Source organism: Achromobacter sp. NFACC18-2 (assembly GCF_900108985.1).
GTDB lineage: Bacteria > Pseudomonadota > Gammaproteobacteria > Burkholderiales > Burkholderiaceae_B > Achromobacter.
Window position 1 is genome coordinate 1 of the sequence record NZ_FNYM01000021.1, and the last position, 55998, is coordinate 55998.

54 protein-coding genes (1 of these 54 only partly in view) are annotated in these 55998 nt (G+C 67.0%); 22 read left to right on the forward strand and 32 right to left on the reverse strand.

Going from position 1 to position 55998, the window contains the following annotated elements:
- Positions 1-293, forward strand: a 293-nt coding sequence (locus BMW75_RS25410) for an integrase core domain-containing protein (protein WP_139208598.1), incomplete at its 5' end; no start/stop codon positions are given.
- 108 nt (positions 294-401) lie between these two features.
- Here BMW75_RS25410 and BMW75_RS25415 read toward each other — a convergent pair.
- Positions 402-683, reverse strand: a complete 282-nt coding sequence (locus BMW75_RS25415; RefSeq protein ID WP_076519086.1) for a DUF4148 domain-containing protein — start codon at positions 681-683, stop codon at positions 402-404.
- Positions 684-1258: 575 nt separating this feature from the next.
- Here BMW75_RS25415 and BMW75_RS29570 point away from each other — a divergent pair.
- Positions 1259-1555 (forward strand): hypothetical protein, encoded by a 297-nt coding sequence (locus tag BMW75_RS29570; protein WP_175493266.1) that lies wholly within the window; start codon positions 1259-1261, stop codon positions 1553-1555.
- A 35-nt stretch (positions 1556-1590) separates the two neighbouring features.
- On the opposite strand, the gene BMW75_RS25425 is transcribed toward BMW75_RS29570, so the two are convergent.
- Positions 1591-1980: a DUF4148 domain-containing protein gene (locus tag BMW75_RS25425; protein WP_092582365.1), complete on the reverse strand. Its 390-nt coding sequence runs from the start codon at positions 1978-1980 to the stop codon at positions 1591-1593.
- A gap of 292 nt (positions 1981-2272) precedes the next feature.
- Positions 2273-5029, reverse strand: coding sequence for a M16 family metallopeptidase (locus BMW75_RS25430; protein ID WP_092582366.1), 2757 nt, complete (start codon positions 5027-5029; stop codon positions 2273-2275).
- Between the two features lie 124 nt (positions 5030-5153).
- Between BMW75_RS25430 and BMW75_RS25435 the strand changes: the two genes are divergently transcribed.
- The 3 genes from BMW75_RS25435 to BMW75_RS25445 all read left to right on the forward strand — a co-directional run bounded on the left by BMW75_RS25435 (position 5154) and on the right by BMW75_RS25445 (position 7113).
- A complete protein-coding gene (locus BMW75_RS25435) occupies positions 5154-5753 on the forward strand; it encodes a GNAT family N-acetyltransferase (RefSeq protein WP_092582432.1) in 600 nt (199 codons plus the stop codon).
- A gap of 293 nt (positions 5754-6046) precedes the next feature.
- Positions 6047-6427, forward strand: a complete 381-nt coding sequence (locus tag BMW75_RS25440; protein ID WP_076519091.1) for a hypothetical protein — start codon at positions 6047-6049, stop codon at positions 6425-6427.
- Positions 6428-6555: 128 nt separating this feature from the next.
- Positions 6556-7113: a GNAT family N-acetyltransferase gene (locus BMW75_RS25445; RefSeq protein WP_092582367.1), complete on the forward strand. Its 558-nt coding sequence runs from the start codon at positions 6556-6558 to the stop codon at positions 7111-7113.
- Positions 7114-7141: 28 nt separating this feature from the next.
- On the opposite strand, the gene BMW75_RS25450 is transcribed toward BMW75_RS25445, so the two are convergent.
- Both BMW75_RS25450 and BMW75_RS25455 read right to left on the reverse strand, forming a co-directional pair.
- Complete coding sequence (locus tag BMW75_RS25450) at positions 7142-8314, reverse strand: vWA domain-containing protein (protein ID WP_092582368.1); 1173 nt, start codon at positions 8312-8314, stop codon at positions 7142-7144.
- 25 nt (positions 8315-8339) lie between these two features.
- Positions 8340-9221 carry an AAA family ATPase gene (locus BMW75_RS25455; protein ID WP_076519094.1) on the reverse strand — a complete coding sequence of 294 codons (882 nt, stop codon included), beginning with the start codon at positions 9219-9221 and terminating at the stop codon, positions 8340-8342.
- 175 nt (positions 9222-9396) lie between these two features.
- Here BMW75_RS25455 and BMW75_RS25460 point away from each other — a divergent pair, with 175 nt between their 5' ends.
- Both BMW75_RS25460 and BMW75_RS25465 read left to right on the forward strand, forming a co-directional pair.
- Positions 9397-9750 carry a c-type cytochrome gene (locus tag BMW75_RS25460; RefSeq protein WP_076519095.1) on the forward strand — a complete coding sequence of 118 codons (354 nt, stop codon included), beginning with the start codon at positions 9397-9399 and terminating at the stop codon, positions 9748-9750.
- A gap of 12 nt (positions 9751-9762) precedes the next feature.
- Positions 9763-10125 carry a c-type cytochrome gene (locus BMW75_RS25465; RefSeq protein WP_076519096.1) on the forward strand — a complete coding sequence of 121 codons (363 nt, stop codon included), beginning with the start codon at positions 9763-9765 and terminating at the stop codon, positions 10123-10125.
- Between the two features lie 90 nt (positions 10126-10215).
- Here BMW75_RS25465 and BMW75_RS25470 read toward each other — a convergent pair whose 3' ends face one another.
- A complete protein-coding gene (locus tag BMW75_RS25470; RefSeq protein WP_076519097.1) occupies positions 10216-10641 on the reverse strand; it encodes a DUF1841 family protein in 426 nt (141 codons plus the stop codon).
- 204 nt (positions 10642-10845) lie between these two features.
- On the opposite strand from BMW75_RS25470, the gene icd reads away from it, so the two are divergent.
- From icd to BMW75_RS25485, 3 genes are all read left to right on the forward strand, one after another.
- Positions 10846-12102, forward strand: coding sequence for an NADP-dependent isocitrate dehydrogenase (gene icd / locus BMW75_RS25475; protein ID WP_076519098.1), 1257 nt, complete (start codon positions 10846-10848; stop codon positions 12100-12102).
- 159 nt (positions 12103-12261) lie between these two features.
- A complete protein-coding gene (locus BMW75_RS25480; RefSeq protein WP_175493267.1) occupies positions 12262-13521 on the forward strand; it encodes an O-antigen ligase family protein in 1260 nt (419 codons plus the stop codon).
- 215 nt (positions 13522-13736) lie between these two features.
- The gene (locus BMW75_RS25485; protein WP_092582370.1) at positions 13737-15278 is read left to right on the forward strand and encodes a methyl-accepting chemotaxis protein; all 1542 of its coding nucleotides are present in this window, start codon (positions 13737-13739) and stop codon (positions 15276-15278) included.
- Here the strand turns inward: BMW75_RS25485 and BMW75_RS25490 are convergent.
- The 9 genes from BMW75_RS25490 to kdpF all read right to left on the reverse strand — a co-directional run bounded on the left by BMW75_RS25490 (position 15256) and on the right by kdpF (position 25800).
- A complete protein-coding gene (locus BMW75_RS25490; protein WP_092582371.1) occupies positions 15256-16155 on the reverse strand; it encodes a 4-hydroxy-tetrahydrodipicolinate synthase family protein in 900 nt (299 codons plus the stop codon). The two genes, BMW75_RS25485 and BMW75_RS25490, sit on opposite strands and share 23 nt — an antisense overlap.
- A gap of 3 nt (positions 16156-16158) precedes the next feature.
- Positions 16159-16482, reverse strand: coding sequence for a hypothetical protein (locus tag BMW75_RS25495; protein WP_254792128.1), 324 nt, complete (start codon positions 16480-16482; stop codon positions 16159-16161).
- Positions 16483-16621: 139 nt separating this feature from the next.
- On the reverse strand, positions 16622-17392 hold the full coding sequence (locus tag BMW75_RS25500) for a TorF family putative porin (RefSeq protein WP_092582372.1): 771 nt from the start codon (positions 17390-17392) through the stop codon (positions 16622-16624).
- A 127-nt stretch (positions 17393-17519) separates the two neighbouring features.
- Positions 17520-18212, reverse strand: a complete 693-nt coding sequence (gene kdpE / locus BMW75_RS25505) for a two-component system response regulator KdpE (RefSeq protein ID WP_092582373.1) — start codon at positions 18210-18212, stop codon at positions 17520-17522.
- A 22-nt stretch (positions 18213-18234) separates the two neighbouring features.
- The gene (locus BMW75_RS25510; protein WP_092582374.1) at positions 18235-21021 is read right to left on the reverse strand and encodes a sensor histidine kinase; all 2787 of its coding nucleotides are present in this window, start codon (positions 21019-21021) and stop codon (positions 18235-18237) included.
- A 48-nt stretch (positions 21022-21069) separates the two neighbouring features.
- Positions 21070-21681, reverse strand: coding sequence for a potassium-transporting ATPase subunit KdpC (kdpC, locus tag BMW75_RS25515; protein ID WP_092582375.1), 612 nt, complete (start codon positions 21679-21681; stop codon positions 21070-21072).
- A gap of 28 nt (positions 21682-21709) precedes the next feature.
- Entirely contained in the window at positions 21710-23911 is a 2202-nt protein-coding gene (kdpB, locus tag BMW75_RS25520; RefSeq protein WP_092582376.1) for a potassium-transporting ATPase subunit KdpB, read from the reverse strand.
- A 21-nt stretch (positions 23912-23932) separates the two neighbouring features.
- Positions 23933-25711, reverse strand: a complete 1779-nt coding sequence (kdpA, locus tag BMW75_RS25525; RefSeq protein ID WP_092582377.1) for a potassium-transporting ATPase subunit KdpA — start codon at positions 25709-25711, stop codon at positions 23933-23935.
- Entirely contained in the window at positions 25711-25800 is a 90-nt protein-coding gene (gene kdpF, locus BMW75_RS25530) for a K(+)-transporting ATPase subunit F (protein WP_076519108.1), read from the reverse strand. Before kdpF ends, kdpA begins: the two co-directional genes overlap by 1 nt.
- Before the next feature lie 775 nt (positions 25801-26575).
- On the opposite strand from kdpF, the gene BMW75_RS25535 reads away from it, so the two are divergent.
- Together BMW75_RS25535 and BMW75_RS25540 are read left to right on the forward strand one after the other, a co-directional pair.
- A complete protein-coding gene (locus BMW75_RS25535) occupies positions 26576-26854 on the forward strand; it encodes a DUF4212 domain-containing protein (protein WP_092582378.1) in 279 nt (92 codons plus the stop codon).
- Positions 26854-28944, forward strand: coding sequence for a sodium:solute symporter family protein (locus BMW75_RS25540; RefSeq protein ID WP_092582379.1), 2091 nt, complete (start codon positions 26854-26856; stop codon positions 28942-28944). Before BMW75_RS25535 ends, BMW75_RS25540 begins: the two co-directional genes overlap by 1 nt.
- Here BMW75_RS25540 and BMW75_RS25545 read toward each other — a convergent pair.
- From BMW75_RS25545 to trxB, 5 genes are read right to left on the reverse strand one after another with little or no spacing between them, the layout of a single operon-like run.
- Entirely contained in the window at positions 28941-30098 is a 1158-nt protein-coding gene (locus tag BMW75_RS25545) for a hypothetical protein (protein ID WP_092582380.1), read from the reverse strand. The genes BMW75_RS25540 and BMW75_RS25545 overlap by 4 nt on opposite strands.
- A complete protein-coding gene (locus BMW75_RS25550; RefSeq protein WP_254792129.1) occupies positions 30085-30765 on the reverse strand; it encodes a hypothetical protein in 681 nt (226 codons plus the stop codon). The genes BMW75_RS25545 and BMW75_RS25550 overlap by 14 nt, the downstream gene beginning before the upstream one ends.
- On the reverse strand, positions 30765-31094 hold the full coding sequence (locus tag BMW75_RS25555; protein ID WP_056321352.1) for a DMT family transporter: 330 nt from the start codon (positions 31092-31094) through the stop codon (positions 30765-30767). The genes BMW75_RS25550 and BMW75_RS25555 overlap by 1 nt, the downstream gene beginning before the upstream one ends.
- Complete coding sequence (locus BMW75_RS25560; protein WP_092582381.1) at positions 31091-31765, reverse strand: Smr/MutS family protein; 675 nt, start codon at positions 31763-31765, stop codon at positions 31091-31093. Before BMW75_RS25560 ends, BMW75_RS25555 begins: the two co-directional genes overlap by 4 nt.
- A complete protein-coding gene (gene trxB / locus BMW75_RS25565; protein WP_092582382.1) occupies positions 31752-32711 on the reverse strand; it encodes a thioredoxin-disulfide reductase in 960 nt (319 codons plus the stop codon). The genes BMW75_RS25560 and trxB overlap by 14 nt, the downstream gene beginning before the upstream one ends.
- Before the next feature lie 42 nt (positions 32712-32753).
- Between trxB and BMW75_RS25570 the strand changes: the two genes are divergently transcribed.
- Both BMW75_RS25570 and lolA read left to right on the forward strand, forming a co-directional pair.
- Positions 32754-35138 (forward strand): DNA translocase FtsK, encoded by a 2385-nt coding sequence (locus BMW75_RS25570; RefSeq protein WP_092582383.1) that lies wholly within the window; start codon positions 32754-32756, stop codon positions 35136-35138.
- Entirely contained in the window at positions 35138-35761 is a 624-nt protein-coding gene (gene lolA / locus BMW75_RS25575) for an outer membrane lipoprotein chaperone LolA (protein ID WP_371467667.1), read from the forward strand. The genes BMW75_RS25570 and lolA overlap by 1 nt, the downstream gene beginning before the upstream one ends.
- Before the next feature lie 179 nt (positions 35762-35940).
- Here the strand turns inward: lolA and BMW75_RS25580 are convergent, their stop codons facing one another.
- The 9 genes from BMW75_RS25580 to BMW75_RS25620 all read right to left on the reverse strand — a co-directional run bounded on the left by BMW75_RS25580 (position 35941) and on the right by BMW75_RS25620 (position 45658).
- Positions 35941-36378: a RidA family protein gene (locus BMW75_RS25580; protein ID WP_076519117.1), complete on the reverse strand. Its 438-nt coding sequence runs from the start codon at positions 36376-36378 to the stop codon at positions 35941-35943.
- A 39-nt stretch (positions 36379-36417) separates the two neighbouring features.
- A complete protein-coding gene (locus tag BMW75_RS25585; protein ID WP_092582385.1) occupies positions 36418-37887 on the reverse strand; it encodes an N-acyl-D-amino-acid deacylase family protein in 1470 nt (489 codons plus the stop codon).
- 13 nt (positions 37888-37900) lie between these two features.
- Positions 37901-38773: a MurR/RpiR family transcriptional regulator gene (locus tag BMW75_RS25590; protein ID WP_076519119.1), complete on the reverse strand. Its 873-nt coding sequence runs from the start codon at positions 38771-38773 to the stop codon at positions 37901-37903.
- Between the two features lie 29 nt (positions 38774-38802).
- A complete protein-coding gene (locus BMW75_RS25595; RefSeq protein ID WP_092582386.1) occupies positions 38803-39801 on the reverse strand; it encodes an ABC transporter ATP-binding protein in 999 nt (332 codons plus the stop codon).
- Positions 39798-40805 carry an ABC transporter ATP-binding protein gene (locus BMW75_RS25600; RefSeq protein WP_092582387.1) on the reverse strand — a complete coding sequence of 336 codons (1008 nt, stop codon included), beginning with the start codon at positions 40803-40805 and terminating at the stop codon, positions 39798-39800. Before BMW75_RS25600 ends, BMW75_RS25595 begins: the two co-directional genes overlap by 4 nt.
- A gap of 2 nt (positions 40806-40807) precedes the next feature.
- Positions 40808-41683 (reverse strand): ABC transporter permease, encoded by an 876-nt coding sequence (locus BMW75_RS25605; protein WP_092582388.1) that lies wholly within the window; start codon positions 41681-41683, stop codon positions 40808-40810.
- Position 41684: 1 nt separating this feature from the next.
- Entirely contained in the window at positions 41685-42626 is a 942-nt protein-coding gene (locus tag BMW75_RS25610; protein ID WP_092582389.1) for an ABC transporter permease, read from the reverse strand.
- Between the two features lie 90 nt (positions 42627-42716).
- Positions 42717-44276 (reverse strand): ABC transporter substrate-binding protein, encoded by a 1560-nt coding sequence (locus BMW75_RS25615; RefSeq protein WP_092582390.1) that lies wholly within the window; start codon positions 44274-44276, stop codon positions 42717-42719.
- A 113-nt stretch (positions 44277-44389) separates the two neighbouring features.
- Positions 44390-45658 carry an amino acid deaminase gene (locus BMW75_RS25620; RefSeq protein ID WP_092582391.1) on the reverse strand — a complete coding sequence of 423 codons (1269 nt, stop codon included), beginning with the start codon at positions 45656-45658 and terminating at the stop codon, positions 44390-44392.
- 176 nt (positions 45659-45834) lie between these two features.
- Here BMW75_RS25620 and BMW75_RS25625 point away from each other — a divergent pair, with 176 nt between their 5' ends.
- The 4 genes from BMW75_RS25625 (at position 45835) to BMW75_RS25640 (ending at position 49987) form a co-directional block, all read left to right on the forward strand.
- Positions 45835-46626 (forward strand): deaminated glutathione amidase, encoded by a 792-nt coding sequence (locus BMW75_RS25625; protein WP_092582392.1) that lies wholly within the window; start codon positions 45835-45837, stop codon positions 46624-46626.
- A gap of 149 nt (positions 46627-46775) precedes the next feature.
- Positions 46776-48116 (forward strand): replication-associated recombination protein A, encoded by a 1341-nt coding sequence (locus tag BMW75_RS25630; protein WP_076519126.1) that lies wholly within the window; start codon positions 46776-46778, stop codon positions 48114-48116.
- A gap of 42 nt (positions 48117-48158) precedes the next feature.
- Positions 48159-49505: a serine--tRNA ligase gene (serS, locus tag BMW75_RS25635; RefSeq protein WP_076519127.1), complete on the forward strand. Its 1347-nt coding sequence runs from the start codon at positions 48159-48161 to the stop codon at positions 49503-49505.
- A 233-nt stretch (positions 49506-49738) separates the two neighbouring features.
- Positions 49739-49987 carry a hypothetical protein gene (locus BMW75_RS25640; RefSeq protein WP_083714258.1) on the forward strand — a complete coding sequence of 83 codons (249 nt, stop codon included), beginning with the start codon at positions 49739-49741 and terminating at the stop codon, positions 49985-49987.
- Positions 49988-50224: 237 nt separating this feature from the next.
- Here the strand turns inward: BMW75_RS25640 and BMW75_RS25645 are convergent, their stop codons facing one another.
- Positions 50225-50551, reverse strand: a complete 327-nt coding sequence (locus BMW75_RS25645) for a virulence factor (protein WP_076519129.1) — start codon at positions 50549-50551, stop codon at positions 50225-50227.
- Between the two features lie 296 nt (positions 50552-50847).
- Positions 50848-51360 carry an ASCH domain-containing protein gene (locus BMW75_RS25650; RefSeq protein WP_092582393.1) on the reverse strand — a complete coding sequence of 171 codons (513 nt, stop codon included), beginning with the start codon at positions 51358-51360 and terminating at the stop codon, positions 50848-50850.
- Between the two features lie 195 nt (positions 51361-51555).
- Here BMW75_RS25650 and BMW75_RS25655 point away from each other — a divergent pair, with 195 nt between their 5' ends.
- Both BMW75_RS25655 and BMW75_RS25660 read left to right on the forward strand, forming a co-directional pair.
- Positions 51556-51753, forward strand: coding sequence for a hypothetical protein (locus BMW75_RS25655; protein WP_076519131.1), 198 nt, complete (start codon positions 51556-51558; stop codon positions 51751-51753).
- The gene (locus BMW75_RS25660; RefSeq protein ID WP_092582394.1) at positions 51753-52943 is read left to right on the forward strand and encodes an amidohydrolase family protein; all 1191 of its coding nucleotides are present in this window, start codon (positions 51753-51755) and stop codon (positions 52941-52943) included. The genes BMW75_RS25655 and BMW75_RS25660 overlap by 1 nt, the downstream gene beginning before the upstream one ends.
- A gap of 20 nt (positions 52944-52963) precedes the next feature.
- Here the strand turns inward: BMW75_RS25660 and BMW75_RS25665 are convergent, their stop codons facing one another.
- Positions 52964-53842, reverse strand: coding sequence for a LysR family transcriptional regulator (locus tag BMW75_RS25665; protein ID WP_092582395.1), 879 nt, complete (start codon positions 53840-53842; stop codon positions 52964-52966).
- Positions 53843-54001: 159 nt separating this feature from the next.
- Here BMW75_RS25665 and BMW75_RS25670 point away from each other — a divergent pair, with 159 nt between their 5' ends.
- Complete coding sequence (locus BMW75_RS25670) at positions 54002-55129, forward strand: mandelate racemase/muconate lactonizing enzyme family protein (RefSeq protein ID WP_092582396.1); 1128 nt, start codon at positions 54002-54004, stop codon at positions 55127-55129.
- A 151-nt stretch (positions 55130-55280) separates the two neighbouring features.
- Positions 55281-55998, forward strand: the 5' portion of a protein-coding gene (locus tag BMW75_RS25675; protein WP_092582397.1) for a Bug family tripartite tricarboxylate transporter substrate binding protein. It continues 263 nt past the right edge of the window; the window shows 718 of its 981 coding nt (coding positions 1-718); the start codon lies at positions 55281-55283; its stop codon lies off the right edge, out of view.

The following is a 55998-nucleotide window of genomic DNA, read 5'->3' on the forward strand; positions in this document are numbered from 1 at the left end:
TGGTGCACCACTCGGATCGAGGAATCCAGTATTGCTCAACGTACTACCAGCGCCTGCACGCGCGGCACGGCATCCGTTGCTCAATGACTGACGGCTACGACTGCTACCAGAATGCCTTGGCAGAACGGGTCAACGGCATCCTGAAGGGAGAGTTGTTGCTCCACAGGCCCGCTGATCTGGCCCAAGCCCGGCTCATGGTCAAGCAGTCCGTCGATATCTACAACACCGAGCGACCGCACCTGTCCCTACAATGCAAAACACCCGATGAAGTTCATCGGGTGTTCAGTCCGTAGCCTGCTACGGATACCGTGCCGTAGGTGTCAACCTATGGCAGGACGGGTCACAGGCGTGCCTGGCGCGCTACGGATGGGATTGCGGGATCCCGTAGAACGGCGAGCCGCTTAGCGGGTGGCGGGCGGGTAGTCGAGCTCGCCGAAGGTGTATTCGCCGTTGACTTTGGCTTGTTGAAGCTGGGCGCGCACGTCCTGTTCGGTCAGGCTGGAGGTGTGAGGCTGCGCCGCGGGATAATCCAGCTCGCCGAAAGCGTATTGGCCGCTGAGCTTGGCTTCTTGCAGTTCGGCTGCGACCTGGGCGCGGGATTTGGATTGTTCATCGCCAGCTGCGTGAGCGCCGGCACTTGCCAAGGCCAGGGAAAAAAACAGCGTCGTGGCCAGTATTTTCATAAGTGAGACCTCCAGATTGTTTTAAATGAGACCGAGCCCGGCGGCCTTCTGTCGTGGTCCATCTGTTGATTCCGATGGCCAGGCGCTGGACGCCAAAATCTCGGCAAAGACCCGCACGGGATGAAATCACCTCCCACGTTCGCGAAAAATCGAAGGGTTTCGAAAATTTGCAATGCAGAATTACGAAGCCAAGGCGCCCTCCACCAGCAAAGCGACGCTCAATCCTGAAGCGGGCGCTAAATCAGCACGCAGTGCCCCCCTTGACGCAGGCTCTCCATCAAGCGCGCAGCGGCCTCCCCCTGACGCGACTCATTGCGTAAGCGCTGCCAGGCCGCCCGCGCGGCCGACGCAGCGCGGGCCACGCAAGATCTTCCTGCCAGCTCAAAACGCCAAGAAGAACGCCAAGAAAACCACCCGTCCCAGCGCTCGAGGCCATTCAACAACGCAAGCCTGGTGTGGCCGTGCCCCCCAGCGCGCGGGGCGTCGATAAGCCCAACGGAATCCGAAGGAATCGCCGCAGGCGATGACGAGGATGAGGCAGGGGAAGTCCGGAGCGAAGGCTCCGGACCGCAATCGTGGCCCCGCGCGCTGGGGGGCGCGGCCGCGCCGGGCGGCTAAAGAACCCGCGCTCGCCCCAGCCACTCATGCACACAAAAAAGGGACCGCGGCTCGCGCCCCGGTCCCTCCGCTACTGCTACTGCTACTGCTACTGCTACTGCGCTACTGCACCTGCTGACTACAACTACCAACTGCATCACAGCAACTTCAACTTCAACTTCAACTTCAACTTCGACTTCAACTTCGACTTCAACTTCAACTACTACTACTTCAACCGCCGCTGTACCGCCGAAAATACCGGCCTCAGGCCATGATGCCACCCGAGGCCGGCCGGGCTACAGCAAGCAGCTCACCGGCTGATCGGCGGGTACTCGAGCTCGCCGAACGTGTATTGACCGCTGGCCTTCGCTTGCGCCAGTTCCGCCTGGACATCGGCGCGCGACTTGGCGCTGCCGGTCGCCGCGGCGACGGGGGGGTATTCCAGTTCACCGAAGGTGTATTGGCCGCTGACCTTGGCTTGCTGCAACTGAGCCTGCACTTCCTGCGCGCTCAGGCTGGTCGTCTGGGGCAGGGCGGGCGGATAGTCCAGCTCGCCGAACGTGTATTGGCCGCTCGCCTTCGCTTGTTGCAGCTCGGTCGCCACCTGGGCGCGGCTCTTCGCTTGTTCGACGCCTGCGGCTTGCGCGCCGGCTCCGGCCAGGGCCAGGGATAGGAAAAGGGTAGTGGCTAGGGTTTTCATGGTGAGACCTCCAATTCGTCATTAGGTGGGACCGAATCCGGCGGCACTCCGTCGTGGTTCGTTTGCTGTTCCCGATGACTGAATTGTGCGCGTCATCCCACCTGGGATAAACCCTGATTCCTTGAAAACATCTTTCCAAATAACCGAGTAATCGGAACTTGGGGCCAAAATTCACCCATTATTGGCATGGTCATGGCCCCTGCCGCCCATGACAGGCGCTTTCCCCACCCCTCATCATGCAAAAAAACCCCTGCCGAAGCAGGGGTTTATCCAGCAGCCAAGCCAGCCCGTATCAGGGCTTGGCAGACTTCTTGAAGTCGCCAGCCAGCGCCGTGCTGAATCCTTCCGGACGCAGATACTTGCGCAGCGCCGAATTCACGGATTCCGGCGTCAAGGCGGCAATCTTCTTGTCCATCTCCGCGGACCAGGCAAACGTGCGGCCCCGATCCAGATAGTCCACCCACGTGCTCGCCAGCACATCATCCTGGGCGCGCGCCAGATTGCGATAGTTCAGCAGCGCCGTGATGCCTTCCGTGATTTCCTTGTCCGAAAAGCCGTCCTTCAGCGCCCGCGCCAGTTCCTCGTTGACCGCCTTCTCCAGGCGTTCACGATTCTGCGGCGCATAGATGGCATAGATGCTCCAGCTGGCCGACGGCTCGAACGACGACACCGACAGCGAACTGCGCACGTTGTAGGACAGGCCCTCCGTCTCGCGCACCCGGTTCCACAGGCGTGACGTCTCCGAGGCGCCGAACAGGTAATTGGCCAGATACAGCGCCGCGTAATCCGCGTCCGTGTCCTGCAGCTTCAGCGGCAGGCGCGACAGATAGAACGCATTGGCCTTGTCCGGCGTATTGATGTCGAACTGCTTGGGCGGCACGTCGCGGTACGGATTGGGCACACGGGTGTAGGCCGGCGCCTTCTTCCAGCCGGCAAGGCCCGTGCTGAGGGCCTTTTCGACGGCCTGCGGCTCGAAATCGCCCACGGCGGAAAACTCGATGTCCCCCGCGCCATAGAACTGGGCATGGAACTTGGCCAGCGCCTCGCGGTTCATCGCGCGCACGCCCGCCAGCGACTCCTCGAAGGTGGGCACATAGCGCAGGTCGTCCGCAGGCCACGGATTGTCGTGGCGGGCCAGGGTGCGGCCAGCCAGAGCCGAGGGTTCGGTCATGGCGTTCTGGATCGACGTTTCAAGCTGGCGCTGGTATTCCTCGACCTGTTCCTTCGGGAAGCTGGCGTTGCGGATGATCTCCAGCGCCAGCGCCGTCAGTTCAGGCAGGTTCTCGCCCTTGGTCGACATCGCCACCTTGAGCGTCGTGCCGCCGCCGCTGAACCCCAGCTCGGCCTGCAGCTTGTCCAGCCGGTCCTGGATGTCCTGGCGCGACAGCTTGTCCGTGCCGCGCAGCAGCAGATCGGCCGCCGCGCTCGAATTCACGCGCTGGCCCAGCAGGTCCTTCTCGTTGCCGAACTGGATCAGCATCTGCGCCTGCACGCGGCTGCCTCGCGTCGCCTTGGGCAGCAGCGCCAGCTTGACCGGGCCATTGGGCAGTTCCAGCGTCTTGCGCTGGGTGAGCTTGTCGATGTTTTCAGGCGAGGGATCGAACGCCGAAGCGGCCTTGAAATCCGGATCGCCCTTGTAGTCCTTGAACACCGCGCTCAGGTCCACGCGCTGGGTCTGCGGCGCGCGCTCGGGCTTTTCCGTGGGGATGTAGCGGCCCTCGACGCGGTTGCTCTGCACCAGATAGGTCGTCGCGGCCTTTTGCACCTCGGCCAGCGTCGCCTGGCGCGCGCGGTCGCGCTGCAGGAAGAAGAGACGCCAGTCGCCCGCGGCGATGGCCTCGGACAGCGCCACGCCCACCTGTTCGGGATCGCTGTACGTCTGCTCCCAGGCGGTCAGCCACTTGCTGCGCGCGCGGTCCAGCTCCTGCTGCGTGAAGGGCTTCTTGTCCAGGGACTCCAGCGTGCCCGTCAGCGCCTTCATTGCCGCGTCCAGGTCCTTGCCTGGCGTCAGTTGGGCGGCGAACATCGCCAGCCCCGGGTCCAGGTTTTCCATCGTGAAACCGAACACGCCCGAGGCCAGCTTGGTCGGGACCAGCGCATGGTAAAGGCGGCCCGACGGCGTGTCGGACAGGATCGTGGTGGCCAGGTCGAACGGCACGAAATCAGGGCTGGCGCCCGCCGGGATGTGGTACATCGCCGCCACCAGCGGCGTGCCGCCCGTGCGGCGCAGCGTCACCGAGCGCTCGCCGTCCTGCACCGGTTCCACCGTGTACTCGGGCGGCAGCTTGCGGTCGGGCTTGGGCAGCTTGCCCAGCGTGGCCTCGATGTCCGCCAGCGTCGTCTGCGGATCGAACTTGCCCGCCACGATCAGCACGGCGTTATCGGGCTGGTAGTACTCGTGATAGAAGGCGCGGAGCTGGCCGATGTCCACGTTCTCGACGTCGGAACGCGCGCCGATCGTGTTCTTGCCGTAGCTGTGCCACTGGAACGCCGCTGCCTGCATCTTCTGCATCAGGATACGGAACGGATTGTTCTCGCCGCTTTCCATTTCGTTGCGGACCACGGTCATTTCCGAGTCCAGGTCTTCCTTGGCGATCAGCGAATTGACCATCGCGTCGGCCTGCCAGCCCAGATACCACTTCAGCGTCTCGGGATTGGCCGCGAAGCTGGCGAAATAATTGGTGCGGTCGCTGGAGGTCGAGCCGTTGGCCTGCAGGCCGCGGCGCGAGAACTCGCCCATGGCGTTGCGGGTGGTCGAGGTGCCCTTGAACAGCATGTGCTCCAGCAGGTGCGCCATGCCGGTCTGGCCGTAGTTCTCATTGCGAGAGCCCACCAGGTACGTCATGTTGACCGTGGTGGACGGCTTGGATTCGTCGGGCACCAGCAGCACCCGCAGGCCATTGGCCAGCCGATATTCGGTAATGCCTTCGATCGAGGCGGCCTCCGTGACGCCCGCCGGCAGGCTGGCGGCCCCGGCCTGGAAGGCCAGGAAGGAGGAAAACAGCAGCACGCCCAATGGGCGTGGCAGCTTCGACAGGGACAGGCGCATGGCGGATCATTCCTTTGGCATGGCAGAATCCGTTGGAGTGTATACGTTGGCAATGGTTCAGGCGGGCCTGCCGGCCGCCCTGGACGCGGCGCGCCGGCGCCGGCCGCAATCTGAGGAAGCCCCTATGTCCCTGACCGTGGAAGTTGAAACGTCGCGCCTCGTGCTGCGGCAATGGCGGGCCGCCGACCGCGAGCCGTTTGCCGCGCTCAACGGCGATCCGCAGGTGACGCAGTTTCTGCTGCCTCTCACGGCGCAGGAGAGCGATGCCCTGGCCGACCGGCTGGCGGCGGGCATCGACGAGCACGGCTGGGGGTTCTGGGCGGTGGAAGCGCCGGGCGTGGCGCCCTTCATCGGCTTCGTGGGCATCAAGCCCCTGGCGAGCAGCCTGCCGTTCGGGCCGGGTGTGGAGATCGGCTGGCGCCTCGCCCAGCCATTTTGGGGACGGGGCTACGCCAGCGAGGCGGCCGACGCGGCGCTGCGCGTGGGCTTCGAACAGGTCGGGGCGGATGAAATCGTCGCGTTCACGGCCACCGGCAACCAGCGGTCCCGTGCGGTGATGGACCGCCTGGGCATGACGGCCGACGCCGGCAGCTTCGACCATCCCGCCGTCCCGGCCGGACATCCGCTGCGCGCGCATGTCCTGTATCGCATTGCCCGAGCCAACTGGCGCCGCCAGCGGGACGGCGACGGCGCCCGCGACGGCGAGATATTCCCGGCCGCTTAAGGGGCACTGGGGGGGGGCGCCGGGGTGGCACCGGGGGTGGCACCGGGCTGCGCCAAGCCGCGCCAACTGGCATGCTGCGATGCGGCAGACCCGTTTTCCCTGGGGATTTGAACCCGTCCGGGGCGCGGGTGTAAGCTCTTAAGGACGAATTCGCTGTTGTTGACGGGATGCGCGACGGCCGTCTTACCGGCTTCCCGTCCAACGCCAGACGCCGCCGCAGCGCGGCGCCGGTGCTTGTCGTTCGCGCCTTCGCCGCCGGCATCCTGCCGGCGCATTCTACGGAGGAACGACCCATGCTGACCGAGCTCGTCACGCGTGCCTTGTCCCAATTGACCGGCAACGCCCTTAGCGGCGATGGCATCAAAGGACAGTTTCAATACGCATATGCCAGTGATGACGGCCAATACGTGGCCATATTGACCCATGACCTGACCACGTACGTGGTGGACTTGAATACGCAGCGGTATTTCGCGGAGTGTGGGGGATCGCCCCGCGGATTTGCCGGCCATGTGCTTGAAATGGAGGGCGCCTCCGCGCGCACCCATCCGTGGCCCGCCGCGCAGGATTTGTTCGACCTGGATATGGACGCCGATGAACTGGCCTGGCGGCAATGCCCAGGGTTGCGCCACACGGCGCAAAACGTCCAACGATCTGTGGAGAGCCGCGCCGCCTGAGAGTGGCCAGAAGCGGCAACACCTCACTGAACCGGCGTCCTCGCCGGTTTTTTTTGTCTGTGGCGGCCGCGCCGCATTTTTGCCCTGCGCCGGGCGCACCGTCCGCCGCACTGGCTAAAATCCCGGGCATGAACACGCCCGCCGAACTCCACGCCCCGCAAGGCGCCGCATTGGTCGACTGCACGCACGCGCGCCATGCCGACCAGATCCTGGCCATCTTCAATGACGCCATTGCCACGTCTACCGCGCTCTACGACTACAAGCCGCGGCCCCGTGAGGCCATGCAGGGGTGGTTCCAGGCCAAGCAGCAGGGCGGCTTTCCGGTCGTGGGACTGGAGAACGAGGCCGGCGAACTGATGGCGTTCGCCAGCTACGGCACGTTCCGCGCGTGGCCCGCCTACAAGTATTCCGTCGAGCACTCGGTGTACGTGGATGCGCGCTTTCGGGGGCGCGGGCTGGGCGAAGCGCTGATGCGCGTGCTGATCGAACGGGCGCGCGCCAATGGGGTGCATGTCCTGATCGGCGGCATCGACGCGTCCAACCAGGGGAGCATCCGGTTGCACGAAAAACTGGGCTTCGTGCACGCCGGCACCATTCGCGAGGCGGGCTTCAAGTTCGGGCGCTGGCTTGACCTGGCGTTCTATCAGCTCACGCTGGACTCGCCGGAAAACCCGGTGGACGGCTGATCGGCCGAATCCGTGCAGGGCCCCGCCTTTACTTGGACAGCATCCGCATCGCCTGCTCCAGGCCGGCGACCGTCACGGGATACATGCGGTCCTGCATGATGTCGCGCATCAGCGCGATGGACTGGCGGTACTGCCACGAGGCCGTGGGCTCGGGATTCAGCCAGACCGACTTGGGCCAGGCGTCCAGCAGCCGGCGCATCCATTCGGCGCCCGGTTCCTTGTTGTAGTGCTCGACGGACCCCCCGGGCTGCAGGATTTCGTAGGGGCTCATGGTGGCGTCGCCCACGATGATCAGGCGCCAGTCGGGGTTGTACTTGCGCAGCACGTCCCAGGTGTCGAAGCGCTCGCTCTGGCGGCGGCGGTTGCTTTGCCACAGGCTTTCGTACGGGCAGTTGTGGAAGTAGTACACCTCCAGGTTGCGGAACTCGCTGCGGGCCGCGGAGAACAGTTCTTCGACGCGGCCGATGTGGTCGTCCATGCTGCCGCCCACGTCCAGCAGCATCAGCACCTTGACCGTGTTGTGGCGCTCCGGGACCATGCGCAGGTCCAGGTGGCCGGCATTGCGCGCGGTGCTGGCGATGGTGTCGTCCAGGTCCAATTCCATGTCGGCGCCTTCGCGCGCGAAGCGGCGCAGCCGCCGCAGGGCTACCTTGAAGTTGCGCGTGCCCAGTTCCACCTGGTCGTCGTAGTCCTTGAACTGGCGCATGTCCCAGACCTTGACCGCCGTGCGGTTGCCGGTCGACGCGCCGCCCACGCGGATGCCTTCGGGGTGGTAGCCGCCGTTGCCGAAGGGCGAGGTGCCCCCGGTGCCGATCCATTTGCTGCCGCCCGCGTGGCGTTCCTTCTGCTCGTCCAGGCGCTCCTTGAAGAGCTCCATGAGCTTGTCCCAGCCGTGCTTTTGGATGGCGGCCTTGTCTTCGGGCGACAGGCTTTTTTCGAACTGCTTGATCAGCCAGTCGAGCGGGATCTCCTTGCCCGCCGGCAGCGCGGCCTCGATGCCCCGGTAATAGGCGCCAAACGCCTTGTCATAGCGGTCGTAGAGCGACTCGTCCTTGACCAGCGTGGCGCGCGCAAGAAAGTAGAACTCGTCCAGCGTGGGCGACATCAGGTCCTGGCGCAGGGCATCCACCAGCGTCAGGTATTCCTTGACCGAGACGGGCAGCTTGTGCGCCCTGAGGTGGTAGAAGAAGTCGATCAGCATGTGCGGGCCGCCCGTGGATGCCGGATCAGCGGCGCTGGCCGCCGCGCGTCATGGCAGCCAGGCGTTCGAGCAAATGCACGTCCTGCTCGTTCTTGAGCAGCGCGCCGGCCATCATGGGCACGGCCGTGGCGGCGTGCGCGTCGATCTGCGCGGCCGAGACGTCCTCGGCCAGCAAGAGGCGCAGCCAGTCCAGCAGTTCGGAGGTGGAGGGCTTTTTCTTCAGGCCGGGCGCATCGCGCAGCGCGAAGAACGTGTCCAGCGCGGCACGCAGCACGTCCTGCTTCAGGTCGGGGTAGTGGACGGCCACGATGTCGCGCATCGTGTCGCGGTCCGGGAAGCGGATGTAGTGGAAAAAGCAGCGGCGCAGGAAGGCGTCGGGCAGGTCTTTTTCGTTGTTGGAGGTGATGATGACCAGCGGACGGTGGCGCGCGGCGATGGTCTCGCGCGTTTCGTACACGTGGAACTCCATGCGGTCCAGCTCGCGCAGCAGGTCATTGGGGAATTCGATGTCGGCCTTGTCGATTTCGTCGATCAGCAGCACCACCGGCTCATGCGACTGGAACGCCTGCCACAGCGTGCCCTGCACGATGTAGTTGCGGATGTCGCGGACCTTTTCGTCGCCAAGCTGCGAATCGCGCAGGCGCGACACCGCGTCGTATTCGTACAGGCCCTGGTGCGCCTTGGTGGTGGATTTGATGTGCCATTGCAGCAGCGGCCGTCCCAGCGCGCGGGCGACTTCTTCGGCCAGCATCGTCTTGCCGGTGCCGGGCTCGCCCTTGATCAGGAGCGGGCGCTGCAAGGTGAGGGCGGCGTTGACGGCGAGCTTGAGGTCATCGGTGGCGACGTAGGTGTCGGTGCCATCGAAGCGGACTGGCTTGGCGGATGAGGCGGTCTGGGCTGCGGGCATGGTCTGATGGCTTCTGTGGTTTGATGGGGATCAACACTAACGCAAGGTATTAATCCTGAGCAATTATCGTACAATCAGGCGGTTTTGCTTTGGGTTCCACCCGCAACGTGTTTGCAGAGGGCCTTTTCGTGTGAGCAGGCCCTAGTCCTTAGCCATACCAAGAAGAGTCATTCCAATGAAGTTGCGAACCTCTCTGAAGTACACGGTTTCCGTGTTGGCCACGATGGCATCCTGTGCGATCGCCGGCCAGGCTGTTGCTGCAGACGCAGCGCCGGTCGGTAATGCCCAGAACGCCCGCGACAAGGTCTCCATGTGCATCGGTTGCCATGGCATCCCGGGCTACAAGGCGACGTTTCCCGAGCTGTACCATGTTCCGATGATTGCTGGCCAGAACGCCAAGTACATCGAAACCGCCCTCAACGAGTACAAGAAAGGCGCGCGCAGCCATCCCACGATGGACGCCATTGCCGGCAGCCTGTCCGACCAGGACATCGCCGACCTGGCCGCGTACTACTCGAATCTCAAATAAGGGGGCAAAACCATGAATCGCACCATGCTTGCCCTTGCGGGCGCGACCCTGGCCATCTCGGGCGCAGCCGCCCAGGCGCAGGACCTGGCGGCCGGCAAGGCCGTCTTCGAAAAATTCAATTGCGCATCCTGCCACGGCGCCGATGCCAAGACCGCGGTGGATCCCGCGTATCCCACGCTGGCCGGCCAGCATGCCGACTATCTGGCCCATGCGCTGAAGGCCTACAAGCGCGGCGCCTCCGGCAGCGCGGCCACGGCCAATGTGCGCAAGAACCCCATCATGGGCGCCTTCGCCACGCAACTGTCCGACCAGGACATCTCCAACGTGTCGGCCTGGCTGGCATCGCTGCCCAGCGACCTGGGTGTGCGCCGCTGAGGCAGGCGCACGCCAAGGCAGGCGCAAGGCGCCGGCCCATCATGAAAACCCTCGGAAACGAGGGTTTTTATTTGCCCGCAGGGCAGGGCTTCAGAGACTGGCGCGGCGGCGAATCAGATCGATGTAGGTGTCGCTGTCCAGCGGCGTGCCCAGGCGTTGCGCTTCCCAGACCACCTGCCCCAGGCATTCCATGATTTCATGGGCGGCGTGGTGCGCGTCCGAGCGTGCGGTGAGCTGCTGGTAGGCCTGGCGGATGCCGGGCGGATGGTCGATCGACAACTGTTCCGCGATGGCCAGGTGCATGGACAGGTGCAGGAAAGGATTGGTCCGGCCTTTTTCCACGGCGTATTCGGTGGCCATGGCTTCCGGGCTTTCGAGGTCGGCGTGGTATTCCGGGTGTTCGATGATCCAGTCCAGCGCGATGGCCTCGAGCGGGGTCAGCACCTCGCTGGCGCGATGCTTGCGCCAGGTTTCGATAAAGAATTCGCGGACTTGGTCGCGGGAGGGATTGAACATCGGGAGGGGGCCAAAAGCAGGATGTGGTCGCATTATTTTACCGCCCCATGGGGACCGCCGGTTTCGCCCGCCGCTTTGCGATATAGAATGGGTTGCTATCCGCCATCCGGTGTGCGGTTCGCAGGAGGCGGTACGACCCGCGGAATCGGACGCTGTCCGATTCTGGCGCGTGCAGAAAAACCACCCGGAGCAAATGGAGCATTCATGTCCTACCAACATATCAAGGTTCCCGCCGGCGGCCAGAAAATCACGGTCAACGCCGATTTCTCGCTGAACGTGCCTGACCAGCCCATCGTCCCCTTCATCGAAGGCGATGGCACGGGCGCCGACATCACCCCCGTGATGATCAAGGTCGTCGACGCGGCGGTGCAGAAGGCCTACGGCGGCAAGCGCAAGATCCATTGGATGGAGGTCTACGCCGGCGAAAAGGCCACCAAGGTCTACGGTCCGGACGTGTGGCTGCCCGACGAAACCCTGGAAGTCGTCAAAGACTACGTGGTTTCCATCAAGGGGCCGCTGACCACGCCGGTTGGCGGCGGCATCCGGTCGCTGAACGTGGCGCTGCGCCAGCAGCTCGACCTGTACGTGTGCCTGCGCCCCGTGGCGTACTTCAAGGGCGTGCCGTCCCCGGTGCGCGAACCCGAAAAGACCAACATGGTGATCTTCCGCGAGAACTCGGAAGACATCTACGCCGGCATCGAATACATGGCCGAAAGCGAGCAGGCCAAGGAACTGATCCAGTTCCTGCAGACCAAGCTCGGCGTGAAGAAGATCCGCTTCCCCAACACCTCGTCCATCGGCATCAAGCCCGTGTCACGCGAGGGCACGGAGCGCCTGGTGCGCAAGGCCGCCCAGTACGTCATCGACAACGACCGCTCGTCGCTGACGCTGGTGCACAAGGGCAACATCATGAAGTTCACCGAAGGGGGCTTCCGCGACTGGGGCTATGAGCTCCTGCAGAAGGAATTCGGCGCGCAACTGATCGACGGCGGCCCGTGGTGCAAATTCAAGAATCCGAAGACCGGCCGCGAGGTCATCGTCAAGGACGTGATTGCCGACGCCTTCCTGCAGCAGATCCTGCTGCGCCCGGCCGAATACGACGTCATCGCCACCCTGAACCTGAACGGCGACTACATCTCTGATGCGCTGGCCGCGCAGGTGGGGGGCATCGGCATCGCCCCGGGTGCGAACCTGTCCGATTCCGTGGCCATGTTCGAAGCCACCCACGGCACGGCGCCCAAGTACGCCGGCAAGGACTACGTGAACCCCGGTTCCGAGATCCTGTCCGCCGAAATGATGCTGCGTCACATGGGCTGGACCGAAGCCGCCGACCTCATCATCTCCAGCATGGAAAAGTCCATCCAGTCCAAGAAGGTCACGTATGACTTTGCCCGCCTGCTCGAAGGCGCGACGCAGGTGTCGTGCTCGGGCTTTGGCCAGGTGATGATCGAAAACATGTAATCCGCGGCCAGGGCCGTCGCGCGAGGCTGTCCGCCCCGCGCACCCGGCCTGGTCCCGCATGTTCCGCCAAACCCGCCCGCCGTCATGGCGGGCGGGTTTTGTCTAACCGACCGGCATGACGCGCGACGCGCGTGCTCAGTTTTTTCCAGGTTGATTGTTGTGCCCCGAATGTATGTAACCCTGGCCGCCTGGCTGGTGCTGCTGATGCCCGCCCTGGCGTTGACCAGTCCGGTAGGCGGCCCCGCCGTGCTGTACCTGAGCGCGCTGATCGCGCTTTTCGCCATCGCCGCGAATGCGGTCAGGCGCTATGAGCCCATGGACTTGCGGGCGCTATGGCCCATGGCGTTGGCGTTGCTGTCGCCCCTTGCCTGTATGCTGATCACGTCCTCGGTGCTGGGCGTGTGGAGCAATTCCGAACTCGAAAAACTGCTGCGCTTTGCGCTGGCGCTGCCCGTGCTGTGGCTGCTGCTGCGCGCGCCGCAACGGCTGCTGCGCCACGTCGAATGGACCCTGCTCGCGGGGGCGCTGGCGGGTTCCGGGCTTCTGATTTTCACGATGATGACCGGCGGCCGCGGGGCGGTGGTCGAGGTTGGCGGACGCTACAACGCCGTGGCCTTTGCCAACATGGTGCTGCTGTTCGGCAGCATGACCCTGCTGTCGCTCGGCTGGGGGCCCGGATCGCGATGGCCGCGCCTCGAGACCGGCCTGAAGCTGCTGGCCGCGGCCCTGGCCGTGTGCGCCACATGGATGTCCGAAACCCGCAGCAGCTGGATGCTGCTGCCCATCCTGGGACTGGTGTTCCTGCTGGGCCTGCGCAATTGGCGGCGGCGCCACAAGGTGTACTGCGCGCTGGCCGTGGGCGTGGCGCTGGCGGCCAGCGCGGCCGCCATCTGGAACTACAGCAGCCGCATGCAGGAGATCACCCACGACGTGCAGGGCTTTGCCACGTCGGCCAATCGCGACACCTCGTTCGGCATCCGGCTGCAACTGTGGCATGCCTCGATCCTGATGTTCGAAAAGAGCCCGATCGTCGGCATCGGCCCCAGCAAGTTCCGCGAAGAGCTGCGCGTGCTGCAGGGGCAGGGCATCGTGACACAGGAGGTCGTGGATGGATTTGGCGAGCCCCACAATGATCTGCTGGCGGCCCTGGCCGGTTACGGCCTGCTGGGCCTGCTGAGCATGCTGACGCTGTACCTGCTGCCGGCGGCCATCTTCTTCCGGCGCCTGGCCAGCGACGACCGGGTCATCCGCGTGGGGGCGCAGATGGGGCTGCTCTTCTGCCTGGGTTATTGCGCCTTCAGCCTGACCGAGATGATGTTCCGCAACATGCGCAGCGTGCCGACCTACGCGCTGATCACGGTGGCGCTGATTGCATTGACCACGGCGCGTACGCCACGCGCCGACCGCCCCGGGCCGTAGGCGGCGCGGGCGCAAGGCCCGCCGTCCGGCTTCCCGACAACGCAAGGCGCGACCCGCCTTGCGTTTTTTTATTGGCATTGGATTTGAGCTAGATCAAAGTGACTAGTTAATTCTTATCAAAACAACGTTTGAAACGGTATGCTGGCCGACCTTTGTAAATAAAACGTCATATTTCGCAGTGATTTGTTTCGGCTGTGGAATGCAGAAGAGAGTCGATGAGTCGTTCCAGCTTGCGTAGGGAATTGTTGTGGTTCGTGTTTGCCATCGGCGCCGCCGTCCTGGCGCTGGGCGTATGGGACGCCTGGCAGCGCCGCGCCGAGATGGTGGATGACCGCAAGGCGGCGTTGCGCCACGTGCTGGATCTGGCGGCGGGCATCGTGCGCGACGGCAAGCAGCGGGTGCGGGAGGGCGTGCCCCTGGCCGAGGCCAAGCGCGATGCCGCGCGTCAGCTGTCGCAGATGCGATACGGCGAGGACGGGTACGTGGGCGCCTTTGGCGATGACTACGCGCTGCTGATCCATCCCGACGCCAAGCTGGTCGGCACCAACGTGCGGGGCATCCGCGACAGCGACGGCCAGCCGCTCTTCGAAAACCTGTATGCGCAGGGCAAGGCGGGCGGGGGCTACGTGCGCTACCTGTTCCCGCGCCCCGGCGCCGACGACGCGCTGCCCAAGATCACCTACGCGGCCTACGACCCGGACTGGGGCTGGCTTATGTTCACGGGCCTGTACGTGGACGACGTCGACGCGGCCTTCTACGGCACGCTTTGGCGGCAGGGCAGCGTGACGCTGGGCCTGCTGGCCCTGGTGCTGGCGGCGGCGCTGCGCTTTTTCAGCACGCACATCCTGCGGCCGCTGGACGAAGCGGTGGCGGTGTGCGAGCGCGTGGCCAACGGCGATCTGTCCAGCGCCATCTCGCGCCATCACCGGGGCGAGATCGGCCAGTTGTTCGACGCGATGGCGCGGATGCAGCAACGCCTGGACACGGCGGTGCGCAGCATCGTGCATTCCACCGCGTCGATCGCGGCCGCTTCCCGCCAGATCGCCGCAGGCAGCATGGACCTGTCCGATCGCACGGAAAAGCAGGCGGCCGCCCTGGAACAGACGGCGGCCAGCGTGGAAGAAATCACCGCGACCGCGCGGCAGAGCGCCGAGCACGTGCGCGAGGTCAGTGCGCTGGCCGGCGAGGCGGCCCGGCTGGCGCAACAGGGCAGCGACGAGACGCAGCACGCCATCGATGCCATGCGCGAGATATCGCGCAGTTCGCAGCGTATCGACGAGATCATCCGGTTGATCGATGAGATCGCATTCCAGACGAATATCCTGGCGCTGAACGCCGCCGTCGAAGCGGCGCGGGCCGGCGAGCAGGGGCGCGGGTTTGCGGTGGTGGCGGGCGAGGTGCGGGCGCTGGCGCAGCGTTCGGCCACGGCGGCCAAGGAGATCAAGACGCTGATCGAAGCGTCGTCCGACTCCGTGACGCGGGGCAGCGAGCGGGTGGAGCAGGCGAGCGCCACGATGGGCAGCGTGCTGGAATCGGCCGCGACCAGCGCGCCGCTGATGCGCGAGATCGCCACGGCGTCCGGCGAGCAGAGCGTGGGGATCGAGCAGATCAACCTCACCGTGACGCACCTGGACGGCGCGACCCAGCAGAACGCGGCGCTGGTGCAGGAGTTTGCCGCCTCGGCGGCCACGCTGCACGACCAGGCGGGAGACCTGGCGCGCGCCGTGTCGATCTTCAGGCTGTCTGCAGCCGGCTGACCGGATCCGGCATCCGCTTCATCGCGCGTTGCAGCCGCGAGCCCAGCTCGCGGCTGGCGGGCGTCATGGGCATGCGCAATTCGTCGGCGATCAGGCCCTGCATGGCGAGCGCGCGCTTGATCGGCGCGGGGTTGGGTTCGCTGAACAGCAGGCGGATCAAGGGAACCAGCGGTTCGAACAGTTCCCGCGCGGCGTGGGCCTGGCCATCGCGCGCAAGCTGCATGATCTCGACGAAGCGCTCGGGATACAGATGCGCGGCCGCCGGTATGGCGCCCCGGCCGCCCGCCAGGAAGTGGTCCAGCAGGGCCAGGTCCTCGCCGCACAGCGCATCCAGGCGGCCGCGCGCGTTCAGCGCGGCCAGCACCGACGGATTGCACTCCTTTACCGCGCCGAAATTCGGCATCGCGGCCAGGGCCTCCATGGTCTCGACCGTCATGGCGACGCCCGCGCGCTTGGGAATGTTGTAGAGAATGATGGGGCGCTCGGTGGCCCAGGCGATCTGGCGGTAATGCCATGCGATGCCGGCTTGCGAGGGGCCCAGGTAATACGGCGGCGGCACCAGGTAGCCGGCGGGCGCGTACCGGTCCAGCCGGCGCACCGCCGCTGCCACGCCGCGCGTGTCGACGCCGCCCACGCCCAGGACCAGCGGCAGCGCATGCGCGTCGCTGGCAATGGCTTCGATCATGTCGATCTTTTCCGGCGTGCCGACCAGGTTGCCCTCGCCGGTGGAACCGAAGAGGACGAGGCCGGCCATGCCGGCATTGCGGTAGTAGCGGGCCAGCGCCTGCGCGGCGTCCAGGTCCACATGGCCGCCGCGCATCGGCGTCACCATGGGCAGCCAGATGCCCTCGAACACGGGTTTGGCGGGCATGTCCATGGCTCAACGCTCCGTCAGGGCGGCGGCGGGCCGCAGCTGGCCGAATTCCGCCCGGGGCAGGCCGCGCATGACGGCACGCATCAGCGCGTCCAGTTCGTCCCGTTCGCATTGCAATTGGAGCGTGCTACGCGCATGGGCGTGGTCCACGGACAGCAGGTACACGCCGATGCGGTCGCCCAGCTCGCGATGCAGCGCCAGGCGCACATTCAGGGCGTCCAGCGTATCGATGCGTACGGTCAGCGCGACCAGGCTGCATCGGGGCTGCGGCGTGGAGGCTGCCGCGGGGGATTGGGACTTGCGATCATGGCGTAGCGGTCGGGGAATCATGGCGGTCGGGGGCGGGGGCCTTGGCAGGCGACCCGAGGGTCCGGTGGTTGGCGACGATTCCACTATAGGAATCGCGCCGTAAAACCTGCCGATAAAAGCGTGCGCGTCGCGTAAAAAACGCGTCAACGCGCGCGGCCCCTCAGAACGTCTTGGTCACCGACAGCAGGCCTGTCGCGCGGCCCATGTCGCGGCCACGGGTGTTGGTGTAGACGGCGCGGTCGGCATTGGTGTCCAGATAGGCGAGCGACACCGACAGCCCATCGCCGAAGTCCTTCGTGAGGCCCAGCTTCCAGTCGGTGTAGGAGCCGTTGTCCACGTTGCGCACGATCTGGCGGCCCACGTGGGCATTGACGGTCAGGCCCCAGAGCCCGGTGTCGAAATTGCCCGACAGGTCGAAATACTGGCTGTACTTGCTGTCGGCAAAGCCGAACAGGTTGGTCAGCGCGATGGAGTACTTGAAGGACATCGGACCATAGCCGATGCCGGCATACAGTTCGGTCGTGTCGGGGCTGGTGTAGCCGGACGGAAAGTCGCCCGGGTAGTAGTACTGCAGCACACCCAGGTCCACGGGCACGCCCTCGACGATGTTGCCCTTGTAGCCGCCGTAGAAATCCATTTCCACGGGGGCGGACACGTCGCTGTTGCTGTCGTCCAGCCAGCTTATGCTGGAGTTCCAGTTGCCGATGTAAAAGCCGCTGGCGTGCGCGAGATCGAAGCCCCCCTGGATGGCGGGCTGGTTGTTGGTCTGCATGAGGCCGCGATAGCGGTACTGGCTGGCGAGCGTGACGTTGGCCGTCAGCGTGTAGCGCGATGCGGTGTCGGCGGCGTCGGCGGCCGGCGGGGCGTCGCTGGCGTGGACCGTGGGAACGATGGCAAGCAGCGCCAGCGCGGCGAGGGTGTTGCGGGACATGGAAGCCTCCAGCTGTTGAACGGACCGCAACAATAGGAGGATCGGCATAAAGCGCGAGTCAAGACACGCGCCCTGCGCGTAAATGGCGCGTCAATGTCCGCGCCAATGCAGCGTATCGCGGCCGCGATCAGCCCGCGAAGCGGTAGCCCACCCCGATCTCGGTCAGCAGGAATACCGGCTGCGCGGGGTCGGCTTCGAGCTTCTGGCGCAGGTGGCCCATGTAAATCCGCAGATAGTGATTGCTTTCGACATGGGACGGCCCCCAGACCTGCCGCAACAGCTCGCGATGGGTCATGACCTTGCCGCGATGGGCGAGCAGCGCCGCGAGCAGGCGGTACTCCATGGCGGTCAGGTGAATGTGCTGGCCCGCGCGCTCGACGGTGCGCCGCGAGAAGTCCACGCGCACGTCGCCGAACGCGATCTCGGCTGCGTTGCCCGCGCCGCCGCGGGCGTGGCGGCGCAGCAGGACGCGCAGGCGCGCCAGCAGCTCGCTCAAGCCGAAGGGCTTGGCCAGGTAGTCGTCGGCGCCCGCGTCCAACGCCGCCACCTTATCCGCCTCGGCGCTGCGCGCCGACAGCACCAGCACCGGCACCTCGGTCCAGCCGCGCAGCTCGCGGATCAGCGTCATGCCGTCTTCGTCGGGCAGCCCCAGGTCCAGCACGATGGCGTCGGGCTGCCGGGTGCCGGCCTCGATCAGGCCGCGCTTGACGGTGTCGGCCTCGTGCACGACGCAACCTTCGCTCTCCAGGGCCTGGCGGACGAACCGGCGGATGTTGGCGTCGTCTTCGATGATCAGGACCACGGGCTGGAAATCGAACATGGAATGGCTCAAACAGGTTGAATCAGGCGGTTTCGGGTTTGATGTCGGGCGGCGTGCCCAGCGGCAGGCTGAAGACGAACTGCGCGCCGCTGGCTTGCCCCGGCGCATGCTCCACCCAGATACGGCCGTGATGGGCGGCGACGATGGCTTCGCACACGGCCAGTCCCAGTCCGACGCCGGGCGTGGCGGATTCGCGTTCTCCGCGGGTGAATTTCTCGAAGATGCGGCGCTCGGCGCCCGGCGCGACGCCCGGGCCGTTGTCGGCGATGGCGACGTGCATCTCGGCTTCGTGGACCGACGCGTGGATGCGCAGGGTGCTGCCGGGTGGGGTGTATTTGGCCGCGTTCTCCAGCAGATTGCACAGCACGCGCTCGATCAGCACGCCGTCGCATTCCACCAGCGGCAACGTCGACAGACTGTCGACCTCGATCCGGTGGCCCGCCAGCGGTTCGCGCATGGCGGCCAGCGCGGCGCCGACCAGTTCTTCGATGGACTGCCATTCCAGGCGCAGTGGCGCGTCGCGGCTTTGCAGGCGCGCCATGTCCAGCAGGTTGGCCACCAGCGCGTGCATGCGCTGGGCCTGGTCGCGCATGGCGCGCACCGTGTCCAGCACGCCCGCGGGCAGTTCGGCTTGCTGGCGCGTCAGCGTATCGGTCATGCCCACCAGACTGGTCAGCGGCGTGCGCAGGTCGTGCGACACCGCGGCCAGCAGCGAATTACGCAATTTTTCGGACTCCATGCTGACCAGCGCCTGCTGCGCCACCTCGACGTAATGCAGGCGCTCGAGCGCGATGGCGATGAGGGTGGCGTAGGCCTCGATCTGCCGGCGCGTGTCGGGGTGCGTATAGAGGCTGCGGCGCGGCGCGGCCAGCACCAGCACGCCCCGTGTGCGCATGGGCGCCTTGAGCGGCATGTACAGCAGGTCGGTGTTGGACAGCGTGGTGGTGCCCGCGCCCGCCGGTTGGCCGTGGTCGTGGACCCACTGCGCCAGCGCGGACGCCGGCGCCGGCATCTCGCCATCGACGGGCGGGGCCAGCCGCAGGCGGTCGTCCAGGCCCAGGATGTAGAGCGCGCAGCGCGAGCCGAACGTGGCATGCACGAAGGAGCCGGCCAGCGCCACGATCTGCTCGGGCAGCAGGGCGGACGAGAGTTCGCGCGCAAATTCGTACAGGCTGCGCGCATCGGCCTCGCGCTTGACCGAGGCCTGTGCCTGCAGCCGCAGGCCGGCGGTGAGCTGGCCGATCAGCAGCCCCACGCCCAGCAGCACGGCGAAGGTCAGCAGGTATTGCACGTCGGACACGGCGAATGACGACAGGGGCTGCACGAAGAAAAAGTCGAACAGGCCCACGCTGACGACGGAGGCAAGCGCGGCCGGCCCCCGGCCATGGCGCAGCGCGACCGCCACCACCGCCAGCAGAAAGAGCATGACGATGTTCGTCTGGTGCAGGGCCGGAAACGCCAGCGCGGACAGGGCCGTGGCCGCGGCGCAGTAGCTGAGCGCCCAGGCATAGCCCGCCAGCGGACGCGCCCCGCGCTCGTCGTCGGCCGGCCCGGCGCGGCGGCCGGCCGCGATCGGATGGCGGCCGACGGGCGCACGCGCGGGAATGGGGGGCGCCCCCAGCCGGATGATGTCGATTTCCGGGCAGCCCGCGGCCAGCATGTCGGCAAAGCTGTGGCGCCGCCACAGCCAGCCGGGGGACATGACGGCGGTCAGGAACGCCGACAGCGACGGGCGCAGGCGCTGCAGCCCGCCCGCGCGCGTGCGGCCGACGATCGCTTTGGTGATGTTGTGGCGGCGGACATAGCGGACCACCGCGTCTACCATGTCGCCGCCGGCCAGCGTCTCGGACCGCGCGCCCAGGGAATCGGCCAGCGCCAGGCTGTGCTGCAGCCGCTCGATTTCGGCCGGCGCGGGCGGCGCGGCGCGCGGCGTGTCGATGGTGACGACGTGCAGATCGCAATCGAGCTGCTGGCTCATGCGATGGGCGCTGCGGATCACGTATTCGGCGTCGGCGTCTGGCCCGATGCAGGCCACGATGGCCTCACGCGTGCGCCACACCGGCTCGATGGCGCGGTCGCGGCGGTAGGCCTGCACGTCATCGTCCACGTGCTCGGCCGTACGCCGCAGCGCCAGTTCGCGCAGCGCGATCAGGTTGCCCTTGCGGAAGAAATTGCTGGCGGCGTGGCGGGCCTGTTCGGGCAGGTAGACCTTGCCTTCCTTCAGGCGGCGCAGCAGTTCATCGGCCGACAGGTCGACCAGCATGACCTCGTCGGCCGCGTCGAACACGTCGTCGGGCACGGTCTCCCAGACCCGGACGCCGGTAATGCTGCCGACGGCTTCGTTCAGGCTGTCCAGGTGCTGCACATTCAGCGTCGTCCAGACGTCGATGCCGGCCGCGAGCAGTTCCTGGATGTCCTGCCAGCGCTTGGCGTGGCGCGAGCCCGGCGCATTGGAGTGGGCCAGTTCGTCCACCAGCACGAGGGCGGGGCGGCGCTGCAGGGCGCCGTCCAGGTCGAATTCCTTGAGCACGTGGCCCCGGTAGGCCACGTCCTTGAGCGGCAGGACCGGCAGGCCTTCCAGCAGCGTCGCGGTCTCGCGGCGGCCGTGCGTTTCCACGATGCCGGCCAGCACGTCCACGCCCTGCGCGGCCTGGGCGCGCGCGGCCGCCAGCATGGTGTAGGTCTTGCCCACCCCGGCCGACGCGCCAAAGTACACGCGCAGCTTGCCGCGCACGGCCTGCCGCTCGGCGGCGTCCAGGGTTTTCAAGAGCGCGTCCGGATCGGGACGCTCGTCAGCAATGTCAGCCATGAACGCGCAGGTGAGGGGAGGGAACGGCTGGCAATACTATACGCCGCGTCATTGTCGTGCCGCGCTCCGCTTGTCCAGCGCCAGATTCAGCGTCAGCACGTTGACCGAGGGTTCGCCCAGCACGCTCAGCGCCGGCTTGGCCGTGTGGGCCTGGATCAGCGCGTCGACCTCGGCGCGCGGCAGGCCCCGGACGCGCGCCACGCGGGCGGCCTGGTAGGCCGCGGCGGCGGGGCTGATGTGGGGATCCAGTCCGCTGCCGGACGCGGTGACGAGGTCGACCGGGACCGGCGCGGCATTGTCCGGGTCGACCGCCTTCAGGGCCGCGACCCGCGCCTGGATGGCCTCGGCCAGCGCCGGATTGCTCGGGCCGAGATTGGAGCCGCCCGAGGCCGCAGCGTTGTACGGCATGGGGGCGGTGGCCGACGGGCGGCCCCAGAAGTACTGCGGCGAGGTGAATGACTGGCCGATCCATTCCGAGCCGACGACCTTGCCGTCCCGCTCGATGAGCGAGCCGCCCGCCTGATGCGGAAAGACGGCGGAGGCGATGCCCGTGGTGAGCAAGGGGTAGGCCAGGCCGGTGACGAGCGAGAGCGCGGCAAAGATGGTCAGGGCGGGGCGCAGGATGCCGCCCTGGCGCGGCGTGGGGGTAGTGGCGTTCATGACGATTTCCTTTTGGTGGCGGCGGGCGTTACGCCCAGCCCAGCGCGGCCAGCACCATGTCGACCAGCTTGATGCCGGCGAAGGGCACGAGCAGTCCGCCCAGGCCATAGATGAGGAGGTTGCGGCGCAGCAGCACCGATGCGCCCAGCGGACGGTAGCGCACGCCCTTGAGCGCCAGCGGGATCAGCACCACGATGATGAGCGCGTTGAAGATCACGGCCGACAGAATGGCGGAGGACGGCGTCGCCAGGCCCATGATGTTCAGCACGCCGAGCTGCGGGTAGACCGTGGCGAAGGCGGCCGGGATGATGGCGAAGTACTTGGCCACGTCGTTGGCCACGCTGAACGTGGTCAGCGCGCCGCGCGTCATCAGCATCTGCTTGCCGATCTCGACGATCTCGATGAGCTTCGTGGGATTGGAATCCAGGTCCACCATGTTGCCCGCTTCCTTGGCGGCCTGGGTGCCCGAGTTCATCGCGACGGCCACGTCGGCCTGTGCCAGCGCCGGCGCGTCGTTGGTGCCGTCGCCCGTCATTGCCACCAGCCGGCCTTCCGCCTGGTAGTTGCGGATGAGCTTGAGCTTGGCCTCGGGCGTGGCTTCGGCCAGGAAGTCGTCGACGCCGGCTTCAGCCGCGATGGACGCGGCGGTCAGCTTGTTGTCGCCGGTGATCATCACGGTCTTGATGCCCATGCGGCGCAGTTCGGCAAAGCGCGACTGGATGCCGGGCTTGACGATGTCCTTGAGCTCGACCACACCGAGCGCGCGGTTGCCGTCGCTGACCATGAGCGGCGTGCTGCCGCGTCGCGCCACGTCTTCAGCCAGGCGCAGCGCCTCGTCGGGCACCGTGGCGTCCTGCGCGGCGAGCCAAGCCTGGATCGCGTCGACCGCGCCTTTGCGGATCCTGCGCTGGCCGTGGTCGACGCCGCTCATGCGCGACTGCGCGGTGAACGGCACGAATTCCAGGCCGGTCAGGGTTGGCGCGGGCGCCTGGATGCTCTTGTCCGCCAGCGCCACGATGCTGCGTCCTTCGGGCGTCTCGTCGGCCAGCGAGGCCAGGCGCGCGGCCTGCGCCAGCTCTTGCGGCGACACGCCGGGCGCGGGCAGGAAGGTCGACGCCTGGCGGTTGCCGAAGGTGATGGTGCCGGTCTTGTCCAGCAGCAGCACGTCGACGTCGCCGGCGGCTTCGACCGCGCGGCCCGACGTGGCGATCACGTTGGCGCTCATCATGCGGCTCATGCCCGCCACGCCGATGGCCGACAGGAGGCCGCCGATGGTGGTGGGGATCAGGCAGACGAGCAGCGCCACCAGCACGGTCACGGTGACCACGGCGCCGCCGCCCGCCGCGGAAACCGCGTAAAGCGAGAACGGCATCAGGGTGACGACGACCAGCAGGAACACCACCGTCAGGCCCACCAGCAGGATGGTCAGCGCCAGCTCGTTGGGCGTCTTCTGGCGCTTGGCGCCCTCGACCATCGAGATCATGCGGTCCAGGAAGCTTTCGCCGGGATCGGCCGCGATGCGCACGAAGATCCAGTCGGACAGCACCCGCGTGCCGCCGGTGACGGACGAGAAGTCGCCACCGGATTCGCGGATGACGGGCGCCGATTCACCGGTGATGGCGCTTTCGTCCACCGAGGCCACGCCCGCGATCACCTGCCCATCGCCCGGCACGGTGTCGCCGGCTTCGACCAGCACGACGTCGCCGCGGCGCAGCAGGCCCGAGGGCTGGCGGGTGGCTTGCGCACGCCATTGCGCGGGATCCGCGTCATGCACGTCCGCGTCGCGAAAGCCTTTGAGCAGGCGCGCGTCGATGGTGGTGCGCAGGCCGCGCAGCGTGGCCGCCTGCTGTTTGCCGCGGCCTTCGGCCAGGGCTTCGGCGAAGTTGGCGAACAGCACGGTGAACCACAGCCACACGGTGATGCCCAGGATGAATCCCGCGGGCGCCTCGGCCTGGCCGCGTAGCGCCATGATCCACAGCACGGTGGTGAGCAGGCTGCCCACATAGACCACGAACATCACGGGGTTCTTGAGCTGGGCGGCCGGCGACAGCTTGCGCAGGCTGTCGACCAGGGCGGGCCCGACCAGCGCCCGCGACCACATTCCGAAGGGAGGGGCCGCGTCGGGCCGGGCCGCGTCGGGCCGGGCGGCGTGAGGCCGGGCCGTGTCGGGCCGGGCCTTTTGGGCGGCGGCGCCGCCCGTGCCGGTAGTTTGCATTTCAATCTTGGCCATGTTCTTTCCTAGCCTGTTGCATCAGGGTTGCAGGTGTTCCGCGACCGGGCCCAGGGCCAGCGCGGGCACATAGGTGAGCGCGCCAACCAGCAGCACGGCGCCGATCAGGAGCGTCACGAAAAGCGGGCCCGTGGTCGGCATGCTGCCGGGGCCGGCGGGCAAGCGGCGCTTGGCGGCCAGGGAGCCGGCCATGGCCAGCACGGCCACGATCACGGCGAACCGGCCGAACCACATCGCGATGCCCAGCAGCACGTTGTAGAACGGGGTGTTGGCCGACAGTCCGGCAAAGGCGCTGCCGTTGTTGTTAGCGGCCGACGAGAGCCCGTAGAGGATTTCCGAGAAGCCGTGGATGCCGGGGTTCAGCACGCCGGCCTGACCGGCCGACAGGGAGACGGCCAGGGCCGTCCCGCCCAGCACCAGCACCGGCGTGGCCAGGATGACGATGGAAACCATCTTCATGTCGAAGGCTTCGATCTTCTTGCCCAGGTATTCCGGCGTGCGTCCGATCATCAACCCGGCGATGAAGACGCCCAGGATCGCAAAGGCCAGCATGCCGTACAGGCCCGAGCCGACGCCGCCGTACACCACCTCGCCCAACTGCATCAGCAGCATGGGGGACAGCCCGCCCATCGCCGTCAGCGAGTCGTGCATGCCGTTCACCGCGCCGCAGGAGGCCGCGGTGGTGATCGTGGCAAACAACGAGGTCGCGCCGATGCCGAAGCGGGTTTCCTTGCCTTCCATGTTGCCGCCGGGCGTGGTGACGCCGGCCTGGATGGCCATGGGATTGGCCTGCTGCTCGAACCACGCGGTGGACAGGGCGAATGCCACAAACAGCGCCGTCATCGCCGCCAGGACCGCGATCCCCTGGCGCCGGCTGCCCACCATTTCGCCGAACGTAAAGCACAGCGCGGCGGGTATCGACAGAATGGCCAGCATCTGCAGGAAGTTGGACAGGGGCGTGGGATTTTCGAACGGGTGCGCCGAATTGGCGTTGAAGAAGCCCCCGCCGTTGGTGCCCAGCAGCTTGATCGCTTCCTGCGACGCGACCGGTCCCATGGCGATCAGTTGCGTATTGGCCGTGACCGGGTCGGTGACCGCGTTGCCGGCCGCATCCAGGACCGGCTGGCCCTGCGCATCCAGGCGCGGCGCGTCGTAGCGCACGGCTTCGACCGTCTGGACCTCCTGGTACGGGCTGACGTTCTGGATCACGCCCTGGCTGACCAGCGCCAGCGCCAGCACGAGCGAGAGCGGCAGCAGTACGTAGAGCGTGCAGCGGACCATGTCGGTCCAGAAGTTGCCCACCGTGGCGGAACAGTGCCGGGCGAGCCCGCGGATCAGCGCGAACAGCACGGTGATGCCGGTCGCGGCCGACACGAAGTTCTGCACCGTGAGCGCCAGCATCTGGGTCAGGTAGCTCATGGTCGACTCGCCGCCATAGCCCTGCCAGTTGGTGTTGGTGACGAAGCTGATCGCCGTGTTCAGCGCGGAGTCCGGCGTCACGGCGCCCATGGCGGCGGGATTCAGGGGCAGGGCGCCCTGCAGGCGCTGCAGCGCGTAGACGGCCGCGACGCCGATGATATTGAAGGCCAGCACGGCCAGGGCATAGCGCTTCCATCCCATTTCGGCCTGGGGATCGACCCCCGCCAATCGGTAGATGCCGCGCTCGATCGGCCGGCCCCAGGCGGTCAGGCGGGAGCGGCCATCTTCCATGGCGATGCGGATGTAGCGCCCGAGCAGGGGCGCGATCGCAAGCAGGACCGCAAGGTACAGGCCCAGCAGCCCGAGGTATTCGGGAGTCATCAGAATTTCTCCGGTTTGAACAGCGCGACCAGCAGGTACACAAAGAGGAACGCGGCCGTCAGGCCGCTCAACCAATAGAGCCCGTTCATGGCTGGGCTCCAGTGGACAAGGCGGCGCAGAAGCGCAGCAGGCCCCAGGTCAGCCCGGCCATCGCGGCGAAGAGGGCGATATAGATGAGATCCACGTTTTTCTCCCCGGGAGGCGTGCTCCCTTCGAATGACAGCCTGCGCGGCAAGGGTGGATGCGCGCCGGGCAGGCGAAGTAACCCGTCAGCAGACGGCGGCCAGCAGTCAGCGGTCGCCAATCAGGACACGGGCAGGTTACGGAGCGGGGGATAAAAACGGGGTATAGCTTCGGAGGCGGGGTGTAAACAGGATATAAAGACGGCCGCTCGGACAGCGGGGGGCGCCGTGCCCGGATTCGGGCATCGGGCGCGGCACCGGCTTGTGGCGCGCCGCCATCCGGCATGCTCACTATCTGAGCAACGCTCAAGATCTAGGCCGAAAGCCGGGGTAAAACCCGGGAAAAATCCCAATATTTAGTACGGGAGGCCGAAATTGCACTTATATGGTGCATGGAATATGTAAATGAATGCTCCGTCTTAGGGCATTCCCCTAGTGTGACATTCCCGCATCTGGTGCAGAATCTCTTCCCATGCAGGTGAGGAGACAAAGCCCTGCATGGGCAAATACCGGCGGCACCGGTACATAAAAAAAGTAAAGCAGTACTCAAAAAAAGCAAACGCACAACGGCTGGCACCAGGAAGTGCCAGCCGTTGTCGCATAAAAAGCCGGCATTTCCCGATTCAGGGCTTTTCAAGCGCTGCGTTTCGCGATATTCAGATGGGATCTGCTCATCCAAGCTATGCCGCAAACGCGCCTTCCTCCATCCCCGACATCCGTCACGCCCTATTGGCGCCGTAACCGGCGGCTGATCCTGCTGCTGCTGGTCGCCTGGGCGGCGCTGACCTTCGTTCCTTCCTATCTTGCGCGCAGCCTGAGCTTCGATTTCATCGGCTGGCCCTTCGCCTTCTGGATGGCCGCCTATGGCGCCCCGCTGGCCTATCTGATCATCATCGCCGTCTACGCCCGGGTCATGAATCGCGCCGATGAGCGCGCCGAAGAAACCGGGGAGCCGCGCTGATGCCGTTTTTCAGCGGAGACACGCCGCATCAGTTCCGCATCCGGCTGCGGCGCATCTATGTGCTGTACACGGCGGGCTTCGCGCTGATGATCCTGCTGATGGCGCTGGCCGAGATCCTGGGCATGCCGCGCAATTGGATCGGGTATGTGTTCCTGCTGGTCACCGTCAGCCTGTACGCCGGCATCGGCATTGTCTGCCGCACCTCCGACCAGGTGGAGTATTACGTGGCGGGGCGCCGGGTGCCCGCCATCTACAACGGCATGGCCACGGCCGCGGACTGGATGTCAGTGGCGTCCTTCATCGGGGTTGCGGGCACCCTCTACCTGACCGGCTACGGCGGACTGGCCTACATCATGGGCTGGACCGGCGGCTACGTGCTGGTGGCCATGCTGCTGGCGCCCTACCTGCGGCGCTTCGGCCAATACACCCTTCCCGATTTCATGGGCGCGCGCTATGGCGGCAACCTGCCGCGCCTGGCCGGCGTCGCCTGCGCCATCCTCTGTTCGTTCACCTACCTGGTCGCCCAGATCTACGGCGTGGGCATCATCACCACGCGCATGACCGGCATTTCCTTCGAACTGGGCATCTTCGTGGCGCTGGGGGGCATGCTGGTCTGCTCGTTCCTGGGCGGCATGCGGGCGGTCACGTGGACGCAGGTCGGGCAGTACATCATCCTGGTCATCGCCTATCTGGTGCCGGTGATCTGGCTGTCGGTCAAGCACACCAACATGCCGCTGCCGCAACTGTCGGGCGGCGCGGTGCTGCAGCAGGTCACCGAGAAAGAGGTCTACCTGCGCAACGACCCGTCCGAGATCGAGGTGCGCCGGATCTGGCAGGAGCGCGCCGACCAGATGTCGCGCCGCCTGGAGGCGCTGCCCGATTCCTGGACGCTGGAAAAGGACAAGCTGCGCAGCCGGCTGGCGCAGTTGAACGCCGGCGACGCGCCCATGGTCGAGATCCGGTCGGCCGAGCGCGAGCTGGCCGCCTACCCGCCCACGATCGAGGACGCGCGCGTCACCTGGTCGCAGGCCAAGGCGACCTTCGAGGCCCGCGCCGCGCCGCCCACGCCTCACGCCGAACCCTTCCCGGCGGAGGATCCCCAAGAGCGCAGCAACACGCGCATCAATTTCCTGGCGATGGTGCTGTGCCTGATGCTGGGCACCGCGGGCATGCCGCACATCCTGATGCGGTCCTATACGACGCCGTCAGTGATCGAGGCCCGCAAGTCGGTGTGCTGGTCGCTGCTCTTTATCCTGCTGCTGTATTTCATGGCGCCCGCGCTGGCGCTGCTGGTGAAATTCGAGATCTACACCCAGGTCGTGGGATCGAATTTCCTCAGCCTGCCGAACTGGGTGCATGCCTGGAGCGCGGTCGACACGAACCTGCTCGACGTCTCAGACATCAACCGCGACGGCGTCGTGCAGCTCAGCGAGATCAGCATGGGGGCGGACGTGGTGGTGCTGGCCATGCCCGAGATCGGGGGCCTGCCCTATGTGATTTCGGGGCTGGTGGCGGCGGGTGGGCTGGCCGCGGCGCTGTCCACGGCCGACGGGCTGCTGCTGACCCTGTCCAACTCCCTGTCGCACGACATGTGGTATCGCGTCGTCTCGCCCCGCATGTCGGCCGCGCGCCGGGTGATGGTGTCCAAGATCCTGCTGCTGGTGGTGGCCTTCGGCGCGGCGTGGGTGGCGGCGCGCAAGCCCGCGGACATCCTGTTCATGGTCTCGGCCGCGTTCTCGTTCGCGGCCTCGTCGTTCTTTCCGGCGCTGGTCATGGGCGTCTTCTGGCGGCGCGCCAACAAGTGGGGCGCCACACTGGGCATGGCGGCCGGCCTGGCCGTGACGTTTGCCTACATGACGCACACGCATCCGTGGCTGCGGGAATCGGTGCTTGGCATTGCGCGCACGCAGCCGGTGGACCTGTGGTGGGGCATCCAGCCCATCGCGGCGGGCGTCTTCGGCGCGCCGGTGGCGTTCCTGACGATCGTGGTGGTGTCGCTGCTGACGCCGCCGCCCGACCGGGCGACGCTGGCGCTGGTGGACTACCTGCGCAATCCGGGCCCGGGCAACCCGCCTCCCAATAGTCACTAGGGGGCAGGGCAGGCGGCCGGACCGCGGTTGCGCGGATCGGCGCACGATGCCCAGGCGGCGTCGGGCATGGCCTGCAACAGGGTCAACACCTGGCCGGGGGCCCAGAGCCACTGCACCCGGCCCGGATGGCGGCCCGCGGCCGCCCAGACGCGCTGCCGTGCGTCGGCGCTCATGTCGAATCGCCCGCCGTCGCCGCTGTTGCCGCTGGCCAGCACGGAGGACGGATCGCGCCTGGCGTCGTAGACGTCGGCGCCGGGGCGCCGCTGCACGATGGCCCAGTCGTAGTGGTAGGACCCCAGGGCGGGGGGCTGCCAGGCCGGTCCCGGCAACACCAGCACCCGGTGCTCGGTCTGCACGGCGCGGTACGGCAGCGCGGACGTCACGACTTTTCCGTCCGCGCCTTCGCGGACCGGGCGCAGGTAGCGCTGCACGGGCTGGCCCGTGGCGTCATGGACGATGACCTCGCTCGCGTCGCCGTTTTCCGGCGCATGGCGGATGGTGCGCAGGAGGCGGCCGGACGCGTCATGCACATAGCTTGCCACTGGCCGCCATGTGCCCTTGCCCTCGCAGTCGCCGTCGGCCAGTTGCGCCAGCCAGCCGTTGTCGTCATAGCGCAGGCATTGGCGGACGGCGGGATTTGCGCGGCCGTCCCAGGTGCGCGAGCGCAATTCGTAGCCGGTCAGCCGGCCGGACGGGTCATAGCGAAAGCGCGTTTCGTTGTCCGGCGGCGGCAGGGCCGTGCCGGGCGAGGCGCGCGCCTCGTCCACGCGACGCGGACTGTATTGGGCGATGCCGCAAAGATGCCGGATGCCGTCGGCGCCGCGCTCGAAGCGCAGCACCGTGACGCCGATGCGGGCGGCGGGGTCGGCGGCGTAGACGGACCAGTCCACGCTTTCGGCCCAGATCACGGGCTTGGCGCGCGGCCCGGGCTGCTCCTGCACCTCCACCTGCACCGGCGGCAGCCAGGCCCGGATGCGGGAGCCGTCCAGACCCAGCAGGGTGTTCGTGTCGTCCAGCCGGATATCCGCGATGATTGTCTGGCGGTCGCCGGCGGCCAGCGGCGCGCACAGCGCCCAGCTCAGGCCCGGGAACGCGGACAGCGCGGCCAGCGTGGCCGCGGTAAGCAGGCGCAAGGCCGGATCAGTGCGCGGCATTGTGCAGCCAGGTGACCAGGCCCCACAGCTCGGCGCTGACGCCGCCCAGCCGCAGGGCCCCTTCGCGGGACTCCATCAGCAGGAAGGGGTAGGCCTTGCGTTCGAACGTGCCCGCGGGCGGCAGCCGGTACGGGGTGAACTCGCCGGACGAGAGCAGATAGGTATTGGTCATGTCGCCCACGTCCACGTGCAGGTACCAGACGGTCAGGTCCGTGCGGGCGAGCGTGTCGTCCGTTTCGGGATAGCGGCCGCCCTGGCCGGCGGGGATGCCGCTCTCGAGCACCCCCATGAAGACCGGACGCGGTCCGTAGTGCGACCGATACGCGCCGTCGCCGGTCTGGCGGGCGAAGGCCCCGCGGATGAAACCCGCCCCGCGCGAACCGGGCACCACGGACCGCTCGAACAGGGCGTCCAGTTGCGCGTCGGTCAGGGGCTCGCGGGTGGCCGCCAGCCGGTCCATGTCCTGCGTGAAGACATTCAGCCAGGCGCGATAGCGTTTGAGTTCGGCGGCGCGGTCGAATTCCTGGGCCATGGCGTTGCCCGCCAGCAGCCAGGCCAGGCACAGGCAAGCCGTCAGCACACGCCGCAGGGTGCCCGGCGCCCGGAAGCCCGGCGCCCGGATGCCCGGCGCCCGCAGGCACTGCGCGAGGATCGCCGCGCCCGCCATCAATGCGAAACGGACTTCGAGAAGACGTTCATCACCACCACGCCGGCGATGATGAGGCCGATGCCGATGAGCGCGGGCGTATCCAGGTGCTGCTTGAACAGCACGGCGCCCACGATGGAAATCAGCACGATGCCGACGCCGGACCAGATGGCGTAGGCAATGCCCACGGGAATCTCGCGCAGCGTCAGCGACAGGAAATAGAAGGAGATGAGGTAGCCGAAGACGGTGATCACCGAGGGCACGAGGCGCGTGAAGCCCTCGGAGCCCTTGAGCGCGCTGGTGGCGAAGATCTCGGCGACGATCGCCACGGCAAGGTACAGCCACTTCATTTGCGCGGTCCCTCGGACTGCCGCAGCAACACCAGCAGGGCGCCGGCGCCGCCTTCGCGTTCGGGCGCCTCGGAGAACGCCATCACCTCGGCTTTCTGGACCAGCCAGGTGCGCGCCTTGTCCTTGAGCACCGGCTCCAGGCCTTCGGAGTTGTAGCCCTTGCCGTGCACGATGCGCACGCAGCGGATGCCGTGTTCCTGGCATTCGTCCAGGAACGACAGCAGGGCATGGCGGGCCTGTTCGACACGCAGCCCGTGCAGGTCCAGTTCCGCGCCCGCGCGCCACTGGCCGCGCCGCAGGTTGCGCGCGGTGTCGGGCGCGACATCGCCGCGCACGAAGGCCGTGCCGCCTTCCGACAGCAGGTGCGTGATCTCGCCGCCATCGGACACGCCCGCATCGGCCCGGGTGGGCGTTTCGCCCAGCGCATTGGCGCGGCGCAAGGCGGGCGCGGGCTCGGCGACGGGCTTGTGCGCGACGCGTGCCGCGTGACGGATCGGCGTGACGGACTTCATCGAGCGCTTGAACGCCGCCAGATCGTCCTCGGGGGGCGATTCCTTCGGGGCCTTGGCCACCACCGCCCGCGCCGGAGCGAGGGCGGCGCGCTCGCGCTCGTCCTGCAGGTCCTTCTTCAGGCGTTTCAGGTCGGCCAGGCCGACCTTACTGCCCCGCATTCTCCAACCACCGCTGAGCATCCAGGGCGGCCATGCAGCCGGTGCCGGCGCTGGTGATGGCCTGGCGGTAGACGTGGTCCTGCACGTCGCCGGCGGCGAACACGCCGGGCACCGAGGTCATGGTGGCCATGCCGGACAGGCCGCTCTTGGTGACGATGTAGCCGTCCTTCATATCGAGCTGGCCCTGGAAGATTTCCGTGTTGGGCTGGTGGCCGATGGCGATGAACGCGCCCGTGACGGCCATGTCTTCGGTGGCGCCAGTGTCCACGTGACGGACACGCACGCCGGTCACGCCGCTGTCGTCGCCCAGCACTTCTTCCAGCGTGTGGAACAGCTTGAGTTCCATGTTGCCGTTTTCGACCTTGCTCATGAGCTTGTCGACCAGGATGGGCTCGGCGCGGAACTTGTCGCGGCGGTGGATCAGGGTGACCTTGCGGCAGATGTTGGACAGGTAGAGGGCTTCCTCGACGGCCGTATTGCCGCCGCCAACCACCACCACGTCCTGGTTACGGTAGAAAAACCCGTCGCAGGTGGCGCAGCCCGACACGCCGCGGCCCATGAAGGACTGCTCGGACGGCAGGCCCAGGTACTTGGCCGAGGCGCCCGTCGCGATGATCAGCGCGTCGCAGGTGTAGATCTTGCCGGTGTCGCCGGTCAGGGTGAAGGGGCGCTTGGAGAGGTCGACCTTGGCGATGTGGTCGAACAGCATTTCCGTGTTGAAGCGTTCGGCGTGCTTCTGGAAGCGCTGCATCAGGTCCGGACCCTGCACGCCGTCCGCGTCGGCCGGCCAGTTGTCGACATCGGTGGTGGTCATGAGCTGGCCGCCTTGGGCCAGACCTGTAACAAGAACAGGGTTCAAATTGGCGCGTGCCGCATAGACGGCCGCCGTGTAACCGGCGGGGCCGGAACCGAGTATCAAAACTTTAGCGTGCGTAGGCGTGGACATGGGCGGGTATCTTTAGGGTAACGCCCAATTATAATGAGCCGCATGCCGCGTATCTCCACTGCTTCTCCGCGCGCCTCGCGCAACACCCGCAACGGACCCTCGCCGCTGCAAACGCGCATTTCCGCGTTGCTGCGCGAAGCCCGCTGGATCCTGTTTGCCGCCCTGGCGGCCTGGCTTACCCTGGTGCTCGCCACCTGGAGCGCGTCCGACCCCGGTTGGTCGCACTCGGTGCCGGGCGACGTGGTGCGCAACCAGGGCGGCCGGCTGGGCGCCTATCTGGCGGACATCCTCCTTTATTTGTTCGGTTTTTCGGCCTGGTGGTGGGTCGTCCTGCTGCTGCACCGCGTGCGCGCCGGCTACCGCCGTCTGGCGGCGCAGTTGCGCGTGGCCAACAGCAAGCAGCCCGAAGTGCTGCCGCGCGTCCACTGGGAAGAAGGCATCGGCTTTTTCCTGCTGATGGTCGGATCGCTGGGCATGGAAGCCCTGCGCCTGGCCAGCCGCGGCACCCATCTGCCCGGCGCATCCGAAACCGCCAGCGGTGCGGGCGGGGTCATCGGCCAGATGCTGTCCGACCTGATCGGCAACAGCATCGGCTTCACGGGCGCGACGCTGGCGTTTCTGGTCATGCTCGCGATCGGACTCAGTCTGTTTTTCTCGTTCTCCTGGCTCGCGGTCGCCGAGCGCGTGGGGGCCTGGCTGGAAGGCCTGGTCCGCAAGGTGCGCAATTCCTATACCGCCCGCCAGGACCGCAAGGTCGGTGAAGTCGCCAAGACCGTGCGCAATGAGCAGGTCGTCGCCAAGCAGGAAAAGCTGGTGCACGAGCAGCCGGTCCGCATCGAGCCGGCCATCACCGTGGTGCCCAAGTCCGAGCGCGTCGAAAAGGAAAAGCAGCAGTCACTGTTTTTTGCGCCCGCGCCCGGCGCCGAAGGCGACCTGCCGGCCATCAGCCTGCTGGATCCGCCCCTGAACAACCAGGAAACGGTCTCGGCCGAGACCATCGAGTTCACCTCGCGCCTGATCGAAAAGAAGCTCGCCGACTTCGGCGTGTCGGTCACCGTGGTGGCCGCGCAGGCCGGCCCGGTCATCACCCGCTACGAAATCGAGCCGGCCACCGGCGTCAAGGGCAGCCAGATCGTCAACCTGGCCAAGGACCTGGCGCGCGCGCTCAGCCTGGTCAGCATCCGGGTCGTGGAAACCATTCCCGGCAAGAACCTGATGGGCCTGGAATTGCCTAATCCGCGCCGCCAGATGGTGCGCCTGTCCGAAATCCTGGGCTCGCAGACCTACCACGCCAGCCATTCGGTGGTGACCATGGCGCTGGGCAAGGACATCGCCGGCAATCCGGTGGTCGCCGACCTGGCCAAGATGCCCCACCTGCTGGTGGCGGGCACCACGGGTTCGGGCAAGTCCGTCGGGATCAACGCCATGATCCTGTCGCTGCTCTACAAGGCCGACGCCTCGCACACGCGCCTGATCCTGATCGATCCGAAGATGCTCGAAATGAGCGTCTACGAAGGCATTCCGCACCTGCTGGCGCCCGTCGTCACCGACATGCGCCAGGCGTCCAACGCGCTGAACTGGTGCGTCGGCGAAATGGAAAAACGCTATCGCCTCATGAGCAAGATGGGCGTGCGCAACCTGGCGGGCTACAACACCAAGATCCGCGACGCCATCAAGCGCGAGGAACCGATCCCCAATCCGTTCTCGCTGACCCCGGACCAGCCCGAGCCCCTGGCGCCGCTGCCCACCATCGTGGTCGTCATCGACGAGCTGGCCGACCTGATGATGGTAGTCGGCAAGAAGATCGAAGAACTCATCGCCCGCCTGGCCCAGAAGGCGCGCGCGGCCGGCATCCACCTCATCCTGGCCACGCAGCGTCCCAGCGTGGACGTGATCACGGGCCTGATCAAGGCCAACATCCCGACGCGCATCGCGTTCCAGGTGTCGTCCAAGATCGACTCGCGCACCATTCTTGACCAGATGGGCGCGGAAACCCTGCTGGGCCAGGGCGACATGCTGTACATGCCGCCGGGCACCGGCCTGCCGGTGCGCGTGCACGGCGCCTTCTGCAGCGACGACGAGGTCCACCGCGTCGTCGAAAGCCTGAAGGCGCAGGGCGAACCGAACTACGTGGAAGGCCTGCTCGAAGGCGGGCTGGAAGGCGACGGGGCCGAGGGCGCCAGCAGCGTCACCGGCATCGGCGGCGATGCGGAATCGGACCCCATGTACGACCAGGCCTGCGAGGTCGTGCTCAAGCACCGCCGCGCGTCCATTTCGCTGGTGCAGCGGCATCTGCGGATTGGTTACAACCGTGCGGCCCGGTTACTTGAGCAGATGGAGCAATCGGGTATGGTGTCGGCGATGCAGTCCAATGGCAACCGCGAGATCCTCGTTCCCGCCGCTGCCGCCGCCCGAGAGGAAGCATGATGAAGACGTTTACCCGCCTGGCCGCCGTCGCGCTGCTGGGCCTGTCGCCGGCCCTGGCGCTAGCCGCCAGCGCGCAGGAACAGTTGCGCGCCTTCGTGTCCACGGTCACGTCGGCCACCGGTTCGTTCTCGCAGTACACCGTGAACAACCAGGGCCGCACGCAGCCCGCGCAGACCGGGGTGTTTTCGTTCCAGCGTCCCGGCAAGTTCAAGTGGGCCGTGCAAAAGCCCTACGAACAGCTGGTCATCTCCGACGGCCGCCAGGTGTTCCAGTATGACCCCGACCTGGCCCAGGTCACCGAGCGCAAGGTCGACGCGGCCATCGGCACGTCTCCGGCCGCGATCCTTTTTGGGTCTGGCTCGCTCGAACAATCCTTCGATGTCTCCGCGCTGCCGGCCAAGGACGGCGTGGACTGGCTGCGCGCCAAGCCGCGCACGGCAGACGCCGGCTTTTCCCGCGTCGACATCGGCATGAAAGACAACCTGCCCGTGCGCGTGGAACTGCTGGACTCATTCGGCCAGACCACCCGCGTGGACCTGTCCGGCATCCAGGCCAATCCGCAATTGCCCGCCAAGGAATTCCAGTTCGCCGCGCCCAAGGGTGTGGATGTGGTGAAGATGTAGGGGCGGCGTGGGGGCCAGCCCAATTCAAAATGCCCGGTGGAAACCGGGCATTTTTGTTTTGAATGCGGTGTCTGGCGCCAGCCCCCTCGGGGGCCAGCTAGCCCACGTTAGTGGGTGCGGCGTGGGGGCCGCCCCGCCGCCGGGCCGCCCCAAGGCGGGGCAGCCCCCTCGGGGGGCAGCTAGCCCACGTTAGTGGGCGCGGCGTGGGGGCCCTTATACGCCACACAATCCACTTCCACCTTTGCATCCACCACCAGGCTTGACTGCACGCACGCTCGGGCGGGCGGGTTTTCGCCGAAGTATTCCTTGAAGACCTTGTTGAACGACGCGAAGTCGCGCGCGTCGTCCAGCCAGACGCCGCAGCGCACCACGTGTTCGGGGCCGTAGCCGGCTTCCTTCAGGATGGCGAGCACCTGCTGGATGGCCTTGTGGCTTTGCGCCACGATGCCGCCTTCGATCACTTCGCCGTTGTCCATCGGCACCTGGCCGGAAACGTACAGCCAGCCGTCGGCCGCGACGGCGCGGGCGAAGGGCATGTGCGAGCCGCCCTGGCCGGTGCCGCCTGCCACGCCGTAGCGGGTGATGCCGTTGTTGTCGGGAGTGGGGGTCGCGCTCATGATGGTTCTCCTGGTGGGATAGGGAATCGGCGGCTGGGGTCAGCCCGCGCCAGGCCGGGGATAGGACGCGCGCAGGTCGCCATTGCGCGGCAGCCAGCGGCCGGCGCGCTCGCCGGTGGCCTGGCCCTTGCGATACGACAGGACGCCGTTGACCCAGACGCCTTCGATGCCTGCGGCGGTCTGCACCGGCGCGGCAAAGGTGGCGCGGTCGATGACGGTGTCCGGATTGAACAGCACCAGGTCCGCGTGGTAACCCTCGCGCACCAGGCCGCGCTCGGCCAGGCCGAAGCGCGCGGCCGACAGGCCCGTCATCTTGTGCACCGCCTGCGCCAGCGGGAACAGTCCCACGTCGCGGCTGTAATGGCCCAGCACGCGGGGAAAGGCGCCCCACAGGCGCGGATGCGGCATGGGATCGTTCGGCAGGCCGTCCGAGCCCACCATCGTGAGCCGGTGCGACAGCACGCGGCGCACGTCGTCCTCGTGCATGTTGTGATAGACGGCGCCGGCCGGCTGCAGGCGTTGCGCCGCCTCAAGCAGCGTGACGCCCCAGTCGGCCGCGATGGCCGCCAGCTTGCGGCGGGCCTGTTCCGGATGCGGCTCGGACCAGGTGATGTCGATGTCGAACTCGTCCGTGACCTGCTTGAGGTCCAGCGTGGACGAGCTGGCGGAATAGGGATAGCAGTCGCAGCCCACGTGCTGCATGCGGCCCGCGTTCTCCAGCTTGAACAGCACCTCCTTCGTGCGGCCCCAGTTGCCCGCGCCGGCGCACTTCAGGTGCGACACGACCACCGGCACGCGGGCATGCAGCGCGATGTCGAACGCCTCCTGCATCGCCTCCAGGATCGCGGCGAATTCCGACCGCAGGTGCGTGGTGTACAGCGCGCCGAACTCGTCCAGCGTCTCGGCCAACAGCTTGACCTCGGCCGTGTCGGCGTCGAACGCCGAGGCATACGCCAGGCCGGTGCTCAGGCCGATCGCGCCGTGCGCCAGGGCGTCGTGCAACTGGGCGCGCATCGCCATCACTTCGTCGTGCGTCGCGGACCGGTCCAGCCGGTCCATGTGGTTGTTGCGCAAGGCCGTGTGGCCCACCAGCGCGGCCACGTTCACCGCGGGGCGCGCGGCGTCGATCGCGCGGGTGTAGTCGGCAAAGGTGGGGTACTGGAAATCTTCCCGCTTGCCCAGCAGGTTCATCGGGTCCGGCGGGTCGGCCCGCAGCGTGACGGGCGACGCGCTGATGCCGCAATTGCCCACCACCACGGTCGTCACGCCCTGCGACAGCTTGGGCAGCATGTCCGGCGTGCGGATGACGTTGGTGTCGTCGTGGGTGTGCACGTCGATGAAGCCGGGCGCCAGCGCCAGGCCGGTGCCGTCGACAATCTGGCGCGCCGGGGCGCCGGGCAGGTCGCCGATGGCGGCAATGCGGCCGTCGGCCAGCGCCACGCTGGCGCGGATTTCCGGGCCGCCGGTGCCGTCCAGGATCCGGACGTTGCCTATGAGGGTGTCGTACATCTTGGGTTCCAGATCAATCGCCCAGCGGCAGGCGGTTCGGCCCGCCCCGGTGCTCGTCCAGCGCCAGCTTGATGCGGCGCAGGCGTTCGCGGTTTTCTTCCTGGTTCAGCATGGCCAGTTCGGTCGACAGCAGATCGATGGCCAGCATCATCGCGTAGCGCGAGGCGGACGGCTTGTAGATGAAGTCGGTCTCGTCGGTGCGGATCGGCAGCACCACGTCGGCCAGCCCGGCCAGTTCGGACGACGCGTCGGTGATGGCGACGATGCGCGCGTTGTATTGCTTGACGATGCGCGCCGCGCCCACGATCTCGGGCGTGAGGCCCGACGCCGACAGCACCAGCACCGCATCGCGCTCGTCCAGCGTGGCCGCCACCATGCGCAGCAGCACGGCGTCGCTGTACACGGCGATGGGATAACCCAGCCGCACCAGGCGCGACTGGACTTCCTGCGCCAGGACGGCCGACGCGCCGCCCATGCCGAAGACGTAGATCATGCGCGCGCCATCCACGATGGACGCGGCCGCTTCGAAGAGCGGCTCGGTGAAGGTCGGCAGGTGCGCGCGCAGCGTGCTTTCGATGTCGGCGTAGATGCGCGCGTAGAACGTGCTTTCCTCGGCCGGCGCGCTGGGATCCAGGAAGCGGCTGCCCACCGTGCTGGCCTGCGCCAGCTTCATTTTCAGGTCGCGCGTGTCGTCGCAGCCGACCGTGCGTGCGAAGCGCGAGATCGTGGCGATGCTGACGCCCGCCTTGGCCGCCAACTGGTCGACGGTGGCGCTGGCGCTCCAGATAATGTCGTCCAGGATGGCGTCGGCCACCTTGCGTTCGGTCACGCTCAATGCGTCCCGCCGACTGCGTATCTGGAAGACGATGTCGCGGATGATGTTCATGTGGGTTTCCTGGATCAAATCGGGCGGGCCTAGGCCGCGAGCGCGGGATCGTCGAGGCGGATGCAGGACACGTAATGGTCCGCGCTCACGCCCACGGCCGGCGGCACGGCGGCCGCGCAGGCCTCGATGGCGTGCGGGCATCGCGTGCGGAACACGCAGCCGGACGGCGGGTTCACCGGGCTGGGGATGTCGCCTTTCAGGAGGATACGCGAACGCGGGGCGCGCGGATCCGGCACGGGCGCGGCGGACAGCAGGGCGCGCGTGTAGGGGTGGCGGGGGCGGGCATAGACCTCGCGGGTCGGGCCGCGCTCCATGACGCGGCCCAGGTACATCACCACCACGTCGTCGCACAGGTAGTCCACCACCGCCAGGTCGTGGGCCACGAACAGCATGGTCAGCCCCAGGTCGCGCTGCAGGTCCTGCAGCAGGTTCAGCACCTGCGCCTGCACCGAGACGTCCAGCGCGGACACCGGCTCGTCGGCCACGATGAAATCCGGTTCCACCGCCAGCGCGCGCGCGATGCCGATGCGCTGGCGCTGGCCGCCGGAAAATTCATGCGGATAGCGGCGACGATGGTCGGCGTTCAGGCCGACGCGTTCCAGGAGTTCGCCGATCCGCTCGGCGCGGCGCTCGCGCGCCAGCTTGTGGGTGTCCAGCGCCTCGCCCAGGATCTCGGCCACCGTCATGCGCGGGTTGAGGCTGGCGTACGGGTCCTGGAACACGATCTGCATGCGGCGGCGCCACGGCAGCATCTGCTTTTCATTGAGCGTCGTGATGTCGTGCCCGTCGAACACGATGCGGCCGGCGGTGGGCGCGAACAGGCGCAGCAGGGCGCGGCCGGTCGTGGTCTTGCCGGACCCGGATTCGCCGACCAGGCCGACGATGGTGTTGCGGGGCACCTCGAAGCTCACCCCGTCCACCGCTCGGACCACGGGCGCGTGGCGCGACTGCGAGGTGGGGAAGTGGACCTTCAGGTCCTCGATGCGCACCAGCGGATCGCCGGCGCGCGGAGTCGGGTTGCTCGTCATATCGGAATCACCTTGATGCAGCGCGCGCGGTGTTCGGCCTGCACGGTCACCAGTTCGGGCACGGCGGCGCGGCAGTCGTCCGCGGCCAGCGGGCAGCGCGGCGCGAAGGTACAGCCCGCAGGCAGGGACAGCACGCTGGGCACGTTGCCGGGGATGGCGCGCAGGCGCTCGCCCGAGGCCAGCAGCGCGGCGGTCGGCAGGCAGGACAGCAGGCCGCGCGTGTAGGGATGCGTGGGCTTTTCAAAGAGGTCGTAGACCCCGGCGTCTTCCACCACGCGGCCGGCGTACATGACGGCCACGCGGTGCGCGATCTCGGCCACCACGCCCAGGTTGTGCGTGATGAACAGGATGCTCATGTTCATCTCGGCCTGCAGCCGGCGCAAGAGGTCCAGGATCTGCGCCTGCACCGTCACGTCCAGCGCCGTGGTGGGCTCGTCGGCGATCAGCACGGCCGGGTTGCAGGCCAGCGCCAGCGCGATCATCACGCGCTGGCGCATGCCGCCCGACATCTGGTGCGGGTATTCGTTGACGCGCCGGTCGGCCGCGGGAATCTCCACGCGCTCCAGCATCTCGCGGGCGCGCTTGAGCGCCGCGGCGTGCGAGCCGCCCTCGTGCTGCAGCACGGCCTCGGCGATCTGGTCGCCTACCGTGTACAGCGGGTTCAGGCTGGTCATGGGCTCCTGGAAGATCATGGCGATCTCGGCCCCGCGGATCCGCTGCAAGGTGGCGGGCGTGGCGCGGGCCAGGTCGTGCTGCGTGCCCTGGCGGTCGCGGAACAGGATACGGCCCGCCTCGATGCGGCCGGCCGGCTTGGGCAAGAGGCCCATGATGGACAGGCTGGTCACCGACTTGCCCGAACCGGACTCGCCGACGATGGCCAGGGTTTCGCCGCGGGCCAGGTCGAAGGTGACGCCGTCCACGGATTTGGCGATGCCGTCGCGGCTGTGGAACCAGGTCTTCAGCCCTTGCACGGACAGCACGATGTCTCGGGTGCTTGCCGTCATGTTTACAGCTCCTTGCGCAGGCGCGGATCGAGGACGTCGCGCAGGCCGTCGCCCACCAGTTGCAGCGACAGCACGGACAGCACGATGGCGATGCCGGGAAAGATCATGATCCAGTCCGCCGAGCCCATGTACTGCTGGCCGGCGTTGATCATGGTGCCCCAGGTCGGGATGTCGGGCGACACGCCCACGCCCAGGAACGACAGGCCCGCCTCGGCCAGGATCGCGTAGGCGAAGATGAACGTGCCCTGCACCAGAATCGGCGACACCAGGTTGCGCAGCACGTGCACGGTGACGATGCGCCAGGTGGGCACGCCCAGCGCGCGGGCGGCTTCCACGAAGGGCAGTTCGCGGATCACCAGCGTCGAGGCCCGGACGATGCGCGCCAGGCGCGGCGTGTAGACGATGCCCAGCGCGATCACCACGTTGACCAGCGACGGTCCCAGCGCCGCCACCAGCGAGATGGCCAGCAGGATGTCGGGGAACGCCATCATCGCGTCGATCAGCCGCGACACGAACTTGTCGGCGGTGCGGAAAAAGCCCGCGACCAGCCCCAACGCGATGCCCAGCACGCTGGACAGGATGACGACGGAAAAGCCCACCATCAGCGACAGGCGGCCGCCGTGGATCACGCGGCTGAACACGTCGCGCCCGAAGTCGTCGGTGCCGAACCAGTGCGCGGCGCCGGGCGCCTTCAGCCGGTTCATGATGGACAGCTTGAAGGGATCGTACGGGCTGATCCACGGCGCCAGCAGCGCGGCGACCGTGAGCACGACGATCACGATCAGGCTGATCAGCACCGTCTTGCGCGCCACGAGCAGGCGCAGGACTTGCCAGCGGTCGGCGCCGGCGCCGTTATGAGCGGAAGTTGCGATAGCCATTCTAGTAGCGCACCCGGGGATCGACCACCAGGTACAGCAGGTCGATGAGCAGATTGATCAGGACGTAGATCGCCGCAATGATGAGCAGCGCGCCCTGGATGACGGGATAGTCCCGGCGCAGCACGGCGGAGACCACCAGGCTGCCCACGCCGGGCAGGCCGAACACGGTTTCGGTCACGACCGCGCCGCTGATCAGCAGCGCCGTGGTCAGGCCCAGCACCGTCAGGATCGGGATCAGCGCGTTGCGCACCGCATGCTTCAGGATGACCTTGCGTTCGGGCAGCCCCTTGGCCCGCGCCGTGCGCACGTAGTCGTCGCGCAGCACATCCAGCATGCTGGCGCGGATGAAGCGGGTGATCAGCGCCGAATTCACCAGGCCCAGCACCACGGCCGGCAGGATCAGGTGCGACAGGCGCGTGGCCAGAGAGGCGTCCGGGCCGCCATAGCCGGCCACCGGCAGCCAGCCCAGCTTGACCGAGAACACCTGCATCAGCAGCAGCCCCAGCCAGAAGCTGGGCACGCTGGACGTGAACATCGAGAACGACAGCACCGACTGGTCCAGCGCGGTGCCCCGCTTGACCGCCGACAGAATCCCCACCGGCAGGGCGATGGCGCTGGCGATCAGCAGCGACATCAGCGTCAGCAGGATCGTCGGCTCGGCGCGGTCGGCCAGCGCCGACAGCACCGGCTTGTTCATGAAAATGGACTGGCCCAGGTCGCCTTGCAGCAGCTTGCCCAGCCAGGACACATACTGCACCGCCACGGGCTGGTCCAGCCCGAGCTGCGCGCGCAGCGCGGCGATGTCCTGCTGGCTGGCCTGCGGCCCCAGCATCACGGCGGCCGGGTCGCCGGGCGTGAGACGGATGATCACGAACACGATGGTCGCGACGATGAACATCACGGCCACCAGGCCGACCAGCCGGTTCAAGAGATAACGCAACACGGTGGAGTCCTAGAAGTCATTGCGCGGGCGCGAACGGATCGCGTGCGGGTGCCGGCGGCGGGCGGCAGGGGCCGCCCGCCGGGCCGGCGCTTACTTGGGCGCCTTCCAGGCGTTCCAGAAGTACGGCCACGGCACCGCCCGCGTGCCCTGCAGCGCGGGCGAGCGCGCGGCCTGCGCATTGAAGTCGCCGACCTTGATGAACGGCACCTCGTCATACACGGCCTGCTGCACGTCGGCCCAGCGCTTGACGCGCTCTTCCTGCGAACCGGCCTGGTTGAAGGCGTCCAGCACCTGGTTGCGGCGCGGCGTGTCCCACCAGCCCGGCGCGTCCTTGGACGGGAAGTCGATCAGCGCCGGCTCGGGCAGGAAGGGGCTGTGGGTGATGAAGATGTCCCACACGGCCGGATCCTGGCGGCGCTGCGTCAGCGTGGCCCAATCCACGACCTGCATGTCCACCGTGAAGCCCGCGGCCTTCAGGTACTCGGCGGCGACCAGCGCCATCTTGTAGTGGAACTCGTACTGCTGGCTGGTCAGGATGCGGATCTTGCGGTCCTGCACGTGGGCGCCGTCCACCAGTTTCTTGGCGGCCGCGGCGTCGCCCTTGTTGTAGACCTTGCCGCCCAGCGACGTGGCCCACGGATAGCCTTCCGGATACAGGTCGCCATTGAGCTTGTAGAAGTTCTTGTCGCCAAAGGCCGCGAACAGCATGTCCTCTTCGTTCAGGGCAAGCTGCACCGCCTGGCGCACGGCCTGGTTCGACATGATGCCCTGCTTGGTGTTGAGCACCAGGCGGGGCCAGCCGAAGGGCTTGAGCATGACGGGGTCCGAGCGGCCGTTCTTGAGCTTGGCCAGGGACTCCACGGGCAGCGAGTCGACGTAATCGAACTGGCCGGCCACGGCGCTTTCCACGCGGGTGTTGGCATTGCTGACCGGCACGAAGCGGATCTCGTCCAGGTATTGCTTGCGCGCGCCGCCGTAGCCGTCGGGTTCGCCTTCGCGCTGCTTGTAGCCGTCAAAGCGCACCAGTTGCACGTACTGGTCGGGCACGCGGGCCTTGAGCTGATAGGGGCCGGTGCCGATGAATTCGGTCAGGGCTGGCGCGATCTTGCCCTTGGGCATGACCACCGCGGCGCTGTTGTTCATGGCCAGCAGCGCAGTCAGCGGCGCATAGGGCTGCTTGAGCGTGATGCGGATCGTGTTCGCGTCAGGGGCTTCGATGTTCGCGATGATCTTGGCGGCCATCTTGCCGCGCGTGGCGGTCTCGGTCCAGCGCTTGAGCGACGCCAGCACGTCCGACGAATCCATCTTCGAGCCGTCATGGAACGTGATGCCCTGGCGCAGCGGGATCGTGTAGACCAGCCCGTCGGCGCTGACTTCCGGCATCTTGTCGGCCAGCAGCGGCGTCAGGTTCCACTTGGCGTCAAAGGTGTACAGCGTTTCGAAGAAGTGCTGGGTCAGGATGCCCACCAGGTCCGCAGTGCTGGTCATCGGATCCAGCGTGGGCGGTTCGCCGATGGTGGCGACGGAGATCGTGCCTCCCTTGACCGGCGTGGCACAGAGGGCGGGGGTCGACAAAGCGGTCAAGCCAATTGCGCCGGCCGCGAGCAGGCTTTTCAGCCCGCCGCCTCGCCGGGAGGGTCGGAAGTTCATGATTCTCTCTCCAGAGGGTCAGAAACAGGTTGTCTCGTGGTATCGGTTGAGCGCCGGGTGCCCTGGTGCTGCGGGTCCCCTTGGGGCCAGGCGCGGTGCCGCGGGCAGGGGGACTAGAAAAAGGTTTCGGCCACGCCGGTGACGCCGTATTGCTCGTCCACCAGCAGGACCTGACGCCACTTGTCGAACGTCAGGCAGGGATGGGAGATGTCGAAGGCGATCATGTCGCCCACCTGGATGTCGTCGGACTCGCCGACCTGCATGAAGGCGTGCTGGTCCATCATGGCGGACAGCTTCCAGTGGCCGGGCGCGGCGCCGGGCTGCGGCTGGCCGGGCCGGTACACGAGGGCGGGCGTGGGCAGGCCCGCGTCGAAGGCGGCGTCGCGCTTGCCCAGGGCGATGATGGCGCGTCCCGGTTCGGGCAGGGACTGCACGTAGGCCCAGACCTGCAGGGCGGGCTGCAGGCCGGGCTCCATCTTGCGCGCCACCGGGTTCTGCGCGTTGATGCGTTCGGCCGCCGTGCGGTAGATGCCCACGTCGTGCGACAGGTAGCAGCCCGGACGCAGCACCACTTCCAGCGGTCCGCCGATGTCCAGTTGCGAGAATTCCTCGGCCACGACGTCAAACCACGCCGAGCCCGCGCCGGAGATCAGGGCCGGGCCGTGCTTGCGCAGCCGGCCGGCCGCGGCCAGCCCGCGCAGCGCGTCGGTGGCGCGGCGCAGGAACGCGCGGATGGCGCCTTCCTCCTGCAGCACACCCTCGTAGACTTCAATGCCGGCCAGCGCCAGGCCGGGCCAGCGGGCGATCTCGTCGGCCACCGCCTGCAACTGCGCCTCGTCGCGCACGCCGGTGCGCCCGCCCGCCGGGCCCAGTTCGATCAGGACCGGCAGCACCAGCCCCTGTTCGCCAAAAAAGCGGCCAAGCTGCGCGGCATTGGCGGCCGAATCCACGATGCAGAAGAACGTGAAGGCCGGGTCCTGCAGGAGGCGGGCGATGATGGCCATGTTGGCGCGGCCCACCAGCTGGTTGGCCATCAGCACCCGGCGCACGCCGTGCTGATAGGCCGCCAGGACCTGCGGCGCGGTCGCCAGGGTGATGCCCCACGCGCCGTTGTCGATCTGGCGCTTGAAGAGGGCCGGGCTCATCGTCGTCTTGCCGTGGGGTGCCAGCCTGACGTGATAGGCCTCCATGAACTGCTGCATCCACTGCAGGTTATGGCGCATGCGGGCTTCGTACAGCACGGCCACGGGCAGGCTCACGTCCTCGGCCAGCAGATTCCAGTTCAGCGCCGCCACGTCGGCGGTGGTACAGGACTCGGGGAACGCGCCCAGGCCTTTGCCGTTCACATCCAGAAGCGCTGCGGGGGAGGAGGAATTGGTCATGGCGGTCGCCCGATTTGGAAATTATTTACGTGTCTCGTGATTTTTTTAATTATCGTGAAAGAAATTTTCAAGCGGGAGCTAGGAGTTTCCCGTAGCCGGCGCCGCGCCGACGATGGGAAAATAGGTCCATGCCGCGCGCCGCCCAGGCGCGCCCGTGCCCCAACCAAGGAAAAGCCATGCTGAAAGTCGCCCTGGGCCAGTTCGCCGTCAGCCGCGTCTGGGAAGAGAATGCGCAGGTCTGCGTCGACCTGATGGAACGCGCGCGCGCCGGCGGAGCCGGCCTGCTGGTCCTGCCCGAAGGCATCCTGGCCCGCGACATCACCGATCCGCAGATCGTGCTGAAGGCGGCGCAGCCGCTGGATGGCCCGTTCATCACCCGCCTCGTGGAGGCCAGCCGCGGCTCGGACCTGGCGACCATGATGTGCGTCCACGTCCCGGCGGGCGACGGGCGGGTGTGGAACACGCTGGTCACGATCCGCGACGGCCAGATCCTGTCGCAATACCGCAAGCTGCATCTGTACGATGCCTTCACCATGAAGGAATCCACCAACGTCACCCCCGGCGCCGAGATTCCGCCGCTGCTGGACATCGCCGGCCTGCGCGTGGGTCTCATGACCTGCTATGACGTGCGCTTTCCCGAATTGGCGCGCCGCCTGGCGCTGGATGGCGCGGACCTGCTGGTGCTGCCCGCCGCCTGGGTGCGCGGCCCGCTCAAGGAAATGCACTGGGAGGTGCTGGTCACGGCGCGTGCGCTGGAGAACACCTGCTACGTGGCGGCCACCGGCGAATGCGGCGAACGCAACATCGGCTGCAGCATGGTGGTGGACCCCCTGGGCGTGGTGACGGCCCGGGCCGGCGAAGCGCCCGCGCTGGTGTTTGCCGACATCGACCCCGAACGCCTCGCCCATGCCCGCAAGGTGTTGCCCGTGCTGGCCAACCGGCGTTTCGCGCCGCCGGAACTGGCGTAGGGCCGGCCAAGTCCGCCATTCCGTGGGGGAAGGCTGGAACGGCGCGCGATGCGCGGCGTCGGCCCCGGGGCCGCACGGCAGGGGCGCCGGCGCGCGGCATGGTGTAATGCGGACTTGAAATCCTTGCTGTTTCCCTTCATCTGCTGCCAATGAGCAACGATCTCTTCGCGGCCGATCCTGCGCATCGGCCCTACGTGCCCCTGGCCGAACGCCTGCGTCCGCGCACCCTGTCCGACGTCGTCGGCCAATCGCACCTGCTGGGCGCCGACAAGCCCCTGCGCGTCGCCTTCGAGTCCGGCCGTCCGCACTCCATGATCTTCTGGGGGCCGCCCGGCGTGGGCAAGACCACGCTCGCGCGCCTGATGGCCGACGGCTTCGATGCGCAGTTCATCGCCATTTCGGCTGTGCTGGGCGGCGTCAAGGACATCCGCGACGCCGTGACCGTGGCGCAGGTGGCGCAAGGGCAGGGCCGCCGCACGATCCTCTTCGTCGACGAGGTCCATCGTTTCAACAAGGCCCAGCAGGATGCTTTCCTGCCCTATGTGGAAAGCGGCCTGTTCACGTTCATCGGCGCCACCACCGAGAATCCGTCGTTCGAGGTCAACTCCGCGTTGTTGTCGCGGGCGCGCGTCTATGTCCTGCAATCGCTGACCGCCGAGGAACTGCAGCTGCTTGTCGACCGCGCCGTGCAGGCGCTCAACGAAGGGCTGGAGGCCGGCGAGGCCATCCGCATCGAACCCGACGCCCGCGAGCAGCTTGCCGCCTGGGCCGACGGCGATGCGCGCCGCCTGATCAGCGCGGTGGAAGTCGTGGCCGAATCGGCGCAGGCCGCGGGCCGCGATACCGTTGACGCCGCCTGGCTGGAGATCTCGCTGTCGCAGAACCTGCGGCGCTTCGACAAGGGCGGCGACGCCTTCTACGACCAGATCAGCGCGCTGCACAAATCGGTGCGCGGCTCCAACCCCGATGCCGCGCTCTACTGGTTCTGCCGCATGATCGACGGCGGCGCCGATCCCAAATACCTGTCGCGCCGCCTGGTGCGGATGGCGGTCGAAGACATCGGCCTGGCCGACCCGCGCGCCACCGACCTGGCGGTCAACGGCGCCGACATCTACGAACGTCTCGGGTCGCCCGAAGGCGAGCTCGCGCTGGCGCAGGCGGTGGTCTACATGGCGTGCGCGGCCAAATCCAACGCCGTCTACAACGCCTACAACCAGGCCCGCAAATTCGCCGCGGAACACGGCAGCGCACCGGTGCCCATCCACCTGCGCAACGCGCCGACCAAATTGATGAAGCAACTGGGCCACGGCAAGGCCTATCGTTACGCGCACGACGAGCCCCACGGCTACGCCGCGGGCGAGCAATATTTCCCGGATGGACTCAAGCCTTCCTTCTATCGGCCGACCGATCGCGGCCTGGAGGCTAAAATCCAGCAGAAGCTGGCATTCCTGCGCGAGCTGGACGCGCAGGAACGTGCCAAGAACCGGTGACGGGCAAGCCCCGTCGCCTCTCGCAACCTCACCGACCTCACCATGCTAGACCCGATACTGCTGCGCAAAGACCTGCAAACCGTCGTGGACCGCCTCAAGACCCGCGGCGTCGCCTTCGACACGGAACGGTTCAACGACCTGGAGTCTCGCCGCAAGGCCGTCCAGACCGAGACCGAATCCCTGCAAGCCCGCCGCAATGCGCTGGCCAAGCAGATCGGCCAATTGAAGGCCAAGGGCGAGGACGCCAGCGCCGTCATGGCGGAATCCCAGGCCGTGCCCGAGCGCCTGAAGCAGCTCGAAGAAGAGCTGGCCGCCCTGCAGCAGCCCCTCAATGACCTGCTCATGTCGGTGCCGAACCTGCCGCACGCCAGCGTGCCGCTGGGCGAGTCCGCCGACGACAACGTCGAGGTCCGCCGCTGGCTGCCCGCCGAGGCCGGTCCCGACGGCAATCCGCCCGCGCTGGGCTTCGAGCCGCGCGATCACGTCGCGCTGGGCGAACCGCTGGGCCTGGATTTCGACATGGCTGCCAAGCTGTCGGGCGCGCGCTTCTCGTTCATGCGGGGTCCCATCGCCCGGCTGCACCGCGCGCTGGCCCAGTTCATGCTGGACCTGCAGACCGGCACGCACGGCTATACCGAGTGCTACACCCCGTATATCGTCAACGCGTCGACGCTGTTCGGCACGGGGCAGCTCCCCAAGTTCAAGGACGACATGTTCGCGGTCTCCAAGGGCGGCGGCGATGACGATCCCAAGGTCGACGACCAGGGCAAGCCGTATGTGCGCGAAGACCAGTACCTGATCTCCACGTCCGAAATCACGCTGACCAGCGTGGCCAGCGGCGCCATCCAGGCTGCCGCCGACCTGCCGCTCAAGCTGACGGCCCACACCCCGTGCTTCCGCTCCGAAGCCGGCAGCGGCGGCCGCGACACGCGCGGCATGATCCGCCAGCATCAGTTCGACAAGGTCGAAATGGTGCAGATCACGCAGCCGGACCAGTCGTACGAGGCCCTCGAGGAAATGGTCGGCCACGCCGAGCGCGTGCTGCAACTGCTGAACCTGCCCTACCGCGTCGTGCTGCTGTGCACGGGCGACATGGGGTTCGGCTCGGCCAAGACCTACGACCTGGAAGTGTGGCTGCCGGCCCAGAACACGTGGCGCGAAATCTCGTCGGTCTCCAATTGCGAAACCTTCCAGGCCCGCCGCATGCAGGCCCGTTTCCGCAACGCGCAAGGCAAGCCGGAATACGTGCACACGTTGAACGGTTCGGGATTGGCCGTGGGCCGCGCGCTGGTCGCCGTGCTGGAAAACCACCAGCAGGCCGACGGCAGCGTGCTGATTCCCGAAGCGCTGCAGCCTTATATGGGCGGTCTGACGGTGCTCAAGCCCTGATAACCGCGCCGTGTCCATCGGCCATATGGCCGATAAAAAGACGGAGCCTTCGGGCTCCGTTTTTTTTTATCATTGCGACATAATCCTGTCGCTTTGGAACGCTATTCTGCTCGCGTGAGTGCTTGATTTTTGATGTGAGCAATTGTGTATTTGCCATAAAAGGGCCGGATAGTTACGGCACAATACACCGGCGTTCTACACGCTTCATTCACTTATATAACAAGGAGTTGTCCATGACTTCAAGAATGATTGGAGATTTTCGTGTGAGATGCTCTGTGGCCAAGGAAGACGAGCAAGGCTACCGCGTGCAAATATGGACGCGCCGTATCGGCGGAACCGCACCGGAAAAATGCTGGACCGTGCCGGGACAGGCGCCGTTCGCAGACTTGCACGAAGCAGAACAGGAAAGCCGTCACTTGTTCCAGGGTATCAATGGTGTGCGTTTCAACGGTGAACCGGAGTTTGCTCATGCGTCCGCATAATGGCTGGTGGCGGGCGTCGAGTGCGCCCCGTCGATGGATCGATCTCGTTCAGGAATCACCGCGCTGGGCCGATGACAAGGCCAAGCAGGTGCCGCAGCAACCGGCTCCGCTGGCCGTTAAACCCGTCCAGGCTCCCGCAGCCTGACAGGTCAAGCGCCGGGGCACCGGACATTGCCCCCACGAAAAAAAGGCCACTCATCGAGTGGCCTTTTTTTGTTCCCGCGGGATTGCGCGGGTTCAGTCGTCGCGTCCGTGTCCATGACCGCGGCCGCGGTAATGGCCGTGACCATGCTTGGGCCCGTGATAATGCCCGCGATCATAATAGCGGCCGCCGCGGTAATACACCGGCGCCGGATAAACCACGGGCGGCGCCACGTAGACAGGCGCGGGCCGGTAATAGACGGGCGGCGGCGGCACGTAGACCGGCTGCGGCGCGACATAAACGGGCGCCGGGTAGACGACGCCCGGGATGCCGATGGAGATGCCGACGTCCACGCGCGCCATGGCGACGCTGGAGATCAGCAGACCCGCGGCACCCACACTTGCGATAAGCCATTTTTTCATCTTGCACCTGCCTACTGCCTGACGCAGCAAAGTTGAGTATTCGTTGACGCTATTTTCGGCGGTTTGCGCCAGCTATTCGTAAGCAACGCGGGCGCAATGGCGACAATCCGCAACCGGACCCCATTTCAAATGCAAGCAGTTGCTGCGCTGCGGCAGCGGGCGCCCGCTCTGGCGGATCCGGTATTGAAGTCGATTGAAATAGCCTGGAATGTGCTGAAGCGGGGCGCCTGGGTTACATGTCGTCACTATGTGCGCGCCGTCTTGGGTGACGCATGTTGCGGCCGCGCCCCGGCGGTTCACGCGTCCGCGGATTCGTAGGGCACGGATTGGCGATATTCGACCACCCATACCCACGGATTCGCGGCCCAGGCGTGGGCTCCGTAGCGCTCACACCACATCAGGGCAAACGCGGTCTGCAGCGGCACGCCGGGCAATAGCGCCGAACTCTGATAGAGGGCGTGCGTACCTTCGGCACGCGCGTCGGCTTCGGTCAGGTGCTGCAGGCGCTGGATGCGCACGCCCACCACGACGGCGGTGGCAAATGGGGTGCCCGCTTCGTCGGTCAGGATGATGGTTTCGCCGGATTTTCCGTAGGGGCAGCGCACCCAGCTGGAGGTCTTGCGCAATTCGGAAGGATTATCGGGCGAGGGGCCCATGGCCACCCACCTGCCTGAATCCGCGGCGTCCGCATACCAGACCGTGGTGAACTTGGACGGCTGCGGCTTCAGGATGCGCCGGCTCTGCACCTTGGCGCCATCCAGGATGGCCTTTTTAAGCGGTTCGCTAAACTGAAGTGACTGCCGTTTCATGTGCTAGCTGTTTCCCTCGCGATCAACGCTTGCGCGCCTCTTGCTGTTGTGGCCGGGGCCGGCACCTGCCATCTGCCAGAGGTTTATTCAAGCTCTGCAGAAGGAGTATGACGTGTCACGACCTGACTGTCAGGATGCCGCCTCGGGAGTGTTGTCTTTTTGAAAACGGCGAGGCGTTATTTGTATACTCGACGCATGACTACTGACCTGCACGATCTCAAGCCCGGTTACTACTGGTACACCATGGCCAATGACCCGTTGGCCGTCATCCATATACATGAGGATGGCGGCGCCACGCTCATGGGCACCGACTATCGCATCGGCGCCGAAGGCGTGGCCGACATGGTCCGGCAAGGCGAACGCTTCTTCTGGATCGAGCCGCCCCAAGTCTGATGGCGGATCTGCTCCTGACGAACGTCCGCACGCCGCAAGGCGAGGCCGTCGACGTTCTGGTGCGCGGCGGCCGCATCCTGCAAGTGGGCCCGGGACTCGAAGCCGACCCCGCCGTCGCGCGGGAAGACGGCGGCGGCGCATTGCTGCTGCCGGCTTTCATCGAAGGGCACACCCACCTGGACAAGACGACCTGGGGCTCGGCCTGGTACGTCAACAAGGTCGGACCGTCGCTCACCGACCGCATCGACAACGAGCGCAAGTGGCGTGCCGACACCGGCCACGATGCCGCGAGCCATTCGCGCGCCCTGGCCTTGGCCTTCCTGCGCGCGGGCGCCACCCGCATCCGCACCCACGTCGACATCGACACCGAGGCCGGCCTGAAACACCTGGACGGCGTGCATGCCACGCGCCAGGAACTGGCTGGCCGCGTAGAGATCCAGACCGTGGCCTTTCCGCAGTCCGGCCTGTTGGCGCGCCCGGGCACGGCGGAGTTGCTGGACAGGGCGCTCGCGGAAGGGGCCGATGTGCTCGGCGGGCTGGACCCGTGCGCCATCGACCGCGATCCCGTGAAATCCCTGGACGTCCTCTTCGGGCTGGCCGACAGGCACGGCAAGCCCCTGGACATCCATCTGCACGAGCCCGGCGAACTGGGCGCCTTTACCCTTGAATTGATTCTGGATCGCATCCAGTCGCTGGACATGAAGGGCAAGGTCGTCATCAGCCATGCCTTTTGCCTGGGCGGGGTCGACGCCCGGCGGCTGGATGGCCTGCTGCGCCGGCTTGCGCTGCTGGATGTGGCGTTGCTGACCACCGCGCCGGCGTCCCGGCCGGTGCCGGCGGTGCGCGCCTGCCGCGAGGCGGGGGTGACGATTTTCGGCGGCAATGACGGCATCCGGGATACCTGGACACCGTATGGCAGTCCCGACATGCTGGAGCGCGCGGCCTTGATCGGCCTGCGCAACGACCTGCGCCGCGACGATGAAATCGAATGGGCGTTCGATTGCGTGACCGGCGCCGCCGCCCGCGCCTGCGGGTTTGCGGACTATGGCCTGGCGCCCGGCGCGCGCGCCGACTTCGTGCTGGTCGATGCCGGCTGCATCGCGCAGGCCGTGGTGCAGCGCCCGCCCCGGCGCCTTGTGGTGTCAGGCGGCAAGGTCGTGGCGCGCAACGGCGAAGACGCCATCGCCTAGCGGTTCCGCGTCCCGCCCGCTCATCCCAGGCCGAGCTGCGACTCGGCCAATTCCACGAACGCCCGCATCAATTCCGACCGCACTCCCGACCGGAGCCAGATGGCGCCCACCGTGCGCACCGGGCAGGGCGCGGGCAGCGGCCAGCGCTTCACGTGCGCCGGCGGCGTGCCGGTGCTGGCCCAGTCGGGCAGCAACGCCACGCCCAGCCCCTCGGACACCAGCTTGGCAATGGACTCGATGCCGTCCAGTTCAAACCGGACCCGGGGCCGCAGGCTGCGCGCGCGCAGGTAGTCATCGGCCATCTTGCCGCCCACCACGCTGCGGTCATAGCAGATGTAGGGTTCGCGCGCGATGACGGCCAGCGGATCATCCACCTTCATGTCAGCCGGTGTGACGAGCACCAGCGGTTCGTGCCGCAGATCGCGCCATGCGCAGGTCTTGGGAATGGCAAACAGCGGATGCACCAGCAGCGCGCCGTCCAGTTCGCCCGACAGCACCTTGCTGTAGAGCAGCGTGGTGGGCGCGGGCTCGATATAGATTTCGATGCCCGGGTGGCGCGCCGCCCAGGTGCGCAGCACGGGCGGCATGATGCCGGTCAGCGCGGTGGGCGTGGCGCCTAGCCGCAACGGGCCGGCCGGCAGGTCGGTCTCCGAGGCGGCCGAACGCAGGTCGCGCACGTCGCGCAGGATGGCCCGCGCGCGTTCCAGGATGCGCACGCCGGCCGGCGTGGGCTTGACCGTGCGCCCCGAGCGCGCGATCAGCGCGCTGCCCACGTCCGCCTCCAGCGCGCGCAGCCGCTGCTGCACGGTGGCTGGCGTCAAACCCTGGTGCCTGGCGGCCTGGGCGATGGAACCCAGCTCCACCACGTGCACATACGTTTGCAGAAAGCGCGAGTCCACGGCGGGCTGTCTCCTTAAAAGATGTTTTTTCCATATTCTAAAGATGCATGAAGATAATTGTTGTTTTCTTTGGCGGCGGGAAGAATACGTCCAGGCGATCAGGCAGCGCACGGCGCGCCGGTCGGCCCTGTCGACTTCACTGCTACCAAGGAGCCCCCCGTGCCCATCATTGAATCCATAGACGTATGCGCCGCGGCGGTGCCTCTGGATAAAGTCACCTCGTTTTCCAACCGCACCGTGTCCACGCGCCACTACGGCCTGGTCAAGGTGCGCTCGACCGACGGCGTCGAGGGCATCGGGTTTTGCTACGTCGGCAGCGCCGGCGGCGCCATCTTCGAGGCGGCCGTCCAGAGCCTGCTGGGCCCGGTGCTGCTCGGCAAGGACTCGCACGCGGTCGAAGGACTGTGGCAGGCCATGTACCAGGAGGCGTTGCTGCAGGGCCGCCAGGGCACGGTGATGCGCGCGCTGAGCGCGCTGGACATCGCGCTGTGGGACCTGAACGCCAAGACGGCGGGCTTGCCGCTGCACAAGTTCCTGGGCGCGGTCGAGCTTGAATCCGTGCCGGCCTATGCCAGCGGCGGCTATTATCTCGATGGCAAGACCCCGCAGCACCTGGGCGAGGAAATGGCCAGCTATGTGGAAAAGGGCTTTGGCGCCGTCAAGATGAAAACCGGCCGCCTCACGCCGCGCGAAGAAGAAGCGCGCCTGAAGGCCGCGCGCGAGGCCGTGGGGCCGGACGTCGATCTGATGATGGACTGCAATAACGCCTGGCAGGACGTGACGCAGGCCATGCAATACATCCGCCGCTTCGAGCAGTACGAACCGTATTTCATCGAAGAGCCCTTCGGCCCCGACGATATCGACAGCCACGCCAAGCTGGCGCGCCTGACGCACCTGCCCATCGCCACCGCCGAGATCGGCTACGGCCGCTGGTATCACAAGGAGTTGCTGGACAAGGGCGCCGCCGGCATCCTGCAGACGGACGCCGCGGTCTGCGGCGGCATCACCGAATGGAAGCGCATTGCCGCCACCGCGGCCAGCTACGGCGTGGTGGTGTGCCCGCACTGGTTCCACGACGTGCACGCGCCCCTGGTCGCGGCCACGCCCAACGCGCGCTATGTCGAATTCTTCTGGGACGACCAGGTGCTGAACTTCCGCAAGCTGGTCGACCGCCAACTGTCCCACAAGCAGGGCCGCGTGATCCTGCACCAGGAACCGGGGCTGGGCTTCGGCTTTGATGAGCGCATGGTCGACCGCTACGGCAAGTGGACGCGCGTCGCCCGCTGACCGGGAAGCAAGGCACGCGCATCGCGCGTGCCCGCAGGTGTCGTGCAGCAGTCCTGCATCCAGGCCGCGACAGATGGCCGGATGCAACCGAAGGAGGCAGTGTCTACATAACCCGATGCCGGCCCTTGGACCGGCGCGCGAGGAGACAACAATGCAACGTAGGCAATTCATGACCGGCGCCGCGGCGCTGGGGGCGGCGCTCGTGCTGCCGGCGGCGGCGCGGGCGCAGGACATGCCGGCGGGGCCGGTGAAGATCGTGGTTGGCTTTCCCGCGGGCGGGGGCACCGATGTGCTGGCCCGGCTGCTGGGCCAGAAGCTGGGGGTGTTGTGGAACCTGCCCGTCATCGTGGAAAACCGCGCGGGCGCGGCCGGCGTTATCGCGGCCGAGCAGGTCGCCCGCCAGCCCAACGACGGCAATACCTTGCTGATGGCGCACGTGAATAGCCACGGCATCGCGCCGGGGCTGCAGCCCAATCTGGGGTATTCGGTGGACAGGGACTTCACGCCGATCGCCCTGGTCGGCAAGACGCCCACCATCCTGATCGGGGGCGCTGGCCAGCCGGCAAAGACTCTGCCCGAACTCGTCCAGCTTTGCCGCGCGCAGCCGGGCAAGATCGTGTTCGGTTCCGCGGGCAGCGGATCGGCGCAGCATCTGGCGCTGGAAATCTTCAAGGCGCGCGCGGGCATCGACGTGCTGCACGTGCCGTACAAGGGATCGGCGCCGCTGATGAACGACCTGCTGGGCGGGCATGTGCAGTACTGCTTCGAGGGCATGACGACCGCCACGCCGCTGATCCAGTCGGGCAAGGTCGTCGCCCTGGCGCAGACGCTGCAGCAGCGCTCCAAGAGCCACCCCAACGTGCCGACGG

Coding starts and splice junctions, on each gene's coding strand:
- BMW75_RS25615 (WP_092582390.1), bottom strand. CDS start 44,276: ATGAACTTCCGACCCTCCCGGCGAGGCGGCGGGCTGAAAAGCCTGCTC.
- BMW75_RS25550 (WP_254792129.1), bottom strand. CDS start 30,765: ATGGCGGGCGCGGCGATCCTCGCGCAGTGCCTGCGGGCGCCGGGCATC.
- BMW75_RS25495 (WP_254792128.1), bottom strand. CDS start 16,482: ATGATTCCCCGACCGCTACGCCATGATCGCAAGTCCCAATCCCCCGCG.
- BMW75_RS25445 (WP_092582367.1), top strand. CDS start 6,556: ATGAACACGCCCGCCGAACTCCACGCCCCGCAAGGCGCCGCATTGGTC.
- BMW75_RS25585 (WP_092582385.1), bottom strand. CDS start 37,887: ATGTACGACACCCTCATAGGCAACGTCCGGATCCTGGACGGCACCGGC.
- BMW75_RS25660 (WP_092582394.1), top strand. CDS start 51,753: ATGGCGGATCTGCTCCTGACGAACGTCCGCACGCCGCAAGGCGAGGCC.
- BMW75_RS25455 (WP_076519094.1), bottom strand. CDS start 9,221: ATGCCCGCAGCCCAGACCGCCTCATCCGCCAAGCCAGTCCGCTTCGAT.
- BMW75_RS25580 (WP_076519117.1), bottom strand. CDS start 36,378: ATGAGCGCGACCCCCACTCCCGACAACAACGGCATCACCCGCTACGGC.
- kdpE (WP_092582373.1), bottom strand. CDS start 18,212: ATGTTCGATTTCCAGCCCGTGGTCCTGATCATCGAAGACGACGCCAAC.
- BMW75_RS25490 (WP_092582371.1), bottom strand. CDS start 16,155: ATGGACATGCCCGCCAAACCCGTGTTCGAGGGCATCTGGCTGCCCATG.
- BMW75_RS25625 (WP_092582392.1), top strand. CDS start 45,835: ATGCTGAAAGTCGCCCTGGGCCAGTTCGCCGTCAGCCGCGTCTGGGAA.
- BMW75_RS25620 (WP_092582391.1), bottom strand. CDS start 45,658: ATGACCAATTCCTCCTCCCCCGCAGCGCTTCTGGATGTGAACGGCAAA.
- lolA (WP_371467667.1), top strand. CDS start 35,138: ATGAAGACGTTTACCCGCCTGGCCGCCGTCGCGCTGCTGGGCCTGTCG.
- kdpA (WP_092582377.1), bottom strand. CDS start 25,711: ATGACTCCCGAATACCTCGGGCTGCTGGGCCTGTACCTTGCGGTCCTG.
- BMW75_RS25500 (WP_092582372.1), bottom strand. CDS start 17,392: ATGTCCCGCAACACCCTCGCCGCGCTGGCGCTGCTTGCCATCGTTCCC.
- BMW75_RS25465 (WP_076519096.1), top strand. CDS start 9,763: ATGAATCGCACCATGCTTGCCCTTGCGGGCGCGACCCTGGCCATCTCG.
- BMW75_RS25545 (WP_092582380.1), bottom strand. CDS start 30,098: ATGCCGCGCACTGATCCGGCCTTGCGCCTGCTTACCGCGGCCACGCTG.
- BMW75_RS25470 (WP_076519097.1), bottom strand. CDS start 10,641: ATGTTCAATCCCTCCCGCGACCAAGTCCGCGAATTCTTTATCGAAACC.
- serS (WP_076519127.1), top strand. CDS start 48,159: ATGCTAGACCCGATACTGCTGCGCAAAGACCTGCAAACCGTCGTGGAC.
- BMW75_RS25570 (WP_092582383.1), top strand. CDS start 32,754: ATGCCGCGTATCTCCACTGCTTCTCCGCGCGCCTCGCGCAACACCCGC.
- BMW75_RS25540 (WP_092582379.1), top strand. CDS start 26,854: ATGCCGTTTTTCAGCGGAGACACGCCGCATCAGTTCCGCATCCGGCTG.
- BMW75_RS25535 (WP_092582378.1), top strand. CDS start 26,576: ATGCCGCAAACGCGCCTTCCTCCATCCCCGACATCCGTCACGCCCTAT.
- BMW75_RS25605 (WP_092582388.1), bottom strand. CDS start 41,683: ATGGCTATCGCAACTTCCGCTCATAACGGCGCCGGCGCCGACCGCTGG.
- BMW75_RS25655 (WP_076519131.1), top strand. CDS start 51,556: ATGACTACTGACCTGCACGATCTCAAGCCCGGTTACTACTGGTACACC.
- BMW75_RS25450 (WP_092582368.1), bottom strand. CDS start 8,314: ATGCTGATCGACTTCTTCTACCACCTCAGGGCGCACAAGCTGCCCGTC.
- BMW75_RS25555 (WP_056321352.1), bottom strand. CDS start 31,094: ATGAAGTGGCTGTACCTTGCCGTGGCGATCGTCGCCGAGATCTTCGCC.
- BMW75_RS25600 (WP_092582387.1), bottom strand. CDS start 40,805: ATGACGGCAAGCACCCGAGACATCGTGCTGTCCGTGCAAGGGCTGAAG.
- BMW75_RS25510 (WP_092582374.1), bottom strand. CDS start 21,021: ATGGCTGACATTGCTGACGAGCGTCCCGATCCGGACGCGCTCTTGAAA.
- BMW75_RS25435 (WP_092582432.1), top strand. CDS start 5,154: ATGTCCCTGACCGTGGAAGTTGAAACGTCGCGCCTCGTGCTGCGGCAA.
- BMW75_RS25590 (WP_076519119.1), bottom strand. CDS start 38,773: ATGAACATCATCCGCGACATCGTCTTCCAGATACGCAGTCGGCGGGAC.
- BMW75_RS25595 (WP_092582386.1), bottom strand. CDS start 39,801: ATGACGAGCAACCCGACTCCGCGCGCCGGCGATCCGCTGGTGCGCATC.
- BMW75_RS25460 (WP_076519095.1), top strand. CDS start 9,397: ATGAAGTTGCGAACCTCTCTGAAGTACACGGTTTCCGTGTTGGCCACG.
- BMW75_RS25430 (WP_092582366.1), bottom strand. CDS start 5,029: ATGCGCCTGTCCCTGTCGAAGCTGCCACGCCCATTGGGCGTGCTGCTG.
- BMW75_RS25650 (WP_092582393.1), bottom strand. CDS start 51,360: ATGAAACGGCAGTCACTTCAGTTTAGCGAACCGCTTAAAAAGGCCATC.
- BMW75_RS25485 (WP_092582370.1), top strand. CDS start 13,737: ATGAGTCGTTCCAGCTTGCGTAGGGAATTGTTGTGGTTCGTGTTTGCC.
- BMW75_RS25630 (WP_076519126.1), top strand. CDS start 46,776: ATGAGCAACGATCTCTTCGCGGCCGATCCTGCGCATCGGCCCTACGTG.
- kdpC (WP_092582375.1), bottom strand. CDS start 21,681: ATGAACGCCACTACCCCCACGCCGCGCCAGGGCGGCATCCTGCGCCCC.
- trxB (WP_092582382.1), bottom strand. CDS start 32,711: ATGTCCACGCCTACGCACGCTAAAGTTTTGATACTCGGTTCCGGCCCC.
- BMW75_RS25560 (WP_092582381.1), bottom strand. CDS start 31,765: ATGCGGGGCAGTAAGGTCGGCCTGGCCGACCTGAAACGCCTGAAGAAG.
- icd (WP_076519098.1), top strand. CDS start 10,846: ATGTCCTACCAACATATCAAGGTTCCCGCCGGCGGCCAGAAAATCACG.
- BMW75_RS25425 (WP_092582365.1), bottom strand. CDS start 1,980: ATGAAAACCCTAGCCACTACCCTTTTCCTATCCCTGGCCCTGGCCGGA.
- BMW75_RS25645 (WP_076519129.1), bottom strand. CDS start 50,551: ATGAAAAAATGGCTTATCGCAAGTGTGGGTGCCGCGGGTCTGCTGATC.
- BMW75_RS25440 (WP_076519091.1), top strand. CDS start 6,047: ATGCTGACCGAGCTCGTCACGCGTGCCTTGTCCCAATTGACCGGCAAC.
- BMW75_RS25415 (WP_076519086.1), bottom strand. CDS start 683: ATGAAAATACTGGCCACGACGCTGTTTTTTTCCCTGGCCTTGGCAAGT.
- BMW75_RS25640 (WP_083714258.1), top strand. CDS start 49,739: ATGACTTCAAGAATGATTGGAGATTTTCGTGTGAGATGCTCTGTGGCC.
- kdpB (WP_092582376.1), bottom strand. CDS start 23,911: ATGGCCAAGATTGAAATGCAAACTACCGGCACGGGCGGCGCCGCCGCC.
- kdpF (WP_076519108.1), bottom strand. CDS start 25,800: ATGAACGGGCTCTATTGGTTGAGCGGCCTGACGGCCGCGTTCCTCTTT.